This window comes from Vibrio sp. TRT 1302, from assembly GCF_050113875.1.
GTDB lineage: Bacteria > Pseudomonadota > Gammaproteobacteria > Enterobacterales > Vibrionaceae > Vibrio.
Window position 1 is genome coordinate 57,672 of the sequence record NZ_JBNJOF010000014.1, and the last position, 41,507, is coordinate 99,178.

Below are 41,507 nucleotides of genomic sequence, written 5' to 3' on the forward strand. Positions count from 1 at the left end.
GAAGGCCCCGAATAAATTTTGCTTCATATTACGAACTGTCGCTTTAGAGAGCTCAATCGCTCGAACAACAGACAGTGGTGACGAGTTAAGCAGTGTCATCTGTGCACTCTCGATGGCGACATCGCTGCCTCCCCCCATCGCGATGCCAATATCAGCAAGGGCTAGAGCTGGCGCATCGTTAACGCCATCGCCTATCATGGCAACGCAGTGGCCTTGACTTTGTAAATCAGCAATATGGCCTGCTTTCTCATCTGGCAATACTTGCGAGATTACTTGCTCAATTCCCAGCTCTTGTGCAATGGCATGTGCGACACTCGAATTATCACCAGTGAGCATGATTGGCGTGATATTGATGGCTTTTAGTGCTTCTACAGCTTGTTTCGCATCGGACTTTATCGGATCTGCGATGGCGATAACGCCAATCACAACTGAGTTCTCAGCGACGATGATCGGTGTCCAAGCGTTGTCTAGATATTGCTGTAGTTCTATATCAACCTCATCTAAACGCCATGCTTGCTCACGCGCATAAGCCAGTGAGGTTACGGCAATAGATTGTTGTTCTACTTTTGCAAACACTCCCTGACCGCGGCGGTTTTCAAATTCTGATACCTCGAACAGTGATAGAGACTGTTGATTCGCTTGTTGAACAATCGCTTTAGCAAGTGGATGTTCAGATTGTTGTTCTATAGAAGCGGTCAGCGTTAGCAGCTGGTCACTATTACCATTGACTGCGTAGATGCTTTGAACATTTGGCTTGCCTTGAGTCAAGGTACCTGTTTTGTCAAAGACCACCGTATCGATTTTGCCTGCTGACTGCAAAACGTCAGCATCTTTAATCAAGATGCCCAACTCGGCCGCTTTACCAATACCGACTGTTACAGAGAGCGGGGTCGCCAGCCCTAATGCGCATGGACATGCAATGATAAGAACAGTGGTAGTGACAATTAGCATGTAGCTGGCTTTAGGTTCTGGACCAACCATAAACCAGACCAATGCAGATAGGAGAGCGATTGCCACTACAACTGGAACGAAAATCGAAGAAATTTGGTCAGCGAGTTTAGCGATAGCTGGTTTGCTGCTTTGAGCTTCCCGTACCATAGTGATGATGCGTGACAACATAGTGTCGCTACCCACACTTGAAGCGCGAATGATTAAACTACCGTCCTGATTAATGGTTCCAGCGGATACAGAATCCCCAACTTGCTTATTCACTGGTATTGGCTCGCCGGTCAACATTGACTCGTCTAGATAAGATTCACCAGACTCAACGATGCCATCAACAGGTATTTTTTCACCGGGTTTGACTCGAAGCTTCATACCAAGAGATATCTGTTCAATGCTGATCTCTTTATCACCTTGCTCTGAGACGAGCGTGGCAATTTGAGGCTGAAGATTGATCAATGCTTGCAGAGAGCGTGTTGTATTAGCCTTTGCTTTGGCCTCGATATAATGACCCAGCGAGATTAAACCAATGATCATTGCGCTTGCTTCGAAGTAGACGTGTCGAGATGCGGCAGGAAACCAGTTAGGGAAAGTGACCACTAACATTGAGAATAACCAAGCGGCACCTGTCCCTAGCGCGACTAAGGTATCCATTGTTGCTCGTTTGTGAGTGAGCGCTTGCCATGCGTTAGTGAAAAATGTTCTTCCTGCTGTCGCAAGTAGCCATAAACAGATAACACCAATGATGCCCCAAGCGAATTGGTCTGCGCTATTGCGAATCATCATATTACCGCCTGCGATTCCCCACAGCATGAGTGGCGCACCGATCACCAAGCCTAACCAAGCACTTTTCTTATGGTGGGCCTGTATTGCTTGCTGCAACTCGAGTTGTTTTTTCTGCTGGTTTTGAGGATCGTCAATCAGTTGGGCTTGATAACCAGATTGAGAGACAGCGCGTAATAGCTGAGCCTCGATCTCCTCGATGGGCTGGTTGGAAAAAATAAGTGCGCTTTGTTCAGCAAGATTGACCTGAGCTTTTTCTACGCCTTTTACTGAGATTAAGGCTTTCTCGACTGAAGAGACGCAACTGGCGCAAGTCATACCCGATATTAGAAGGTGCGCCGAGTGTTTAATTGGCAATGGTTGCTCTTGCTCTATAGAGGCGGCAATTTCTTCGTCAGTGGGTAAAACTTCCACTTGCGGGGCGAATGGACTTGCTTGATACCCCAATGACTCAATCAATTGGATGACTTCTTGTTGTGAGTGAAGCGATACAAGCTCTAGCTCTGTTTTTGATACACGGAAGGAGCCATTGAGTGGAGACTGTTCAAGTGCTTGCTCCAATTTAGCAACACATTTACCGCAATTGAGCCCAGTTAAGAACAAATGATGTTTGTGCCCAGCCTGATAGCCTAGCTTCTCAATTGAATCTGCAAGTTCGGCAAAAGAACTGCCGGTCTCTAAAGAGATGTGAGTGGGAGACAATTGATCAATGCTGACTTGGTGTTCTGCCGTAATTGCTCGTTCCACTTTTCTTGCACAGCCCATACAGTTTAAGCCAGAGAGTGGGATATCAAACTTAGCCATAACATCACCTTAATTATTCAACTGTTGCTAAGCGTAAACCTTACCGCAAGGGTAAGGTCAAGTATTTAAATAAAACGTCAAAATCACCGATTGCAGTGAATTTGTGGGCAGGAAGCATGCGAGACAATTCAAACTTTTTATTTGGGAAATATAAAGTTCCGTAAATAGATAAAAAATCACAGTGATCTAGTCGACAGATTTGGCGAACACGCGGTCAATGTACCCAACGCATAAGCAGTATTGACGTTTATGTTTATTGAGGTTGTTTTTTAAGTTGTTGAATTTAAATGATTTGCATAATTTTATAATTTTCTGATTTGAAGCTGGTCAGATTATCTTTTCATTCTTTTTTCGTCGCAAAAAAAGTTTGCCACCATGACCCCGTCCATAAATAGTTCCCTTCAAAACAAGCAGTTAGTTTTGTGTGAAGGGAACAAGGAAAAATTCAAATAAATAGGGGTTAATCTTATGTCTCACTTTAAAAAGACTCTTCTTGGCGCAGCAATCGCCGCAACTACCATGGCCGCTGGTACTGCTAACGCGTATATGCTGGGCGATCCGAATGATGCAAACGTGGAAGTCTACGGCGTCGTCTCTATCTCTGCCGTCGACTACGGCGCATCGAAAGCGACAGGTCCAGATGATGGTTGGGCGCTTGAAAATGAAACTCGCATTGGTTTCCGCGCAGCTAAAGCAATGACAGATAACGTAACTGCGTTTGCTCAAGTTGAGTCAGGCTGGGTATTGGACTACGGTGCCGATTTAGGTAACCGCGATACTTTCGTCGGTCTGCGCGGCGATGATTGGGGTCAAGTTCGTTTTGGTCGTATGTTGACGCCGTTATATGAACTTGTTGACTGGCCATACTCAGCCTCTAACCTAGGTCGTACTTTTGACCGCGCATGGCGCAGTGGCGAACGTTACCACTTTGACCGTAAGAGCCAAATGGCACGCTACGATTCACCAATGTTTGGTGAGATGGTTAAGTTCAGTCTAGCGGGTGGTAATGGTAGTGAAAACCACGAAGATTCTAACTTCTTCGGTGGTTCTATCACAGTGGCGCCAGTTGATATGCTAACGTTACATGCAGCGTTTGAAACAGCTAAAGGTACTGTATTTGAAAGCGCTACCGAAAACGTGTTTGATACAAACAATGCAACACCAGGTAACCCTCTAGATATTAAAGAACTAGGGAAAGCGGCTTCTGTCGGTGATACGGATTCATACTTCGTAGGCTTCGAACTTCGCCCAATGGACAACTTTAATATCCTTGGTGCATACAAAACGGGTTCGTACGACTCAACTAACGGTGGCGGTGACTACGGTTACACCAAACGTGAAATTGACGCTTACTCGATTCAAGCGAACTACTTCTTTGGTAACGCAAACATTCGTGTTGGTTACGCAGACCAAAGTGGTAAGCAAGATGGCGTAGACAACAAAGATATGGATTCAACCTCTATCAGTGGTGAATTGGGTTACTCATTTAGTTCTGTATACACCTTTGTTCGTTTAACTCAACAAGATGACTCTTCGTTCGATGATGACCTAATGGTTCGTATCGGTACTGAGTGGACATTCTAATAAATACATTATGACCAGGCGGACAGTTTGTCCGCCTTTTTCCGTTTGTAACCGTGAGGAAGAGAGAATGAAAAAAATCATCGCTGCGGCCATTGTGCTTTTTATGAGTAGCTTGGCTTATGCTCAAGTGACGATTCACACCGATAGCCGAATAGAGATTCTAGCAGTAAATCAACAGCTCAATCAGATACCAAAAAAGGCTAAGGGGGATCTGAAAATTGCTAATGGCCATAATCAGATATTGCTACGAGTCACGGCAATGGTTGATGGCAATGGTGGCAAGAAGAAGTTCAACTCTCATCCAATGGTGGTCACATTTGACGCACAGAACGAAACTCTATTGTTTGAAACGCCTTTCGCGATCCGAGATCAGCGTGGGGTAAATAAGTTCGAAAAGAGCCCAACAGTTAAAGTGACGAGTAAGGGACAACCAGTGCAGATCGTGATGGATCAGATTGTGAACCAGTCTTTTGCGTTGATTCACGATTACGACGCAATGTTGAACGACTACAACTTGGCTGGTGGTATTGCGGCGATATCTGTTACACCTTCTGAGCCAAACATTAAGGCGAGTTCCGCGCCAGTGGCGTCTGCCAACGTGGATCAAAAAGTGCAATCGAAAGTGATCCAGCGTGATTTTCTCTCAATGACGCCATCAGAGCGCCAAGAGTTTATCTCTTGGGCGGTAAAACATATTAACGATTGATTGTAGATTTGCATATCGGTGCTAAAATAACGCGCAATTTTAGCACCATCGCACATATTGAAGGCGTGGTGCAGTCATTCAGACAATCAAGGTATTTTACATGACGGTTAAAACTCGTTTTGCTCCTAGCCCAACAGGCTACCTACACGTTGGTGGTGCGCGTACTGCACTTTACTCTTGGCTATACGCTAAAAACCAAGGTGGTGAATTCGTACTGCGTATTGAAGATACGGATCTTGAGCGTAACTCGCAAGAAGCAGTAGACGCGATTCTAGAAGGTATGAAATGGCTAGGTCTTGAGTGGAATGAAGGACCTTACTTCCAAACTCAGCGTTTTGATCGTTACAACGAGATGGTTGATAAACTGCTGGCTGAAGACAAAGCATACAAGTGTTACGCATCTAAAGAGCTGCTAGATGAAATTCGTGCAGAACAAGAAGCGAACAAAGAAATGCCTCGTTACGATGCTGAACACCCTAAGATTAAAGCGGCAAACGATGCGGCTAAAGATGGCGATCCATGCGTTATCCGTTTCCGTAATCCTAAGGAAGGCAGCGTGGTATTTGATGACCAAATTCGTGGTCGTATCGAAATTCGCAACAGCCAGATGGATGATCTAATTATCCGTCGTACTGACGGCTCACCAACATACAACTTCTGTGTTGTGGTTGATGACTGGGATATGGGTATTACTCATGTTGTTCGTGGTGAAGACCATATCAACAATACGCCTCGTCAAATCAATATCTATGAAGCATTAGGCGCACCAGTACCTACTTTTGCTCACTGTGCAATGATTCTTGGCGATGACGGTGCGAAACTGTCTAAGCGTCATGGCGCTGTTTCTGTAATGCAATACCGTGACATGGGTTACCTACCAGCAGCACTGAACAACTACCTCGTTCGCTTAGGCTGGTCTCACGGTGACCAAGAGATCTTCTCTGAAGAGGAAATGATTAACCTGTTCAGTCTAAATGCAGTATCTAAGTCTGCATCAGCGTTCAACACAGACAAACTACAATGGTTGAACAACCACTACATTAAGACTTCAGAACCTGAGTACGTTGCAGAGCACCTACAATGGCATCTTGATGAGCAGAAATTAGATGTGACTAATGGTCCTGCTATTACTGAAGTAATCAAGCTTGTTGGTGAACGTTGCAATACGCTTGTTGAGCTAGCAGAACAGATTCGCTACTTCTATGAAGACTTCTCTGAATTTGAAGCGGGTGCAGCGAAAAAGCATCTACGTGGTGTCGCGAAAGAGCCACTAGAGCTAGCATTAGCAAAAGCAGAAGCGCTAACAGAGTGGACGACGGAAAGCATTAAAGATGGTGTTATCGCCGCTGTTTGTGAAGAGCTTGAGATTGGTATGGGTAAAATTGGCATGCCACTGCGTGTAGCAGTGACGGGTGGCGGTCAATCTCCATCGGTAGATGAAGTTATGGCTCTGATCGGTAAAGAGCGTTGTGTTGCTCGTATCAAAATGGCATTGGCATACATCGCAGAGCGCGAAGCCAACGCATAATGGTTATTACCCGTTCGAAAACCGCAGCGCTACGCTGCGGTTTTTTTTTCTCTAATAAAGACCAGAGCGAGAGATGTGAGAGAGTGCTTACAATATATTTTCTCGTTATTGAGAATTTGTTTTTTGTTCCCTAGTTGACTGAATTTTATTGGAAAAATTCATACATACGCCAATCCCTTATCCTAACTAGCTTTACGTGAATTCGTGTTTTTTTTCTGATTTTTCCCTAACAGTTCGTTGACAAAATCCTACTTTGAATCTTGGGAAATGCGTATATAGTTCGCTGCGTTCGCTTACGGATTTAGATGTTTATGCCGTAGGTATTGATTTAGCCAAAATAAAATTATGAGTCGTGTTCTGTTTCCATTTGGGCTTTGCTAAGGGTAAATGGAAATGTGCACTAAGGCTAAACAACTTTCAGATTTGAGGAATCAAAAACCATGAAAAAATTAGCAGCGGTAATTTCAGCATCACTTCTTCTTGCATCAGCGCCTTCAATGGCAGAGCTTTATGTCGGTGGTAAAGTAGGTAAATCTTGGTTGGATGATGCATGCACAACAGCGACAGCAAACTGTGATGATGAAGCTTCAACAGCGGGTGCATTCATCGGTTACGAAATGTGGGACTTTCTATCAATCGAAGGTGGTTACGACTACCTAGGTAAGTTTACAACTGATGGTCTTAATGACGATAAAGTTGAAGCATTTACACTTGCTCCAAAGTTAAACCTACCGATTACTGACGATATCTCACTTTACGGTAAATTTGGTGGCGCATACGTCAAATATGGCAACAAAGAAGATGCTTCATACATGGGTGCAGCGGGTGTTGAATTTGACTCACATGAGAATGTGACTGTGCGAGTTGAATACCAAACCATTACTGATGCAAACAATGAGCAGGTTCGCGCAATGGGTAATAGTGCGACGCTAGGCGTAGTTTACAAGTTTGGTAGCAATGAAGAAGCTGCACCAGTTGTAGTAGTAGAAGAAGAGATGGTTGAAGAAGTCGTTGAAGAGACTCCAGCAGAGCCTGTTGTTGAGACTAAGACATTTGAGACACAGCTACTAGGCACTGGTAGTTTTGAACTAAATAGTACACAGCTAAACCAACAAAGCGCTTCTCAACTGGATGAGCTGGTAGAGTTCCTTAATACTTACCCACAAGCGAAAGTAGAAGTGATTGGTTACACTGATTCATCGGGTGCGGCTGAGTACAACCAAGTGGTATCAGAGAAGCGTGCAGAGTCTGTAGCGTCTACTCTTGAGCAAAAAGGTATTGATGCGTCTCGCATTACTGTTCGTGGTGAAGGTGAGAATAACCCAATTGCATCAAATGACACCCGTGAAGGTCGCCAGCAAAACCGCCGTGTTGAAGTGATCGTACCTAGCTTTGAGTACCAAGTTCAGCAGTAATAATTAAAATAACAACGTTAGTAATTAAGCCCCAACCCTATGGTTGGGGCTTTGTCTTATATATGAGAAAGAAAAAGCACCTATAATTCCGTCGTTATATTGTTTGCATATCGATTATTATTGGATGTGCGGTATTACTAGTGTGCTTATCAATAGGTTTCCGGTTTAGAGAAATAAGTAAGCATGTGATTGATGAGGGAGTTCTCATGAAAAAGTTTGCAGTGGTTATGTCGGGGGCATTGTTACTAGCGTCAGCAAGTGCAAATGCAGAGTTTTATCTAGGGGGTAAAGTTGGAAAGTCATGGCTGGATGATGCGTGTACTGCGCTAACAAGTGACTGTGATGACGATTCAATGACAGCCGGTGTAATAGCAGGTTATGAATTTTTCGACTTTCTATCACTAGAAGCAGGTTATGACTACCTTGGTGAGTTTACTGCCGATGGCTTAGCTGATGAAAAGGTTAAGGCTTTTACTTTTGCTCCAAAACTGAACTTACCACTGACTGAGGATGTGTCTCTGTATGGTAAATTTGGTGGTGCTCGCGTCGAGTACGGTAATAAAGATGATAATTCGTACCTAGGAGCCGTTGGTGTAGAAATTCAGTCAGATAATAATTTTGCAGTACGTATTGAGTACCAGCGTCTGACGGATGTGAACAATGATTTGGTTAAAGCCGCAGTGAACAGTGCGACACTTGGTCTTGTTTACAAGTTTGGTGCCAATGAGTCACAACCTGAAGAAGTGGTTGTTATCGAAGAGAAAGTCGTGGAAGAAACAGTGACGGAAGAGGTTGTTGCCACGCCAGTAGTTAAGACTTTCGAAACAAAACTGGTCGATTCAGGCAGTTTTGAGCTAAATAGCACCAAACTAAAACCAGAAAGCCAATCAACTCTTGATGAACTGGTGGCGTTTATGAACGAGTACCCGCAGTCAAATGTTGAGGTGACAGGCTACACCGATTCGACTGGCGCAGCTGCTTACAACCAAACTTTGTCTGAAAAACGAGCTCAATCTGTCGCGGATGTTTTGATCAATGAAGGGATTGAAAGTCGTCGTATCACAGTACGTGGGGAAGGGGAAAATAACCCAATCGCTTCGAACGAAACTCGCGAAGGTCGAGAACAAAATCGTCGCGTAGAGATCGTTGTACCGGCTTTTGAATACCAACAGTAATCAGTACCGAGTTATTAAGACTGTATAAGTCGTTTGATTAAAAGAGTGACTCAGTAAAAGAAAGGCCTTGTTGTATAACAAGGCCTTTTACTTTTTGAAAATTACTTAAGATCGATGCTATTCAATCGTCCCATAAACTCGAGAATTTCGAGGTTCTCTTTGTTTGCTTCTAACAGCGCTTTTTTCGTCTTAGTGTAGGCAGCTAAACGGCCATGTTTCTTTATTGAGCAAACGACACTTTTGTAAATTAGTTTGCCGTGCTCATCGTAGTTACGCCACGCCGCAATATAGCACTCATCTTTTGCCGCTGGATTTTCTTTTGTTGGCCGGGGTTTGAAAATTATCTTGGGTTCCAGAGAGTGAGGTAATCGCGTCATCAGGTAAGGATCTTTCAGTAACTTACGCCAAAACTTTCCCCACATTTCACTGCCCAGCTCATTGCGAAGCTTAATGGCCTTTTTCAGTCCTTTCTTTTCACCTATACGAATGTAGCCCACAGAGCGGTGAAGAACTTTGTCGTCCGGAGTGTGGATATGGATTTTATAGGCTGTTTTAGCTTTTGAGATGAAGCGGTGACCAGTGTTCGTCTCTAAGTTACTCTTTTTCATTCTTTCGCTATCGATAACTTTATTAATAACTATTTTAGATGATTGTATTCAAATGTTGAAGGTTTGTTTGTAAGGCTGTTCGGGTTTCTTATGCTGAAAACAAGGCTGAAATATGAGTGTAGTTTGAATCGTTTCAGCTTGAGTAAGGGAAGTGTGTGAAACTTGTCAATTGAATCGACATTGAGACAAGGGCAATCTGCACAACGGTGGAATGGAGTAAATGAGCTCCTAGAGATAAAGTGGTTTGAAAGTGCTAGACCTAACAAAGGTATAAGTAATCAATCGCTTGGCAAATAAACGCTGCCACCGGGTTCTACTCTCGTCACAAAATAACAATAGATATCACGTTATTGGCGATTCTATTGATCGTCGAACTAAGTTCCGTAGCCAAAAATGATAGATTAACCTCTCATACCCTGAGGAACTAAGCTCCGATATGACCAAAGATCTCAACCTGCTACGTCTACTGTTGGTACTTAGCGAAGAGCAGCAAACTATCACCGCAGCCAAACGCTTACACGTAAGTCAGCCTTCCATTAGTGTGATGCTCAAGAAATTGCGAGAACAGTTCAATGACCCGCTATTTATTCGCAATAAAAATAGGCTCGAACCTACGCCTAGATGTCTCGATATCTTAGGAGCGCTGCCGTCACTATTGGATCAGATGGATGCACTGTATGTTGATGGTAGTACGTGGGATATCAAGACATTGACTGGTGAGTACACCTTTATTTTTTCACCTCAACTGATGACGACTCTTGGCGTGCCAATCATTGAAAGACTGACCTCCTTGGCACCCAATGTAACAGTGGATTGTTACCCGTGGGGCTTTGACGCATTGCGAGATATTGAACTGAAAACCAACTGTTGGGGTTTCTCTTACTTGCCGATGGAAAGCAACAAAAACATCATGCAAAGAGATATTGGTGTCGATGAGTTTATGGTAATCGTGAGACCTGATCACCCTATACAAGGCGAGTCTTTAAATGATTTGCTGAGGTCCCCACTTTGTATCAACTTAATTCATGGTGAAACTGAGTCTTCTCGAAGTGAAAAAATGATCAAAAAGCTGGGGTTGATGAAACACATTAATGTGCGCACTAGCGATCTCAGCATGATGATGTCATTGGTCGAGACAACGGATTACGTCGGTATCGTTTCCAAATACAACATGGAAAGATTAAAAGGTCGATTCCGATTTATTTCATTACCGCCAGAGCTTACCGATGAAGCACGTTATCGTGAAGTGGCTCAGTTTACCCACCAAAGAAATCGCGCCAACCCATTAACCAAATGGCTTTTCGACCAGTGCAAAGACATTTTTGATGATTATTAAAATTTTTAATAATTGATATAAAAACGCTTCGATTCTTTGGCACGCCAAAGGGCTTTATCCTTGTCTGCATATCTTAACAATGTACGAAGGGTTAGCCATGAAAAAATCGTTACTCGCACTATCGTTATTATCTTCTATCTGTTTGCCTACGCAGGCAGAAACCCGCATCTCACCTGAAGAAGAACTCGCCTATAACTTAGGCCTGCAAGCCTTTATATATGGTGCAGGCCCGTTGACTGTGGCAGCAGTGAGAGAAACTTCGACCTCCGTTTCTGAGCCTATGGACAATGCAATGGCTCCACTCAATGAGATGGGTAAAACCCGCCAGTTGTCTGGTCCGCAAGATCGCATTGTCCCTACCGTCAACAACGACACTATGTACTCACAAGCTCATTATGACTTGGATGTAGCGGGTCCAATGGTGATTGAAATCCCACCTACAGGAAACCGCTACTACATTGTTCAACTGTTAGATGCATACTCAGACTCTATCACCGACCTTTATGAAGGCAATACTGGCAGTGAAGGCAGCAAAGTTCTATTGGTGAAGGCAGATTGGCAGGGTGAGATTCCACCAGAGATTGATCACGTTGTACGATCTCGAACGCCAATGGTCTGGTTGATTCATCGAACTGGCGTATTCGGTCCTACGGATCAAGAAGCTGCACTCGACGTTCACGACCGTTTCATCAGTTATCCAATCGACGAACTAGGAAAAGCTCATGGGCCGATGAAACTCACTAAGGCCAAAGGTCGAATTCCTCCCATGACCACACCTGAAGGCTTGGCTTGGTATGCAATGATTGACCGAGAGTTGCGTAAAAATCCATTGCCAGAAGCGCAATCCATGGTGGAGCAGTTTAAGTATATCGGTATCGGTGGTGAAGCCCCCTTTGATGCCGATGCTCTATCAGAAGACCAAAAACGCGGTTTGATTAGAGCTCTTGAGTCCGCTAAATCCATTATTCACTATGCAGGTCGCAGTGTTGGGACGACAAATAACGGCTGGTCAATGATGTTTGAGGGGGGACTTTACGGCAACGATTACCTCAGTCGTGCAAGCATTAACTTACGTGCCGCGGGTCTCAACGTTCCTGAGCGTGCTCTTTACCCGAATCGCTATACCGATAGCGACGGTGTGCAATTAAGTGGCGAGAACAAGTACAAGATGACGATGCCTGCCGATGCTCCAGCCAACGCTTTTTGGTCTCTAACCATGTATGACGCTGAAAACTTGTTTATGGTCGACAATGAGATTGATCGTTACTCGATCTCAACGAATCGTAAAGAAGAACTGAAGTATGCGGCAAATGGAACTTTGCCAATTTGCATCCAATTCGAGAAACCTTCAGACGACACGTGTAACTGGCTTCCTGCACCAAAAGATGACTTTTATTTACACATTCGTCTGTATGAACCAACGCAAGCGGTACTCGATAACGAATACGCCATGCCGCAAGTCTATAAATTGTAATCAGTCATTGCTAGCACGCGCCTCCTACTAAATGGAGGCGTTTTTCTTAGTTTCTATAATACCGGAGTGCAAATGTCACTTATCCAACCCAAATTGAGCGCTTTGACCTTAGCGATATTCAGTTGTCACAGCTATGCTGCTGCGACTTTAGTTTCAGAAATGAGTCAGTTGAATGTAGGCACCGCAGGCGCGGGTTCAGCTGTATTGGCGGAAGACGCGTCAGTGGCCTATTCAAACCCTGCTGCGATGGCGTATTTGGATCAAACGCATATTGCGGTCAATATGGCAACTATGGCGCTTAGTATTGAATATCAAGATGAGCGGGATTCTCGTCTGAGCAGTGCCAATGCCGGCGGGGTTCAGCCTTATGGTTCACTTTATGCTGTATCTCCAATTAATGACCATTACCATGTTGGAGTGTCGCTAGTTGCCACTGGCGGTAGTGGTTTGGACTACGGCACTGATTATGCGGGAAAGCTCGGATTGAATGACCTTCAACTTAGCGTTATGCAGTTTAACCCCTCCTTGAGCTATAAATTGAATGAGCGGTTAACCCTTGGAGCGGGTTTTCAAATTGATCGAGCAACATTTGAGCAGCGATTCCTCTCTGAACGAGCCACTTTAGAGTCAACATCTTACGCCTTCGGGTACAATTTCGGTGCGACTTATTTGCATTCAGAGCATCATAGATTTGGCGTAACTTACCGCTCAAAGATGGAACACGATCTAGAGGGGGAGCTTACCCTGTTTAACCAACAACTGGACACTCGCGTGGATTTGGTTAATGCGGCAAAGTTAGAAGTCTCAGGGTATCATCAACTTAACCGCCCCATAGCATTCGTTTGGAGTATTGGTAAAGAGTTTTGGAGTGCGAATGATGTGACGGCCATTTACGTCAAGGATATGGATGTCACTAAGAAACGAGGTTTTGACGACGTGTGGTTTGCCTCGATTGGAAGCAAAATAGCGGTCAATGATAAATTCACTATGGATGTGGGATTTGGGTATGTTGAGTCTCCGTTGGATCAAGCCTCTCTTCAATCACCAGATTTGCCGGTCGACAAGCAAATTAAATACAGCCTTGGCGGTCGCTATCAATGGAACAGGTCAACGAACTTGAGCCTCTACTATAGCTACGCAGATTATGGTTCCCCAGAGATTCAAAACGGGGCAATGCAAGGTCGTTACGATAACAGCAATCACTTTTTAGGCATCACCCTCGATTATAAATACTAAGTGCTTCTCTTCACTTTCTTAACGATGGCCACTGCATAATGCAGTGGCTTTTGAGTGAGCACAAAAAAAGGTCCATAGTGGACCTTTTCTTTAGGCAATAACGTTTAGAGCGCTGACAAAAATGACTTCGCAGACGTCAAACGTAATGTTGCCCCACCAATGATGTCGATGAAACCAAGCAAGGGATGTGGTTTTTTCGCACTGATCCAAGCGGAGCCCGTGGCACCAATCGGAACCATAGCCATGGTATCGGTATCCATTTCCAAGATAACGGTTCGTCCTACCGGAGCCGCCCCTCGCTGTATGTGGTTAGAGACGGCTTGCTCTCTTGGGAGAAGATTCCCTTGTGCTTCACCTGTTGCTTTGACCACGCTGTGTACGCGACTACGAAAGATCTGTCCTGGAAACGCGTCGACATAAAACTCACTAAATTGACCCGATTCGATATTGCCAAATGCTTGGTCAGGAATCCTCATCTCAACAAATTTTTTGTTGGTATCCCATAGATGTAAAGAGCCAACTCGAGTGCCGTTCGCGACATATATATGAGTCACCATACCATCAAAAGGAGCTTGTACCGTTAAACGGGAGAGGTCAAACTCAAGACTGCCGCGTTTCGCTACTAATCCATCGTACTTTGCTTGAAGTACTTTCATTTCCGCATTGAGGACCTCAACCATATCTTGTGCATTTTCTAAATCCTTAATGCTGACATGATTTCCCATAGACTGGTTTCTATTTAAATCCCGTTTGGCCTGTGACAGTTGGACCTGCTTTGCTTCAATGGTACGAGTGATTTCGTTGAGTCCCGATTCTACTTCGATAATAGCAGCAGATATTTTGTCGTCTTTGAGGCTATAAAGCACTTCCCCTTTTTTCACTTCTTGGTTGTGTTGGACATAAATTTTGTCCATATGCTGACCAAAAGCAGGAGATAAAACCGCATGAGGAGCCTTAACAGTGGTCGAGTTTGTTAAGTCTACGGGGGAGTAAAATCTATGGCCCAAAAATAGTGCTAACGCGAGCAATATGCCAATTGTAGTGGTGATAAAGTAGTTTCTAGGTGTTGGCTTCAACACTTTGAATTTGAACAGTAACCATACAACAAGAAGATAGGGCAACATTATTTCTTTCATCAGCGGGTACCTCTTATCCAGTTTTGAACCTTGTCCCAATCAGTCACGATGGCGATGACGGCAAGGATCCAGAGCGGTTTGTACACTAATCCGAGTAAACAGAGCCAAAAGACTAGCTTTGCTTGGGCTAAGCCGCGTTCTTTAGCTAAGTGCTTGGGAATAGAATGAACATGCCACAGTTTCGCTAGAACCCAGACGGCGATTCCAACGGTAACAATAATGACAAACCACATAAAAATGACGGACTCTAGGAGTGGGTAGACACTTGGATACGCCTGATACTCGAGGGCAGTTGGATGTATTTTCATGGTCAAGACCTCTAAATTGGTGCGTCCTTGCACGTATGCTTAGGTTGTGTCTGCTCAATGATTAGAGCTGATAGTTGAACTCAATACGGTGGTCACCATCTGAGAAACGGGTGTTTTCAGTCCAATTGGCAAAGTACCGCACGTTGAAACGAGGAATGATCTGGTAAGAAATCGCAAACTCATGAGTTAGGACACTATCGTTTGCTTCTAAACCGTAATGTTTATAAGTGTCGGAACCAGATAATGTCGCCATATACATTGGGTTATAGTTGAGCCAAACATGGTCGGTCAGCTCCAATTTGGTGTACGTTCCGACGAGAGCAAAGGTGCCCGGCACTGAATAGCCACTGACGGCATGACCGTCATCACCGATCACATTATTACCAAATGCAACCCCAGCCCCAGCGAGAGGAAATAACTGAAGCGGTCCTAATTTAGGTAACGCCTGAATGAAACTGTAAGAGGCGGAGCCAAACTCCTTATTGAGGTCGTAATTCAAGTCTATCTGAGCACCGCGACCATTTTTCAAGTTGGCATTAAAGTTTCGAATGCGAAATGAGTCGACACTATCATTTGTCAGTTGAGGGTCATCATGCCAACCTAAGGTATCACCGGCGATGCCTTTCACTTCCAAGACATTCATACCCGCCACATTCTCTTTCCCTGTGTCGTACGTTTTGCCTACCTTTAGGTTTAGACCTTTGTTGGTTACGCCCCCACCAACTTGTGTATAGATGGCCAATGGGTCAGACATGTCTTGTACTTCATCGTCTGTGGCGTGCACCGTACTTGCGCCGAATACACAGGCTGTACTGGCAATAAATAATAAACGTTTCTTCATGGAAAACCTTATAGAAAGAACCAGCACAGAGCCTGTGCTGGTATGCTAATGGAATGATTATTTCGCTTTTAGACCAGGAACGGTCCAATCCATGTTGAGGATCTCTTTACCTGGTATGTACAGGCGAGTTAGCACATAGAAGCGACCTTCGGGTGTTGGTAACCAGTTATTTATTTGGGTTTTGTTGTGCGGTTCTTTTGTCGATAAGTGCAATGAGAAAGACCCGTCGGCATTTTTGGTTAGGTCAGAAAGGTTGCTGATCGCGTATCGGTCAATAGGGTTATCGACTAGCATCTTGCTTTGCGCGTCATAGACAGTGACCGACCAGAAAGCTCCGACTGGAGGCTCTTGCTCAAAAGTCATCACGTAGTCATTCGCCCCAGTCAGCGGGTTGCCTTTGACGTCAATAGCAGCCATTGGATAAATTGCTTCCTTAGGACCTTGACCACCTAGATATGGATGTGCAATCAACGAACGCATTGCGTTGTCATCACCAAATGCATCTAACGCAAAGGTATAAACCCAACCATCTTTCATCTCTAAGTTGGCTGGATTCGCTTGTTGAGCCATGACAATCTTTTCACCTTCTGCAATCGCATCTATCAGTGCTTTTTTGGTTGAATCAGATAGCTTGCTGGCATCGAATCCATTTTCGGTTAGGCCGATTTTCGAGAACTGACCGAGCATCGCTTTTTGTCTTTCGTCGACAGGGTTATCTGCTAGGTAAGCACCTAACTCGACGTAAAAGCGTAATGGATCATTTTCTTGTCCTGGACGAGGTGATAATACAGCGGTCACTTTACTTGGCTGACCGCCCATATATTCACTTAGGGGGGTTATCTTATATTGGTCTTGCACGGCATGTGCATTGGCGTAGTCTTGTTCGTCCATGACCTGAGTACGTCCCCAAAGCCATACTTTTGAGGTTGGTGCTTCGATCACGTTGAGTTCACGTGGGATCTCCTGAGTTGCTTTCCAACCTGGAGGCACAATTAAGAATTGCTTGTCTAAACTCCCTGTCTCGCGTGTTCCTACGTACTGAAATAAGTTGTGCCACATATCGAACATATTAATGACGTAGTAGCGATCGGTAACTTCAGGCACTTCAAGAACAATAGGCTCTTGGCTAACATCAAGTATCGCACTTGAGTAGAGTGTATCGCGGCTAGCGGTGGGCATATCGGTATCCGCTGGGGTACTCAAACGTCGTGCATGACCAAACTCATTTAATGGACCGCGGTAACTCGTATCGGCCTGAGACTCAGACAAATCGGTATATTGGCGACTGATTTGCTCCATTCTTACTAGAGTTGAGCCCCAAAGATAGGCACTGAGACCTAAATTGTAAGCCTCATCATGGAGAGCTTGTTGTACAGGAGTGAGGGGAGTGGCTTGGCTATTGGCATAGGTAACTGGAGATGCCAAGGCACACGAAAGCGCAACGGCTAGGCTAAGGGCTTTAATAGGATGTTTTATCATAGTGACCTCCGAATGAATGAGGTCAATATACGCAATTAAGCGTTTAGGGTGTTTTATACCCTCTATTAAGAATTTTAATAGTTATTCAGGGGGAACTTCATGTGAAAAGGGAGAGGTCGTGATCCTTATGAGCTGTCTATTTAAATACATTCCGGGCCCATACGTGAGTTGGGCCCGAGGTTAACAACGATTAGAATTTGTAGTTCACACCAACAGACATCAGCAAGCTATCACTCTTGTAGAAGTTGATGTTTGAATCATTAATGCTAGTGCCGATAAATGAGATGATGCTCCAGTTGTCCCAACTCGGGATGTCATCGTACTCATAGCCTAAAAACAGGCGGTAAACATCATCACTTCGTGTTTGTGCGAAGATAGGGTTTTCCGCAGAGTACTCTTTAAGCTCGTAGCTTCCCGTCAATGACAATCGATAGTTATTGGCGATATAAAAGTAACTTAGCTCCGCTTTATAGGCATTATACGATGCTGCTTCACCCTGTGCGTCATGGTGAGTATAGCTAAAGGCTGTAATGTAACCTGCATTTCTATCAAGCATGGTGCGGTACTGACCTTTAACAAAATAGGTATCGCTATCTCGTTGTAATTCCGCATGTTCAATCGTGTCATTGTCGATCTCGGCAGTAGCATAAGCCAAATCAAATGACACGCCGCTATTCCATAGGTTAGAGAGTTTTAATCGATAAGCGTTACCTTGGCGATCGGTGGTTTCTCTTTTTTGTCCAGTTAGGTAAGGGTTAGCCCATACTTCGTCGGCTAGGACGGTTGGAAGATAGCCAATGTCGAGTCGAGTACCATTTTGATAGTCGTATTGATAGCCAAGTTCGAATGCAAGTGTTCCTACTGCCAAGTCATCACGGGAAGTACCCAAATATACCCTTTGATTATTCTGCTCGTTGAGCGAGTAGTAAAGGCTACCTAGAGGTGAGGCAAAAAAGTTGTCAGTATTCTCGCCTTTACCCAAATGGTTTATTTGCTCAGAACCATTAGTGTTTAGGTTTGAGTTAGTGCTACTAAAGCCTGAGTTCAAAGAGAACTCACCAGAGAAACGTGAAGTCTCAGTCGCATTGGCTGAAGCGATAGAAACTGGTAGTAGAGCGAATACAAAGAGTGCTGTTTTGTTCATTAATTGTTCTCATCAACATAAGTCAAGCCTTTCCGTTTGCGACAAATCCTTAAGTTGGTGAGAAGGTTACATGGAGTTATTTGCTCTATCTATGAATTAGAGAAATGCATTTTTGCTATATCTGATTCGTGAATGGGAATTCACCAGACGATCAAAGCCATTTGGAGTGATTAATTGGAAAGGTTGGTGAGAGCGTTGTGACTGACTTTCATTAGTGAGTTTACATTACATCGCTTTCTTATGTTAAGGCTTGCGCAAGCTTACTTCGTTGACAGAGTCTGATCAAAAAAGGTTTGAATTGTTTGATGTAGATACTGATTGAATGGACTTCCACGCCGAGTTTGCAGGTATGATCCCGCAATATTGAGCACATGGTGTTGTTTGATTGAGGGAGGCAGTGGATAGCATTCAAGCTCAGGGGCTATCTGTGAGACGAATTGGCTAGAGTAGAGTATAGCGTCGCTGTTTTTTATCAGTTCTACCGCCGTTCTGATGCTGTGCGTCGTTAATAAGAAGTTCGCCTGATAGCCTTGCTTTTCATACAACTGTTCGAGAATGCCTTTTCTTGGATTAATACCATCTAGATAGAGTCGCACTATTGGTAGAGAGTGAATCACTTCCCAATCACTGCTGTTGGATAGAGACGGATGGTTCTTTCTCGCCAGCAGGACATTTTCAATTTTGGCGAGATTGCGGCAGAACAAGTCTTGAGGCATTGTGTAAGACTCAAATTGGATGACGTAGTCAACGCCACCTTGCAATACCTCATAGAGGGAATCTTTTTGCCACTGAGAAATATGGAAGCTAGCCTTAGGCAGTGCGTTGCGCAGGCAGAGGATTAGATGAGGGCCAAAGAACTCGAGTAAAAAGGTATTGATCAATATATTGACCTTTCCTGAATACTTGGTTGGGTCAAAAGCAGAATAGTCCTCAATCACTTTCTCGACTGGATGTAGCATTTCTAATGAGGCGTCAGCCAGCATTATTGCTAACTCTGATGGTTCTATCCCGTGCGCTTTACGAACAAAAAGTTGTTCGCCGAAACTCCCTTTGAGCTTGGCGATTGCTCGACTAACACTTGTTTGTGAAATCCCGAGTTTTTCCGCTGCCGCATGCGAGTTTTTGGTTTCAACGATGGCACGCAAAATACGTAGTAAATTGAGATCTAATTCCCTGATGTCAATAACAAATTCTCCTCTTCTTATCAGGCTTAATCGTAGCAAATAATGGTTCAAAGTGGGGCGCGTGGCTTCACGTTACTTGTTGTATCATTTCAAAAATGAATTTCTCTAATTCATATATTTCATCAATTTGTTTGTTTATCTTACGTCCATCGCAGCAAGGAGTGCTTTTATATTAATGATTGAATAGGTGGCAAAATGAACTCACGTAATATCGTCCTTTCTTTTATCGCAGCAAGTTTTTTAAGCACTGGTGTTATGGCCAATACGGCAGCTAATAAAGATGCGCTATCGCTCTCTTCACAACCAGTACCTCTGACGACTGCGGTTAGCCCAGAGTTTTATGAATTTTCGAAGAGCTTTCCTGCCCCAAACGTAGAAGCACTGCAGCAAAATATTCCTGAAACGAAAGAAGATTGGCGTGCCTTCGTTGATGCTCGTGATAAGCCTGCGAATGAACGCGCTGCTTTGCTGGCTCAGAGCCTAGAGGTAACCATTGAAAAAGATTCAATTGCTGGTGTTCCTGTGTATTGGGTGACTCCCAAGACGATTGCCCCAGAGTTAAAAGATAAGCTTTACGTGGCGATTCAGGGCGGTGCTTACATGTTGAATGGTGGCGTAGCATCGACATCAGAAGCCTCAATCATTGCGACTAAGATGCAGATACCAGCGCTAGCGATCGACTACACCAAATCGATAGATGCCCCAGCACCTGCGAGCCGTAATGACATTATTAAAGTGTGGAATGCGCTTCTAAAAACACGCTCGGCAGATTCAATGGTTATGGGAGGGACTTCTGCTGGTGGGGCTCTGACACTAGCGACAATACAGGAACTCAATAACCAGAATACGCCAGTCCCAGCCGCTCTTTATGTAGGGACTCCAGGTGTAGATATGACAATGACCGGAGACAGTCGTTATATCAATGAAGGGTTAGACCATATCTTAGGTAGCTGGCGTGGTCTCTCTTCTGCCTTGGTCAATGTTTATGTGGGAGATCTTGACCTGAGCGATCCTATTGTATCGCCAATCAATGGCAGCTTTGAGAACTTTCCGCCAACTTACTTGATTACAGGAACGCGTGACTTATTGTTGAGCGACACTGTGCGAGTGCATCGTGAACTCAAGCGTGCAGGTGCGAAAGCAGAACTGAACGTCTACGAAGGTCAGTCTCACGCGGACTATGCCGCTGCCTTTGGTACTCCAGAGTCGAATGAACACTATCAGGCATTGAGTGAGTTCTTTTATGGCAATCTGGTGAACTAACTAGAGCTAAGGATACTCGCGTTCTGACTTGCCAAAGGGCTACTTATGTAGCCCTTTTTCGTGCTTAAACAGCAGATACAAAAAAGAGTTAGCAAATTTCTCTGCTAACTCTTTGCTCTTTGAAAAATCTGGCGCTCCCGACAGGATTCGAACCTGTGACCTATCCCTTAGGAGGGGATCGCGCTATCCAGCTGTGCCACGGGAGCATAACGCTATGATACTGATTTCAATCCAGAAGTTAAGCTCATTATGGTGGTTTTACAACAGCTTGTGCATTACATCGCCAATTTGGATGCTGCCAGCAAGTTCCGCTTGATCAATGGTGAGTTCTGCTTCGTTCTCATAAACACGTGAGACCGTTAAAGTGATGTCGGTTTCGGTGACTTTGTTACGTGGAAGTCCACGCTGATCGATAAACGAACCGGTATGCCACAACTGCAATTTATCACCAGGTTCCACACCATGAATTCTACCGAGATCCATGGTTATGGTATTTCCCCATTTGGCGACCACTTCTGGAAGCGTGATTTTACATGATACTTCTGATTCTAAGTCGAGCATGATATTTCGGCTTACGCGAAGCATCATATCTCCGTAAGTAGAAGCCCAAAAGCGAGCACTTTTGGTGTCAACTTGGCTGGTTTTAGCGAAAGGCCAGCGTGCGACTTCGCGATAGTTGCGGTTATAAACCTCATTACCTGTCTTACCATCGAATACTGTCATTTCCAGAGCAAACTGACGATTAATAATGTCGTCCTTAATCAGGTTTTGCTCTATGGTTGCGGTTAAATCCGTAATCACTCCGCCGATGATGTACTGTGCGCCAGTATCTTGGGCAATCATTTTCAGGCGTTCTGGGTACTTTTTACTGATCTCATAGTCAGTGGTGCCAACGGAGATAAAGTTGGCTGACTCCTGATCCAGTTGGCGGTTAATAACATTGGCAAAGTCATCACCCACATCATAAATTTGCCCCATGACCGCTTGGCTAGGAGAGGCAAGGGCAATGTTGCCGACCAAAAACGTCTTTTTGTACTGCTCAACGTGGCAACTGGTTGCCGATGGGTAAATGTCTACTCTTGCTCTGACAAACATCACTCCGCGACGTGTCTTTTGCTCTTCAACCAAGATGTAACGTACTTCACTATTAGTGAATTGGTACTCTTTGCGTTCACTTTCCAACAGAGGACGAAGGTTTGCAATGCTGCCTATATCCGCGCCAGAGAATCGGACGGCTTTGTAGAGCGCATCTTCCAACGCATGGATTCTAGCTACCTCTTCGGACGACACGACAGTGGCTGTGCCAGTCACTTCATACCAACCAGCCAACGCTGAATTAGCAATGAGGCTGATGAATACCGTTGAAAAGAGCTTCAGAAGCGATTTTTTCATGTTTGTTTACCAAGTTGGTTCATTTTTTGCTTGTTGAATCTTAGCTGATTTAGGCATTGCCTTTCTGAATAGTTGCATAGTTAGAAAAGCAAGGAATGTTCCACTTTTAGAAGAGAGCTAAAAGAAACGACATTTTAGGCCTTAATGTATCGGAGATTAGAGAATGAAAAAATGGCTAACGCTAGTACCAGTGGTGTTTTTGACCGCTTGTGCCTATGCCCCAATATACAATGGTAAAGAACCTTATGCGGGTTCTCAGTTTATGCTGATGGAGAGTCCGCGTCATACTCTTGACTTCTTTGTGGAGAGTATGACCGAAGACTTGATGGTTTCTAACACCAGTGTTTCTGCACGGACACCTATTGCCGTCACATCATTTGTAGATCTACAAAATATGGATGCGACAAACTGGCTAGGTAATTCGGTATCAGAAGGTTTTATTCACCAGTTCCAGCGTCGTGGCTTTAAAGTTGTAGACTTTAAAACCACAGGCTCTATTCAAGTGACTCATCAGGGTGACTTTGCATTTAGCCGAGATTGGAAAGATCTGGCTCAAGAGCAAGATATCCAATATGTGCTGACAGGGACAATGCTGCGCCAAGAGGGCGGTGTCATTGTGAACGCCCGCGTGGTAGGGATGCAATCTCGCGTTGTTGTCGCTACAGCTCAAGGCTTCTTACCTGCTGATCGAATTGGTCGAGACCTTGATACCCTTAATAGTATTCGTACTCAAGATGGTGTATTAATTCGTTCAGACCCAACGATTACCCAACCTTATACCGTGATTTTACGCCCGTAGGAGCCGAGATGAAAAAGCTATTACTCCTTGCAGTCGTTTTCGCAATGGTCGGTTGTCAGCCGTTAAGTAACATGCGTCCTGGTGACTGGTTAACGGCTGTTGGCTACGCCAGTATTAGTGAACAGAAAGGACGTAACGAGGAAGAAAAGCAAGTACGTGCGATGCGTGCTTCGAAGATCGATGCGTATCGTGAACTTGCTGAGCAGGTCTACGGCATGCGCGTGAGTGGTCGAGCTGATTTGCAAGACCAACGTCTAGGTACAGAGCTCACATCAGGTGCGGTAGATGGCGTTATCCGCGGCGCGGAAGTCGTCAGAAGTTACAAAGTCGGGGATAGTTATGTCACTGAACTGCGTCTTGATATCCAGAAAATGAACAAGCTGCGTGATTACGGCGAAGTTCAGCAAGTACCTGAAAAAAGACAGCAAACTCTTTTCTAACTTACCCATTCTCTCTGATACAAAAAAAGCGGCAATCATTGCCGCTTTTTTATTGAATGCTTTTAGGCTTTGATATTTGTGCCCAAAGTGGTGATATTTTTGGTTTGCCCTTCAGATGTATAAGTCATACCAAGTTTCCCTTGTGACTGCTTCATCAGATTGTTGAGTTTGTTAAAACTGAGTTGGGCACGCTGAAGAGCTTGACCATTAATATCGTTAGCTTGTTGGCATTGGGTAATAAGAGCTCTTATCTGTTCTACCAGAGGGCTCAACTCTGGGTTGGTGGTAAGAGTCTCTACTTCAGGATGGCGACGAATACGATCATCAGTCGTTTGAAGTTGCTCAATAAGCGTAATCTTTTGTTTGGCAATCTGTTCAATATCTTTGGATAGTCGATTGGCGATAGCGTGCTTTTCCAACACAAGGACTTCACTCAGTTCTTGTGCATTTTTCAATTGGAATTCAACTAGTCCTTGCAGTGCTGCCATTTACAGATATCTCTTGGTTTAGAATCCGCCCAATTCTTTTTCGAACTTCATCATGTTATCAGCAAGTTTTTCAGGATCGACAGAGTAGGAGCCATTCGCGATAGCTTCTTTAATTGCCGCAACCTTTGCTTTATCGAAACTAGGTTGGCTGACCATTTGATTGTGCATTTCTCCCACCGCTTTACCTTGTGAGCTAAGTGAAACTGCATCTTGCGCGACAGACGACTTCTTTGCGGATTCAGAACCGCTCGTTTGAGTGCTGTCGTTACGTACAGAGTGCCTCGTCGATGTAGAAAGAGGTTGCCCTGAACGAATATTATCAATACCTGCCATATGTTGAGCCTTTTACGAATTAGAACTTGTACTGTCAATATCGACTACTAGGGTAAGAACTTTAGCTTTTTTTCTAACCAGTTAAAAAATTACCGTCACTTCCGAAATTCCAGATACACGCCCTTCAATTATACGGTTGGATTTACTATTTTTCACTCTAATCTGTTCACCATGTGAGCCATCCGTTAGAGCGACGCCTTTTGTTGTGATTGTCATACCGGATTTCACCGCCTTTATTGTCACGGTTTCATTGCGGCAGACCACACAAATATCTTGTTCTTCAAGAATTTCTCCAGCACGGAGATTTTTTTTGGCTTTTGCGCCAATAACAGCATCAATTGAGGAAAAGCCTTGCCGCCTAAAGCGTTGCAAGTCTACCATATTAATAGCGACATCTTGCCCAGAGATCAGCTGCCCACGAGAAAGTGCAGTGGTCAGGACGACTTGTGGTCCAGTACGAACTAATCTTACAGGTACATAAACTCGCCAACTGTCATCAGGACATTCGACGAGCACAGTGATGTTACTTGCACTAGGATTGGTAGAGGAGGAGGAAGTCTCTAACGGGGCTGGGCAGTCAGTAGCGAATATTCGGCTATCAACGCTAGAAGCGGTCGCCTGTAAGGTACCACCAGTAGGCCACTCAATTGTGGACAAAATGTATTCTTCGGCTGCTTGCTGAATCTGCGCAATTTGGTTTTCTGTCGCGGATGTCGCTGAAAAACTAAAGAAAAAGAATAAAAAGCCGATAGACTTACAAAACTTTTTATAGAAAGCTCTACAATTAGTTATGGAAAATGAGCATAAGTGTGATTTAGGATATGTCATTCTGTTTCTCTGGTTTTTCATGGCCTACAGTAGACTACCACTTTTTTAGCATGAAAGTTTGAGATGGAGATGAGCTTATGACGGGTATTCTTGATTCTGTGAATCAGCGTACGCAACTCGTCGGTCAAAACCGATTAGAACTCCTAACCTTTCGCCTAATGGGGCGTCAGCGTTATGGAATCAACGTATTTAAAGTAAAAGAGGTTCTCCAGTGTCCTAAGCTTACTTCAATGCCAAACTTGCACCCTTTAGTTAAAGGGGTTGCCCATATTCGTGGCCATACAGTTTCAGTCATTGATTTAAGTTTAGCTATTGGTGGCCGTCCTACAATGGACGTTGAAAAAGCGTTTGTTGTAATTGCAGAGTTTAACCGAACAATTCAGGCTTTCTTAGTTACTTCAGTCGAGCGTATTATTAATATGCACTGGGAGGCGATTTTGCCGCCACCAGATGGAGCAGGCAAAGCGAACTACCTGACTGCTGTAACGAATATCGATAATGAGTTAGTAGAAATTCTCGATGTAGAAAAAATACTGGCAGAGATTGCGCCTGTTGATGAAACGATGGACGCATCGATTGGTGAAGAAATTGCGCAGGCGGAAACGGAAAAAGAAATTGTACGTCGTATACTTATTGCTGACGACTCTACCGTGGCGCGTAAGCAAGTTGAGCGTGCAATTACTTCCTTAGGTTTCGAAGTCGTTGCTGTGAAAGATGGCAAAGAGGCTTATGAAAAGCTTGTGGAAATGGCATCTGAAGGCAGTATTTATGATCAGATATCTCTGGTTATCTCTGATATCGAGATGCCAGAAATGGATGGTTATACATTGACTGCGGAAGTACGCCGTAATCCTGATCTGAAAGATCTTTATGTTATTCTTCACTCATCACTTAGTGGTGTATTTAACCAAGCAATGGTTGAACGAGTTGGGGCAAACGCTTTTATTGCCAAATTTAACCCCGATGAGCTTGGTAATGCGGTGAAAACTGCACTTACAAAATAAAAAGAGAAGTTAATGACAGCAATAACTATAAGCGATCAAGAATATCGTGATTTCAGCCGTTTCTTAGAGTCACAATGCGGTATTGTTCTTGGGGACAGTAAGCAGTATCTGGTAAGAAGCCGACTAAGCCCACTTGTCACCAAGTTCAAGCTGGCTTCGTTGTCTGATTTGCTGAGAGACGTAGTGACGGGACGCAATCGTGAATTGCGTGTTGCTGCTGTTGATGCGATGACGACAAATGAGACGCTTTGGTTTCGAGATACCTATCCGTTCGAAGTACTGGCGAACAAGTTGTTGCCAGAAGTCGCGGCAAATAAAAGACCCATTAAGATTTGGTCTGCCGCGAGTTCATCAGGTCAAGAGCCTTATTCAATGGCGATGACCATCATAGAGACCCAGCAACGCAAACCAGGCATGTTGCCTAGCGTTGCGATTACCGCAACGGATATCTCTGCAAGCATGCTTGATATGTGTCGAGCAGGCGTGTACGACAACCTAGCGTTGGGGAGAGGACTTTCACCAGAGCGCCGTCGCACTTTCTTTGAAGATGCGGGCGATGGTCGAATGAAGGTTAAAGATAACGTCAAGCGTCTAGTTAACTTTAGACCGCAAAACTTAATGGATAGCTACGCTTTGCTCGGCAAGTTTGACATTATTTTTTGCCGCAACGTATTGATTTACTTCTCACCTGAAATGAAGTCTCAAGTGCTGAATCAAATGGCCAACAGTTTAAATCCAGGTGGGTACCTGCTGCTCGGTGCATCAGAGTCCTTAACCGGATTAACGGATCGATTTGAGATGGTCAGATGTAATCCAGGAATCATCTACAAGCTTAAATAGTTAAGCGTTGTTTTACTAAGCCCAGCCATAGTGCTGGGCTTTTTTGTACGACGGCAAAAGTTGCTTGTATACTTTTGAATGAGTAATTCCAAAATCTCACCTAGCTACGAACAACATGTAAAGTTGGCGTGGTTATTGCTCAGTAAAAAATGAAGTAACAGTGGAACGATTTTAAAAGTTGGTACGCTAATTGCTTTATATTTAATAGTAACGGTCAGTTCTTTGAGTAGAGGTCAACATGGCTATTTCTTTTGACAACGCATTAGGTATCCACCAGCACACGGTGGGCGTACGTGAGCGCAATGCTGAGGTGATTTCCACCAACATTGCTCAATCGAACACACCTGGCTTTAAATCAAAAGGGATGGATTTCCAGAAGGCATTGCAGGCGGCAACCTCGGGGGCAAGCATTGGTCTTAGCCGTACCGATGGTCGGCACATACCTGCCTCTACCCAAGTGACAGGGGAAGTAATGTATCGTCTTCCAACACAACCTGACACCGGTGATGGCAACACGGTCGATGTGGATTTAGAGCGTAACTTGTTTATGCAAAACCAAATCAGACACCAAGCATCACTCGACTTCTTAGGAAGTAAATTCAAGAACTTAACGAAAGCAATTAAAGGGGAATAGATAGATGAGCTTATTTAACGTATTCAATGTAACTGGTTCTGCCATGAGCGCTGAATCCGTTCGTCTAAATACTACCTCTAGTAATTTGGCTAACGCGGACAGTATCTCTAGCTCTGCAAAAGATACTTATAAGGCGCGCCATGCTGTGTTTGGTGCTGAGTTAAGTAAGGCAAAGTATGGCCGCGACCATACCGTGCCAGTGAAAGTGATGGGTATTATAGAAAGCGATAAACCGCTTACCGCGGAGTACAACCCTGATCACCCACTCGCAAATGATGAGGGCTATATCTACAAGCCTAATGTCAATGTGATGGAAGAAATGGCAAACATGATTTCTGCTTCACGTTCTTACCAAACGAACGTTCAATTAGCAGATGCAAGCAAACAAATGCTGCTGCGTACGCTGCAGATGGGTCAATAGGGATAAGGAGGTAACGTATGGCCGGAGGCATTAATAATAATGTTGGTCAAAGCGGCTTGTCCTATATCGACCAGCTTAAACAGCTTCAGGACAAGAATAAGCCGAATGAGACAACAGGTAAGCAGGAACTTAAGCAAGAAGACTTCTTATCTTTGCTCACCAAGCAACTTGCCCAGCAAGACCCGTTTAAGCCGGTCAGTAATGACCAGATGATTGCACAAATGGCGTCATTCGCGACGGTAGATGGCATCGGGAAGATGAACAATCAGTTCGAAACACTGAACACTTCGATGACATCAAACCAAGCGCTACAGGCGTCCTCTTTAGTAGGGCGTGACGTCTTGGTCCCAGGTGCTGCTGGCGTGAAAAACGATAACGGCAGTATGGCTGCTATGATCAAACTTCCTCAAGCCGTCGATAACTTGATGGTGAGAATAGAAGATCAAATGGGGCAGCTTGTTCGTACCTTCGATGTCGGTTCAAAGCCTGGTGGCGATAACCGAGTTGTATGGGACGGCAAAGATCAAAACGGTAACCCGTTGCCGGCTGGCAAATACAATGTGAAAGCATCTGGTTTGCTAGATGGAGAAGCGAAAGAGTTTGAGGTTTCGACCTATGCAAACGTCAATAGTGTTCTCCTTGGTAAAGGCGATGGTAACGTACTACTCAATCTGGCTGGCTTTGAGTCGCCAGTTCGACTTGCTGAAGTACTAGAAGTTGGCAAAGCGTAACTTTAAGTAGATATGCTAGCTAGATAGGAGATTTTGGAATGTCATATGTTGCACTAAGCGGTTTATCCGCAGCTCAGTTAGATCTGAACACAACCAGTAACAATATTGCCAACGCGAACACATTTGGCTTTAAAGAGTCACGTGCAGAGTTTGGTGATGTTTACTCTAATTCACTGTTTACACACGCGAAAACGACACCTGGTCAAGGTGTACAAGCAGCTAAGGTCGCTCAGCAGTTCCACGAAGGTTCAAGTATTTATACTAACAACCCAATGGATCTACGTATCGGCGGTACAGGCTTCTTCGCGGTGGCGAAAGATCGTCTTTCTCCAACCACCAATGAGTTAACGCGTAACGGTGCATTTCACCTGAACAAAGATAACTACATGGTTACAGCGAACGATGAGTTCCTACTGGGTTATCAAGTCAACAAAGATACTGGCGATGTGCTTTCATACGAGCCATCACCGATCAACATTCCAAAAGAGTTCGGTAAACCTAAACAGACTTCTAACATCGAAGTAGGTGTTAACCTTCCAGCTAATGGTGAGTTAAGAGATCCGGCGTTGTTTGATTACACGGATCCTGAGACATATAACCGTTCAACTTCTTCGACCATTTATGACTCTATGGGTCAGTCGTACAAGTTAACGACCTATTACCTGAAAGATCAAACACAGCCTAATACGTGGCAAACTTACTACACTGTGACTGACAAAGCAGGTGAGAAGCCATTGAATATTTTAGGAGGTGATGCAACTGCACCGACGGGACACGTTGGTCACACAATGAAGTTTAACAACGATGGTACGCTTGCTAGCCTAAACAGCGGTCAGAACATTGTTTCTGAAGCCTTGGGTGCCGGAGCAAACCCAATTGAACTGAATGGTGCTGACGTTAACCAAACTTTATCTTTTGGCCTGCAAGATGCGACACAGTTCGCGGCACCATTTGAATTGACCAAATTCGATGAAGATGGCGCAACAACTGGCTTCTTGACCAAAGTAGATTTCGACGAGAACGGTAGCGTGCTTGGCACTTACTCAAACGGCGAAAATATCATCTTAGGTCGCGTGGCGCTGGTTCGTGTTGCTAACGAGCAAGGCTTAGATAAGAAGGGCGGTACGCAATGGGATGCGACTCAGTTCTCTGGCGATAAAATCTGGGGTGAATCGAATAAAGGCTCTTTTGGTACCATCAGTAGTGGTACGTTAGAACAGTCAAACATCGATATGACTCAAGAACTTGTCGACTTGATCTCTGCGCAGCGTAACTTCCAAGCGAACTCTCGTTCACTTGAAGTTCATAACCAAACGCAACAAAACATCCTACAGATTCGTTAATCTCTATTTAGCGATACTAGCAATCATCTGTTTAGCAAGCTGGTGGCAATCATCAGCTTGCTATTGTTGCCGCAACAGGCAATGCACTCCTCTTACTCCTTTCGATTTTTTGCCGCTTTTGGTTTAATTTCTTGATAATAAAGATAAATTAATATTGGCACATAAGTTGCTTTCATTGATCTGAATTGTGATTTTTGGAGCAAATTATGGATCGTGCACTGTTTCTAGCGATGAGCGGAGCCAAGCAGAATATGCAAGCGCTACAGCTTAGAGCAAACAACTTGGCGAACGTCAGTACCACGGGCTTCCGTGCTGATTTGGCGCAAGCTCGTTCAATGCAAGCATATGGCGATGGTTTACCAAGCCGCGTGTTTAGCATGACTGAACGTCCGGGACATAATTTTCAACAAGGTAGCGTGATCACGACAGGACGAGATCTCGACGTTACGATCCAAGGTCAAGGCTGGATGTCGGTTCTAGATAAAACTGGCAAAGAAGGTCTAACACGTGATGGCAACTTAAAAGTTGACGTTAACGGTATGTTGGTGAGTGGCAACGGCAATCTTGTTCTTGGTGAAGCAGGCGCGCCAATTACTCTGCCAATTCCAGTCAGCAAAATTGAAATCGGCAACGATGGCACCATCTCGGTTGTTCCTCAAGGAGCTCCAGCAGATGCAATAGAAATCGTTGATCGAATCAAGCTCACGAGCACCAATAATCAATCACTATTCAAAGATGTAAACGGCTTGTTCCGTGCAAAAGATCCTAATGCGGCATACGAAGCGGATGCCGGTGTAAAACTGCTCACAGGCGCAATTGAAGGCAGTAACGTCAATGCAATTGGCGAGATGACTAGCCTGATTGACTTGCAACGTCAGTTTGAAATGCAAGTGAAAATGATGAGCACCGCAGAAGATATGGACAAAGCGTCTGACTCTCTGCTTCGTATGAGCTAACAAATTTTAGGAGAAGGTTATGCATCCGGCACTATGGGTAAGTAAGACTGGCTTAGACGCTCAGCAAACCAATATTTCAACAATTTCAAACAACTTGGCTAACGCATCAACGGTAGGTTACAAAAAGAGCCGCGCCGTTTTTGAAGACTTGTTCTACCAGAACATCAATCAGCCAGGTGGTCAGTCATCGCAAAATACAGAACTGCCAAGCGGCCTGATGTTAGGCGCGGGTTCTAAAGTAGTGGCGACGCAAAAAGTTCACACTCAGGGTAACACTCAAACAACGAACAACAGTCTCGATATGATGATTGAGGGTGATGGTTTCTTCCAGATCCTGATGCCAGATGGCAACATCGGTTATACACGTAACGGTCAGTTCACCGTCAATGATGAAGGCGTTATTGTTACCTCTGGTGCGGGTTACGCCCTTGAGCCAGAAATTGCCATCCCAGAGGACGCGATTAGCGTCACGATCGGTACCGACGGTGAAGTGTCAGTTCGCGTGCGAGGCCAGCAAGATAACCAAGTGGTTGGTCAGATTGCGACGGTAGATTTCGTCAACCCAGGTGGTTTAGAGCCTATTGGTCAAAACTTATACCTACCGACAGGTGCGAGTGGTGATCCACAAGAAGGTGTTCCTGGTTTCGACGGTTTCGGTGAAGTAAGACAGTCAATGTTGGAAACATCAAACGTCAACGTGACGGAAGAGCTGGTCAATATGATCGAAGCTCAGCGTGTTTATGAAATGAACTCCAAAGTCATCTCTGCGGTAGACAAGATGATGAGCTTTGTTAACCAGCAGCTTTAATTTAGGGATAGGGCAATGAATCGATTACTCGCACTTTTCGCTCTTACAGTTGTTTCGGGCTGTACTATGCTTGAGCCACCGATTGAAACTCCTGATGTCGTTCAAGGAACCACAACCGTTGACGCGGTCGAAGGGGACAAATCGAATGACGAAAATGCAGGCGTTATCGATACATTGCGCGGTCGAGCTGATCCTGTTGCGGGGGACCCTGCATGGGCACCAATACATCCGACACATCGTCCTGAGCATTATGCGGCGGAAACGGGATCGCTGTTTAACATGGCTCAAACTACCAGCCTATATGACGATTCCAAACCACGCGGTATTGGCGATATCATCACGGTTACGTTAGATGAAAGCACTAAAGCGGCAAAAAGCTCTGACGCAGATCTATCTAAAAACAATGATGCGTCGATGGATCCACTAGAAGTGGGTGGTCAGCAACTTAACATTGGTGACTACAACTTTTCGTACAATTTAAGCAACGACAATAAATTCAGTGGCAGTGCCGCGGCAAATCAAAGTAACAGCATTTCTGGTTCAATTACAGTTGAAGTGATTGAAGTGCTGGCGAACGGCAACTTGGTCATACGTGGTGAGAAGTGGCTGACACTTAATACTGGCGATGAATATATCCGACTCAGCGGAACGATTCGCCCTGATGACATTGATTACGACAACACTATTGCGTCAAACCGCATATCAAACGCAAGAATTCAGTACTCGGGTACAGGAACGCAGCAAGATATGCAAGAGCCAGGTTTCTTGGCACGATTCTTTAATGTATCTCTCTAAATCCATCTGATGCCGCTTTTTTGGCACGATAGTAAAGATGGCATAGAGTTAGAGTAAAGGTATGGTCATGAAAAAGTTGTTTCTCCTATTTACAAGCTTGTTGGTCCTCGCGACTTCAGCGCAGGCAGCACGTATCAAAGACGTTGCTCAGGTCGCTGGTGTTCGTAGCAACCAACTGGTCGGTTACGGTCTGGTTACAGGTCTGCCAGGTACTGGAGAATCAACTCCCTTTACCGATCAGAGCTTTAACGCCATGTTGCAGAACTTTGGTATTCAGATGCCACCAGGTACGAAGCCGAAAAGTAAAAACGTGGCTGCCGTTATCGTTACCGCTGAACTGCCTGCATTTTCTAAGCAAGGACAAACCATCGACGTGACGGTCTCTTCAATTGGATCGGCAAAAAGCTTACGTGGCGGTACCTTAATGCAGACGATGCTAAAGGGTCTCGACGGGCAAATTTATGCCGTTGCCCAAGGCAATTTGGTCGTGAGCGGTTTTAGTGCCTCGGGTGCGGATGGTTCGAAAATTGTTGGGAATAATCCAGCAGCAGGTATGATTTCGAACGGCGCGATGGTCGAACGTGAAATACCAACCCCATTTAGCCGTGGCGACTACATTACCTTTAACTTGCTTGAATCAGATTTTACAACTGCACAGCGTATGGCTGATGCGGTAAATAACTTCCTTGGTCCTCAAACGGCATCGGCGGTCGATGCAACTTCCGTCAAAGTTCGTGCACCTCGTGATGTTACACAACGCGTTGCTTACCTATCTGCGATTGAGAACATTGAGTTTGACCCAGCAGACGGCTCCGCAAAAATCATTGTTAACTCGCGCACTGGCACTATCGTGGTTGGTAAGCATGTACGACTTAAACCAGCGGCAGTCACTCACGGCGGCATGACAGTGGCGATTAAAGAAAACCTGAATGTTAGCCAACCTAATGCTTTTGGTGGTGGTGAGACGGTTGTCGTACCGGATACTGACATTGAAGTCACCGAAGAGCAGGGCAAGATGTTTAAGTTTGAGCCAGGTCTGACGCTCGATGATCTCGTTCGCGCGGTGAACGAAGTTGGCGCTGCTCCTTCGGATTTAATGGCAATCCTTCAAGCACTCAAACAAGCGGGTGCAATCGAAGGCCAACTCATTGTTATCTAAGGAGTAGAACATGATTAACAACGGTAATGACATCGGTTTTATTCATGATATCGCTAACCTAGATAAACTGCGTAAGAAAGCGGTTGAAGGTGATGAGGGTAGTGAAAAAGAAGCGCTCGCCGCTGCCGCGAAACAGTTCGAAGCTATCTTTACTAACATGCTATTTAAGTCAATGCGTGACGCTAACTCCACATTTGAGTCTGGCTTGATGGATAGCCAAAACCAACAATTCTATCGTCAGATGATGGATGAGCAGATGGCGAGTGAATTGAGTGCATCAGGTTCTCTGGGCTTAGCCGATATGATTGTCGCTCAGTTGACTTCCGGTAAGGTTGAAAACCAGAACGCCAACGCACGCAACGCTGATTTTGAGACAATGATGGAAAGAGTCGATCGTATCCGTCAACAGCAAGCGAATACCGCTTCAGCGCCAACCGCAGTTTCTGCAACTAAAGAGCCTTCTCGATTTGACTCGCCTGAGTCGTTTGTCGCATCAATGAAACCTTATGCAGAGAAAGCCGCTCGTGCATTAGGCATTGATTCTTCATTGCTGCTTGCTCAAGCCGCACTTGAAACGGGCTGGGGTCAAAAGGTTGTGAACAACGCGGCCGGCAGCAGTAATAACCTGTTCAATATTAAAGCTGACCGTAGCTGGTCAGGTGACCGTGTTGCGACACAAACTCTTGAGTACCATCAAGGGGTGCCAGTCAAAGAACATGCAGCATTTCGCTCTTATCAAAGTTATGAAGAGAGCTTTAACGATTATGTTCGTTTTCTCAATCAAAACCCTCGTTACACCACGGCACTTCGCCATGGTGGAAACAATGAAGAGTTTATCCGTGGCATTCATCAAGCTGGCTATGCGACCGATCCTCGTTATGCCGATAAGGTGCTGAGCGTTAAGGCTCGTATCGATCAAATGTAACCCGCGCTTCATGAATCTAAAACTAGAGGCCATCAAGCATCTTTTAAGGTGCTAATCTGAACATAATAGGCTAGGGTTGACTGCATTCGTTAACCCCGCCAAGTTTCTCGCCACTCGCCACTCGCCACTCGCCACTCGCGCTTCACCTTTGGCACACATATTGCAAATCTTAATTCAGATATTCGGTTAACACTGATTTTTAAAGGTTTCTTGGGGGCAATATGGCGTCTGATCTTCTGAATCTTGGTTCGCAAAGCGTACTGACGGCTCAGAGACAACTCAACACCACTGGTCATAACATCTCTAATGTAAATACAGAGGGTTACAGCCGTCAGTCGGTGATACAAGGCACAAACATGCCACGCCAATACGGTGGGGAAACCTACGGTATGGGTGTCCATGTGGAAAAAGTTCGCCGCTCTTGGGATCAGTTTGCCGTCAATGAACTCAATGTCTCTACCACTAACTATGCGCATAAAGTCGATGACGAAGGCAATTTAGAGATGCTATCTAGCATGCTCTCTTCAGTGGCATCGAAAAAAATTCCTGAAAATCTTAATGAATGGTTCGATGGAGTGAAATCACTCGCAGACAGCCCGAATGATGTGGGTGCACGTAAGGTTGTGTTAGAGAAAGCGAATCTGATTACGCAAAACCTGAATGATTTTCATGAAACCATCCGTCGCCAATCCGATGTCACCAATAAAAAACTCGAGCTCGGCATAGAACGTGTCAATCAACTTGCTTTGGAAATTAGAGACTTACACCGATTAATGATGCGTACACCTGGGCCACACAATGACTTGATGGATACCCATGAAAAACTGGTCGCGGAACTGTCTGAGTACACCAAGGTAACGGTCACGCCACGTAAAAACGCTGAAGGTTTCAATATTCACATTGGTAATGGACACACCCTCGTTTCAGGAACTGAAGCGAGTGAACTCAAGATGATTGATGGTTATCCAGATGTTCATCAGCGTCGTCTTGCCATGATTGAAGGTAAAGGTATCAAGGCGATTACCACCAAGGATATTGATGGCAAAATCGGAGCTATGCTCTCGATGCGCGACGAGAAAATTCCTCAATTGATGGATGAGTTAGGACGATTAGCCACTTCATTCTCATACGAAGTCAACAAGCTCCAATCTCAAGGTCTTGATTTAAGAGGCAACATTGGTGGCCTAATGTTTACCGATGTGAACTCGGATGTGGTGGCAAAGTCTAGGGTCGTGACGTCATCGAATTCAAGTGCTGATGTTGCGGTGTTTATTGAAGATACCAGCAAGTTAGTTGGTGGTGAGTACTCTCTGCAATACACGGGTGGGGATTACTACATAACGCGTCCTTCTGGAGAGCAATTTATTGTTCCCGTTGTCGACAATGCCATCACACTTGACGGTATCCGTATCGATATTCGTAAGGATCTAGAGTCTGGAGAGCGCGTTCTGTTGAGACCAACTCGAAGTGGCGCGGCACAGATGAAGATGGCAACGAATGACCCAAGTGATATTGCCGCACAAAGTTATGAAGCATCCACAACCTTTGCTCAAGGCAAGGCGAAGTTCAGTATTGAACAAGCAGGTGCATTACGTGAGTTTGAAGTCATCATCTCACCGGACGGCAAACAGTTTGCCGTTACTGACACCAAAGGCAATGTACTGCTTGAGCCACGAGACTACCCACCATCGGGTGTCGTGACAGTTCAGGGCACCTCATTTGAGTTGACCGATGGTGCGTTGCCGAATGACAAGTTTACGGCAAACCTTGTCCCTTCAGAAGGTGACAACGGCAACTTGCTAAAAATGCAAAATATCCAGACGGATAAAAAGCTCAATGATGGCGAATCGACCATTCTGGATATTTATCACAACCTCAATACAAACGTTGGTTTGCAGATGTCGACCGCTTCAAGGCTGACAGATGTGTCGCGCTTGGAAAAAGAAGCTGCGCAGGAACGTGTAGCGTCGATTTCTGGCGTTAACCTCGATGAGGAAGCGGCCAACATGATGAAGTTCCAGCAAGCGTATATGGCTTCTTCACGCATCATGCAGGCGGCAAATGATACCTTTAACACCATTCTGGCGTTGAGATAAGGAGGCATAAATGATGAACCGTATTTCTAGCTTCCATAACTATCAATCAGTACAGAATGATTTGCGTCGTTCCGAAGCGAAAGTCCACCATAATCAGGCGCAGTTAGCGTCGGGTAAAAAGTTAATGAAAGCCAGTGATGATCCACTGGCAACGCATTACATCCAAAACATTGGTCAGCAAAAAGAGCAATTGCGTCAGTTTACTGATGCGATTGTGTTGACTCGCAATCGTCTAGAGCACCATGAGGTCATTATCTCCAATGCGGAACAGTTTGCTGATGAAGCGAAACGCACGGTGATGGAAATGATCAATGGTGCCTTGTCACCAGAAGACCGATTAGCGAAGCGTAGAGAGATCCAAGAGATTGCTAATAACTTCCTCAACTTGGTCAATGTTCAAGATGAGTCCGGCAACTATATCTTTGCCGGTACTAAACCTAAAAACCAACCATTCTTCCGTGATAAGGATGGAGAGGTGGTGTACGCAGGCGATGACTATCAACGCAAGATGAAGATCTCCAACAGCTTAGAAATGCCGATCAATGATCCAGGCAGCAAGCTATTTATGGAAATAGACAATCCATTTGGTGATTTTGAACCTAAGTACAACCTAAAAGACGCATCGGAACTGTTACTAGAGCGCGCGATCAACATTAATCCAGACGATCTGTCGACCTATAAAGTCACTTTTGTCGATATGCCCGACGGCAAATACGGATACCAGTTGGAACGTGATGGTTCAGTTGTTAAAGCGGACACCTTTGACCCTGCCAAAGGCATTCAATACGAAGGCGTGAAAATTCAGGTCAAAGGTCAGATTACGAAAGGTGATGAGATCACCTTAGAGCCGAGACGTACCTTCAGTGTATTTGAAACGTTTAAAGATGCGATGGAATATTCGCGAGGTTCGGTATCAGACGCATCCAACACAGCTCAGTTACATCAGATCACACAAGAGTTCCATGCCGCTTTCATTCATTTGAACAAGGCGCGCACGGACGTGGGTGCAAGGCTAAATACGCTTGATATCCAAGAAGAGCAGCATGATGACTTCAAAATGACCTTAGCTAAATCAAAAAGTAATTTTGAAGATCTGGATTATGCAGAAGCGATTATCGAATTCAACGAGAACTCGCGAGCACTACAAGCGTCACAACAAGCGTTTGGTAAAACCAAAGACTTAACACTATTTAACTACATCTAATCTCAATGCCTTATGCGCTATGCCATAAGTGCGAGATAGATGTAGTTTGCCAGCAAAACGAAACCACGATGAGTGGCAAGTCAGGTGGCAAAAGAGCGGCAACAGGGTTGCCGCAGGCGGTGAGTGTAATTTGTTCAATTAGGATGATTTGCAACCACCACATTCAAGTTGCTAATAAATAAGGATAAATAAATTTATTTTCCGGATTTTTAAAATTGGCACACAACTTGAATCAGTTAACTAAGAGTTAAACAAATAAGTTTTAAGCAGGTAATCGATCTGCTTAGCAAGGCATTTACGGTCAGTGCTTCCAAATGAGACAAAGCTGGCCGCTTCGCAAGCACTTGCGAACTCAATAGGAGAGCAAACTATGACCATTACAGTAAATACTAACGTTTCGGCGATGACAGCCCAGCGTTACCTAAACAAAGCAACGGGTGATCTGAATACCTCTATGGAGCGTTTGTCTTCTGGTCAACAGATCAACAGTGCAAAAGATGATGCGGCTGGCCTACAGATTTCGAACCGATTAACGGCTCAGTCTCGCGGTCTTGACGTAGCAATGCGTAATGCCAACGACGGTATTTCTATTGCACAGACAGCTGAAGGTGCAATGAATGAGTCAACATCGATTCTTCAACGTATCCGTGACTTGTCACTACAATCAGCAAACGGTACTAACTCTGCGTCAGAGCGCCAAGCTCTGCATGAAGAAGTAGCGGCACTGCAAGATGAATTAAACCGTATCGCGGAAACAACCTCATTTGGTGGTCGTAAATTGCTGAATGGTTCGTTTGGCGAAGCGTCATTCCAGATCGGTGCAAGTTCAGGTGAAGCGATCATCATGGGCCTAACCAGTGTACGTGCAGACGATTTCCGTATGGGCGGACAGACTTTTATCTCTGACGCTGAGAAAGCGAAAGACAAAGACTGGGGTGTACCAAGCGCAGCAAAAGATTTGAAGTTTGAGTTCACGACGAAAGATGGTGAAGCCGTGACACTCGATATTATCGCTAAAGAAGGCGACGACATTGAAGAGCTTGCTACTTATATCAACGGTCAAACAGACAAGTTTAAAGCGTCAGTAGACCAAGATGGAAGACTGCAGATCTTTGCCGCTGAGCCTAACTTAGAGGGTAACCTGAACATCTCAGGTGGTCTTGCGAGTGAACTTGGCCTAAACGGTGGTCCTGGTGTGCAAACAACAGTACAGAACATCGATGTTCGTTCGGTTGGTGGCGCTCAAAACGCGGTAGGTATTGTTGATGCGGCACTTAAGTACGTAGATTCACAACGTGCTGATTTAGGTGCGAAACAAAACCGTCTCAGCCACAGCATCAACAACTTGGCCAACATCCAAGAAAACGTAGAAGCATCGAACAGTCGAATCCGCGATACTGATTTCGCGAAAGAGACTACGGCGATGACAAAAGCACAAATTCTGCAACAAGCAGGTACTTCAATACTTGCTCAAGCAAAACAGTTGCCAAACTCTGCAATGTCACTATTGCAGTAGTGGTCAACCTCTTCACTAACGTAAACCTAGACGTAGGGTTAGTGGAAGTTTGACGGCAAACATAGGTGATTAGGTAATGGAGTTCTCTCTCTCACCTGCTCCATCACTGGAGTCACCTATGTAGCGCGGCAGCCAGGCTGTGATCATTTCTCTCGATCTCCATATTGGCATTGGCTACCAAATAGCCCCGGTTCTCTCAAAGGAAAAGGGGCTTTTCTTTTGCCTAAAGAAAACTATCTTCAAATTCCTTCCCTCGACAACGAAAACGCGCATTATCGGCTGAAGTGCCTATTTCTTTAGCAATTAAGTTCATATCTGCTAACCGCATCAATCTGCCACTGTTAACCCCATTTTTTTATAGAAATTGACCAAATAGCTCTAAAGTTAATCAGATTAACGTCGCTAATAAGGTTACTTTGAGAGAACTAATTGGTTTGCCGAGACGTCGGAAACCTTTACCTCCGGTCTACGGAAATCAATAGGAGAACCACTATGGCGGTTAATGTAAATACAAACGTCGCGGCAATGACAGCACAACGCTACTTAAATAGCGCTTCTAATGCTCAACAAGCGTCGATGGAAAGACTTTCATCCGGTTTTAAGATCAACAGCGCAAAAGATGACGCTGCGGGTCTACAAATTTCTAACCGTTTGAATGTACAAAGCCGAGGTTTAGACGTCGCAGTACGTAACGCAAACGATGGTATTTCGATGGCACAAACAGCAGAAGGTGCCATGAACGAAACAACCAACATCCTACAACGTATGCGTGATCTATCACTTCAATCAGCAAACGGCTCTAACTCTAAGTCTGAGCGTGTAGCGATTCAAGAAGAGATCACAGCACTGAATGACGAACTTAACCGTATCGCAGAAACAACCTCTTTTGGTGGTAACAAGCTACTGAATGGTACGTTCGCGACTAAGTCCTTCCAAATTGGTGCGGACAACGGTGAAGCCGTTATGCTTACCATGAACAATATGCGTAGCGATAACGCTATGATGGGTGGTAACAGTTACGTGGCAGCAAATGGTCAAGGTAAAGACTGGGCAGTGCAGAGTGGGGCAAATGACCTTACAATCACGCTAACTGACAAGTTTGGACAAGAGCAAAACGTCGCGATTAACGCAAAAGCTGGTGACGACATCGAAGAGCTAGCGACTTACATCAATGGTCAAACTGATCTTGTTAAAGCGTCAGTCGATCAAGATGGCAAGCTACAGCTATTTACGGATAATAACCGCGTTGAAGGCGTTGCAACCTTTGGTGGTAGCTTAGCGGGCGAACTAAGTATCGGTGAAGCTAAAGCGGTTACCGTTGACACGATCGATGTAACGTCGGTTGGTGGTGCACAAGAATCGGTAGCGATTGTCGATGCGGCTCTTAAATTTGTTGATAGCCACCGTGCAGAACTGGGTGCGTTCCAGAACCGTTTCAACCATGCAATCAATAACTTAGATAACATTAACGAAAATGTGAATGCGTCTAAGAGCCGAATTAAGGATACAGACTTCGCGAAAGAGACGACAGCTCTAACGAAATCTCAGATCCTTACTCAGGCTTCGAGCTCTGTTCTTGCTCAAGCAAAGCAAGCGCCCAACTCAGCGTTGGGGCTTTTAGGCTAAGAAAGTAATTTCTAAGCAAATTTAAAAGTCATGACTCTAAGCAAAAAATCCAGCCTCGGCTGGATTTTTTTATCTCTCGACATCATTCTTCGCCCCCATTTTCTATAGGGCAGATAAAACAAAACCCAGCTAAAAGCTGGGTTCTATAAAGAATGGTGCGGAAAGAGAGACTTGAACTCTCACACCTTGCGGCGCCAGAACCTAAATCTGGTGCGTCTACCAA

The 41,507-nt window shown here is 44.8% G+C and carries 38 protein-coding genes and 1 tRNA gene (1 of these 39 only partly in view); 26 read left to right on the forward strand and 13 right to left on the reverse strand.

Annotated elements, in window-relative coordinates; genetic code table 11:
• On the reverse strand, positions 1 to 2,529 hold the 5' portion of the coding sequence (locus ACQEXP_RS15345) for a copper-translocating P-type ATPase (protein ID WP_426970801.1). It extends 156 nt beyond the left edge of the window; the window shows 2,529 of its 2,685 coding nt (coding positions 1–2,529); its start codon is at positions 2,527 to 2,529; the stop codon falls past the left edge of the window.
• Positions 2,530 to 2,997: 468 nt separating this feature from the next.
• Between ACQEXP_RS15345 and ACQEXP_RS15350 the strand changes: the two genes are divergently transcribed.
• The 5 genes from ACQEXP_RS15350 (at position 2,998) to ACQEXP_RS15370 (ending at position 8,937) form a co-directional block, all read left to right on the forward strand.
• Complete coding sequence (locus tag ACQEXP_RS15350) at positions 2,998 to 4,113, forward strand: porin (RefSeq protein ID WP_426970803.1); 1,116 nt, start codon at positions 2,998 to 3,000, stop codon at positions 4,111 to 4,113.
• Positions 4,114 to 4,180: 67 nt separating this feature from the next.
• Positions 4,181 to 4,819, forward strand: coding sequence for a DUF2057 family protein (locus ACQEXP_RS15355; protein WP_426970805.1), 639 nt, complete (start codon positions 4,181 to 4,183; stop codon positions 4,817 to 4,819).
• A 100-nt stretch (positions 4,820 to 4,919) separates the two neighbouring features.
• Complete coding sequence (gltX, locus tag ACQEXP_RS15360; RefSeq protein ID WP_426970807.1) at positions 4,920 to 6,347, forward strand: glutamate--tRNA ligase; 1,428 nt, start codon at positions 4,920 to 4,922, stop codon at positions 6,345 to 6,347.
• 440 nt (positions 6,348 to 6,787) lie between these two features.
• Positions 6,788 to 7,762, forward strand: coding sequence for an OmpA family protein (locus tag ACQEXP_RS15365; protein ID WP_269378041.1), 975 nt, complete (start codon positions 6,788 to 6,790; stop codon positions 7,760 to 7,762).
• A 206-nt stretch (positions 7,763 to 7,968) separates the two neighbouring features.
• Entirely contained in the window at positions 7,969 to 8,937 is a 969-nt protein-coding gene (locus ACQEXP_RS15370; protein WP_426970809.1) for an OmpA family protein, read from the forward strand.
• 101 nt (positions 8,938 to 9,038) lie between these two features.
• On the opposite strand, the gene ACQEXP_RS15375 is transcribed toward ACQEXP_RS15370, so the two are convergent.
• On the reverse strand, positions 9,039 to 9,545 hold the full coding sequence (locus ACQEXP_RS15375; protein ID WP_269378036.1) for a Fe3+-citrate ABC transporter substrate-binding protein: 507 nt from the start codon (positions 9,543 to 9,545) through the stop codon (positions 9,039 to 9,041).
• A gap of 436 nt (positions 9,546 to 9,981) precedes the next feature.
• Between ACQEXP_RS15375 and ACQEXP_RS15380 the strand changes: the two genes are divergently transcribed.
• From ACQEXP_RS15380 to ACQEXP_RS15390, 3 genes are all read left to right on the forward strand, one after another.
• Complete coding sequence (locus ACQEXP_RS15380; protein ID WP_426970810.1) at positions 9,982 to 10,881, forward strand: LysR family transcriptional regulator; 900 nt, start codon at positions 9,982 to 9,984, stop codon at positions 10,879 to 10,881.
• Between the two features lie 97 nt (positions 10,882 to 10,978).
• Positions 10,979 to 12,355, forward strand: a complete 1,377-nt coding sequence (locus tag ACQEXP_RS15385) for a DUF1254 domain-containing protein (protein ID WP_426970812.1) — start codon at positions 10,979 to 10,981, stop codon at positions 12,353 to 12,355.
• Positions 12,356 to 12,427: 72 nt separating this feature from the next.
• A complete protein-coding gene (locus tag ACQEXP_RS15390) occupies positions 12,428 to 13,591 on the forward strand; it encodes an OmpP1/FadL family transporter (protein ID WP_426970814.1) in 1,164 nt (387 codons plus the stop codon).
• Between the two features lie 104 nt (positions 13,592 to 13,695).
• Here the strand turns inward: ACQEXP_RS15390 and ACQEXP_RS15395 are convergent, their stop codons facing one another.
• From ACQEXP_RS15395 to ACQEXP_RS15420, 6 genes are all read right to left on the reverse strand, one after another.
• Positions 13,696 to 14,727 carry an HlyD family secretion protein gene (locus ACQEXP_RS15395; protein WP_426970815.1) on the reverse strand — a complete coding sequence of 344 codons (1,032 nt, stop codon included), beginning with the start codon at positions 14,725 to 14,727 and terminating at the stop codon, positions 13,696 to 13,698.
• On the reverse strand, positions 14,727 to 15,035 hold the full coding sequence (locus ACQEXP_RS15400) for an Mg2+ and Co2+ transporter (RefSeq protein ID WP_248331840.1): 309 nt from the start codon (positions 15,033 to 15,035) through the stop codon (positions 14,727 to 14,729). The genes ACQEXP_RS15395 and ACQEXP_RS15400 overlap by 1 nt, the downstream gene beginning before the upstream one ends.
• A 61-nt stretch (positions 15,036 to 15,096) precedes the next feature.
• Complete coding sequence (locus tag ACQEXP_RS15405) at positions 15,097 to 15,876, reverse strand: hypothetical protein (protein ID WP_426970817.1); 780 nt, start codon at positions 15,874 to 15,876, stop codon at positions 15,097 to 15,099.
• A gap of 57 nt (positions 15,877 to 15,933) precedes the next feature.
• Entirely contained in the window at positions 15,934 to 17,355 is a 1,422-nt protein-coding gene (locus ACQEXP_RS15410; RefSeq protein WP_426970819.1) for a DUF1254 domain-containing protein, read from the reverse strand.
• Positions 17,356 to 17,545: 190 nt separating this feature from the next.
• The gene (locus tag ACQEXP_RS15415; RefSeq protein ID WP_426970821.1) at positions 17,546 to 18,499 is read right to left on the reverse strand and encodes a DUF2860 family protein; all 954 of its coding nucleotides are present in this window, start codon (positions 18,497 to 18,499) and stop codon (positions 17,546 to 17,548) included.
• Positions 18,500 to 18,759: 260 nt separating this feature from the next.
• Positions 18,760 to 19,722, reverse strand: a complete 963-nt coding sequence (locus ACQEXP_RS15420; RefSeq protein WP_426970823.1) for a LysR family transcriptional regulator — start codon at positions 19,720 to 19,722, stop codon at positions 18,760 to 18,762.
• 156 nt (positions 19,723 to 19,878) lie between these two features.
• On the opposite strand from ACQEXP_RS15420, the gene ACQEXP_RS15425 reads away from it, so the two are divergent.
• Entirely contained in the window at positions 19,879 to 20,946 is a 1,068-nt protein-coding gene (locus tag ACQEXP_RS15425; protein ID WP_426970824.1) for an alpha/beta hydrolase fold domain-containing protein, read from the forward strand.
• Between the two features lie 129 nt (positions 20,947 to 21,075).
• On the opposite strand, the gene ACQEXP_RS15430 is transcribed toward ACQEXP_RS15425, so the two are convergent.
• Positions 21,076 to 21,152 (reverse strand) — tRNA-Arg (locus ACQEXP_RS15430).
• Positions 21,153 to 21,204: 52 nt separating this feature from the next.
• Entirely contained in the window at positions 21,205 to 22,338 is a 1,134-nt protein-coding gene (locus ACQEXP_RS15435; RefSeq protein WP_138971537.1) for a flagellar assembly protein FlgT, read from the reverse strand.
• A gap of 163 nt (positions 22,339 to 22,501) precedes the next feature.
• Here ACQEXP_RS15435 and ACQEXP_RS15440 point away from each other — a divergent pair, with 163 nt between their 5' ends.
• The gene (locus tag ACQEXP_RS15440) at positions 22,502 to 23,137 is read left to right on the forward strand and encodes a FlgO family outer membrane protein (protein ID WP_138971536.1); all 636 of its coding nucleotides are present in this window, start codon (positions 22,502 to 22,504) and stop codon (positions 23,135 to 23,137) included.
• Positions 23,138 to 23,145: 8 nt separating this feature from the next.
• The gene (gene flgP, locus ACQEXP_RS15445) at positions 23,146 to 23,577 is read left to right on the forward strand and encodes a flagellar assembly lipoprotein FlgP (RefSeq protein ID WP_426970826.1); all 432 of its coding nucleotides are present in this window, start codon (positions 23,146 to 23,148) and stop codon (positions 23,575 to 23,577) included.
• 62 nt (positions 23,578 to 23,639) lie between these two features.
• Here the strand turns inward: flgP and ACQEXP_RS15450 are convergent, their stop codons facing one another.
• The 3 genes from ACQEXP_RS15450 to flgA all read right to left on the reverse strand — a co-directional run bounded on the left by ACQEXP_RS15450 (position 23,640) and on the right by flgA (position 25,226).
• Entirely contained in the window at positions 23,640 to 24,065 is a 426-nt protein-coding gene (locus tag ACQEXP_RS15450; RefSeq protein ID WP_426970828.1) for a flagella synthesis protein FlgN, read from the reverse strand.
• A gap of 18 nt (positions 24,066 to 24,083) precedes the next feature.
• The gene (gene flgM, locus ACQEXP_RS15455) at positions 24,084 to 24,398 is read right to left on the reverse strand and encodes a flagellar biosynthesis anti-sigma factor FlgM (RefSeq protein ID WP_138971533.1); all 315 of its coding nucleotides are present in this window, start codon (positions 24,396 to 24,398) and stop codon (positions 24,084 to 24,086) included.
• 81 nt (positions 24,399 to 24,479) lie between these two features.
• Positions 24,480 to 25,226, reverse strand: a complete 747-nt coding sequence (gene flgA, locus ACQEXP_RS15460) for a flagellar basal body P-ring formation chaperone FlgA (protein ID WP_426970830.1) — start codon at positions 25,224 to 25,226, stop codon at positions 24,480 to 24,482.
• Positions 25,227 to 25,303: 77 nt separating this feature from the next.
• On the opposite strand from flgA, the gene ACQEXP_RS15465 reads away from it, so the two are divergent.
• The 15 genes from ACQEXP_RS15465 (at position 25,304) to ACQEXP_RS15535 (ending at position 41,284) form a co-directional block, all read left to right on the forward strand.
• Positions 25,304 to 26,230 (forward strand): chemotaxis protein CheV, encoded by a 927-nt coding sequence (locus ACQEXP_RS15465; RefSeq protein WP_269378013.1) that lies wholly within the window; start codon positions 25,304 to 25,306, stop codon positions 26,228 to 26,230.
• Between the two features lie 12 nt (positions 26,231 to 26,242).
• On the forward strand, positions 26,243 to 27,070 hold the full coding sequence (locus ACQEXP_RS15470) for a protein-glutamate O-methyltransferase (RefSeq protein WP_269378012.1): 828 nt from the start codon (positions 26,243 to 26,245) through the stop codon (positions 27,068 to 27,070).
• Positions 27,071 to 27,308: 238 nt separating this feature from the next.
• Positions 27,309 to 27,704 carry a flagellar basal body rod protein FlgB gene (gene flgB, locus ACQEXP_RS15475; protein WP_138971529.1) on the forward strand — a complete coding sequence of 132 codons (396 nt, stop codon included), beginning with the start codon at positions 27,309 to 27,311 and terminating at the stop codon, positions 27,702 to 27,704.
• Between the two features lie 4 nt (positions 27,705 to 27,708).
• Positions 27,709 to 28,125: a flagellar basal body rod protein FlgC gene (gene flgC, locus ACQEXP_RS15480; RefSeq protein WP_138971528.1), complete on the forward strand. Its 417-nt coding sequence runs from the start codon at positions 27,709 to 27,711 to the stop codon at positions 28,123 to 28,125.
• A 17-nt stretch (positions 28,126 to 28,142) separates the two neighbouring features.
• On the forward strand, positions 28,143 to 28,856 hold the full coding sequence (flgD, locus tag ACQEXP_RS15485) for a flagellar hook assembly protein FlgD (RefSeq protein ID WP_269378011.1): 714 nt from the start codon (positions 28,143 to 28,145) through the stop codon (positions 28,854 to 28,856).
• 38 nt (positions 28,857 to 28,894) lie between these two features.
• On the forward strand, positions 28,895 to 30,199 hold the full coding sequence (flgE, locus tag ACQEXP_RS15490; protein ID WP_269378010.1) for a flagellar hook protein FlgE: 1,305 nt from the start codon (positions 28,895 to 28,897) through the stop codon (positions 30,197 to 30,199).
• 206 nt (positions 30,200 to 30,405) lie between these two features.
• Complete coding sequence (flgF, locus tag ACQEXP_RS15495; RefSeq protein WP_138971525.1) at positions 30,406 to 31,155, forward strand: flagellar basal-body rod protein FlgF; 750 nt, start codon at positions 30,406 to 30,408, stop codon at positions 31,153 to 31,155.
• A 19-nt stretch (positions 31,156 to 31,174) separates the two neighbouring features.
• Positions 31,175 to 31,963, forward strand: coding sequence for a flagellar basal-body rod protein FlgG (flgG, locus tag ACQEXP_RS15500; RefSeq protein WP_006881569.1), 789 nt, complete (start codon positions 31,175 to 31,177; stop codon positions 31,961 to 31,963).
• A gap of 15 nt (positions 31,964 to 31,978) precedes the next feature.
• Entirely contained in the window at positions 31,979 to 32,758 is a 780-nt protein-coding gene (gene flgH / locus ACQEXP_RS15505) for a flagellar basal body L-ring protein FlgH (RefSeq protein ID WP_269378009.1), read from the forward strand.
• Between the two features lie 67 nt (positions 32,759 to 32,825).
• Complete coding sequence (locus tag ACQEXP_RS15510; protein WP_269378008.1) at positions 32,826 to 33,917, forward strand: flagellar basal body P-ring protein FlgI; 1,092 nt, start codon at positions 32,826 to 32,828, stop codon at positions 33,915 to 33,917.
• Positions 33,918 to 33,927: 10 nt separating this feature from the next.
• A complete protein-coding gene (gene flgJ, locus ACQEXP_RS15515; RefSeq protein ID WP_269378007.1) occupies positions 33,928 to 34,842 on the forward strand; it encodes a flagellar assembly peptidoglycan hydrolase FlgJ in 915 nt (304 codons plus the stop codon).
• 221 nt (positions 34,843 to 35,063) lie between these two features.
• The gene (gene flgK, locus ACQEXP_RS15520) at positions 35,064 to 36,938 is read left to right on the forward strand and encodes a flagellar hook-associated protein FlgK (protein ID WP_269378006.1); all 1,875 of its coding nucleotides are present in this window, start codon (positions 35,064 to 35,066) and stop codon (positions 36,936 to 36,938) included.
• 10 nt (positions 36,939 to 36,948) lie between these two features.
• Positions 36,949 to 38,142 carry a flagellar hook-associated protein FlgL gene (flgL, locus tag ACQEXP_RS15525; RefSeq protein ID WP_426970832.1) on the forward strand — a complete coding sequence of 398 codons (1,194 nt, stop codon included), beginning with the start codon at positions 36,949 to 36,951 and terminating at the stop codon, positions 38,140 to 38,142.
• 370 nt (positions 38,143 to 38,512) lie between these two features.
• Entirely contained in the window at positions 38,513 to 39,658 is a 1,146-nt protein-coding gene (locus tag ACQEXP_RS15530) for a flagellin (protein ID WP_269378004.1), read from the forward strand.
• Between the two features lie 492 nt (positions 39,659 to 40,150).
• Complete coding sequence (locus ACQEXP_RS15535) at positions 40,151 to 41,284, forward strand: flagellin (RefSeq protein WP_426970834.1); 1,134 nt, start codon at positions 40,151 to 40,153, stop codon at positions 41,282 to 41,284.
• Positions 41,285 to 41,507 lie beyond the last annotated feature (223 nt).

Excerpts from the sequence above, each read along its gene's own strand:
- ACQEXP_RS15350 (WP_426970803.1), top strand. The coding sequence starts at position 2,998 with ATGTCTCACTTTAAAAAGACTCTTCTTGGCGCAGCAATCGCCGCAACT.
- ACQEXP_RS15355 (WP_426970805.1), top strand. The coding sequence starts at position 4,181 with ATGAAAAAAATCATCGCTGCGGCCATTGTGCTTTTTATGAGTAGCTTG.
- gltX (WP_426970807.1), top strand. The coding sequence starts at position 4,920 with ATGACGGTTAAAACTCGTTTTGCTCCTAGCCCAACAGGCTACCTACAC.
- ACQEXP_RS15365 (WP_269378041.1), top strand. The coding sequence starts at position 6,788 with ATGAAAAAATTAGCAGCGGTAATTTCAGCATCACTTCTTCTTGCATCA.
- ACQEXP_RS15370 (WP_426970809.1), top strand. The coding sequence starts at position 7,969 with ATGAAAAAGTTTGCAGTGGTTATGTCGGGGGCATTGTTACTAGCGTCA.
- ACQEXP_RS15375 (WP_269378036.1), bottom strand. The coding sequence starts at position 9,545 with ATGAAAAAGAGTAACTTAGAGACGAACACTGGTCACCGCTTCATCTCA.
- ACQEXP_RS15380 (WP_426970810.1), top strand. The coding sequence starts at position 9,982 with ATGACCAAAGATCTCAACCTGCTACGTCTACTGTTGGTACTTAGCGAA.
- ACQEXP_RS15385 (WP_426970812.1), top strand. The coding sequence starts at position 10,979 with ATGAAAAAATCGTTACTCGCACTATCGTTATTATCTTCTATCTGTTTG.
- ACQEXP_RS15390 (WP_426970814.1), top strand. The coding sequence starts at position 12,428 with ATGTCACTTATCCAACCCAAATTGAGCGCTTTGACCTTAGCGATATTC.
- ACQEXP_RS15395 (WP_426970815.1), bottom strand. The coding sequence starts at position 14,727 with ATGAAAGAAATAATGTTGCCCTATCTTCTTGTTGTATGGTTACTGTTC.
- ACQEXP_RS15400 (WP_248331840.1), bottom strand. The coding sequence starts at position 15,035 with ATGAAAATACATCCAACTGCCCTCGAGTATCAGGCGTATCCAAGTGTC.
- ACQEXP_RS15405 (WP_426970817.1), bottom strand. The coding sequence starts at position 15,876 with ATGAAGAAACGTTTATTATTTATTGCCAGTACAGCCTGTGTATTCGGC.
- ACQEXP_RS15410 (WP_426970819.1), bottom strand. The coding sequence starts at position 17,355 with ATGATAAAACATCCTATTAAAGCCCTTAGCCTAGCCGTTGCGCTTTCG.
- ACQEXP_RS15415 (WP_426970821.1), bottom strand. The coding sequence starts at position 18,499 with ATGAACAAAACAGCACTCTTTGTATTCGCTCTACTACCAGTTTCTATC.
- ACQEXP_RS15425 (WP_426970824.1), top strand. The coding sequence starts at position 19,879 with ATGAACTCACGTAATATCGTCCTTTCTTTTATCGCAGCAAGTTTTTTA.
- ACQEXP_RS15435 (WP_138971537.1), bottom strand. The coding sequence starts at position 22,338 with ATGAAAAAATCGCTTCTGAAGCTCTTTTCAACGGTATTCATCAGCCTC.
- ACQEXP_RS15440 (WP_138971536.1), top strand. The coding sequence starts at position 22,502 with ATGAAAAAATGGCTAACGCTAGTACCAGTGGTGTTTTTGACCGCTTGT.
- flgP (WP_426970826.1), top strand. The coding sequence starts at position 23,146 with ATGAAAAAGCTATTACTCCTTGCAGTCGTTTTCGCAATGGTCGGTTGT.
- ACQEXP_RS15450 (WP_426970828.1), bottom strand. The coding sequence starts at position 24,065 with ATGGCAGCACTGCAAGGACTAGTTGAATTCCAATTGAAAAATGCACAA.
- flgM (WP_138971533.1), bottom strand. The coding sequence starts at position 24,398 with ATGGCAGGTATTGATAATATTCGTTCAGGGCAACCTCTTTCTACATCG.
- flgA (WP_426970830.1), bottom strand. The coding sequence starts at position 25,226 with ATGACATATCCTAAATCACACTTATGCTCATTTTCCATAACTAATTGT.
- ACQEXP_RS15465 (WP_269378013.1), top strand. The coding sequence starts at position 25,304 with ATGACGGGTATTCTTGATTCTGTGAATCAGCGTACGCAACTCGTCGGT.
- ACQEXP_RS15470 (WP_269378012.1), top strand. The coding sequence starts at position 26,243 with ATGACAGCAATAACTATAAGCGATCAAGAATATCGTGATTTCAGCCGT.
- flgB (WP_138971529.1), top strand. The coding sequence starts at position 27,309 with ATGGCTATTTCTTTTGACAACGCATTAGGTATCCACCAGCACACGGTG.
- flgC (WP_138971528.1), top strand. The coding sequence starts at position 27,709 with ATGAGCTTATTTAACGTATTCAATGTAACTGGTTCTGCCATGAGCGCT.
- flgD (WP_269378011.1), top strand. The coding sequence starts at position 28,143 with ATGGCCGGAGGCATTAATAATAATGTTGGTCAAAGCGGCTTGTCCTAT.
- flgE (WP_269378010.1), top strand. The coding sequence starts at position 28,895 with ATGTCATATGTTGCACTAAGCGGTTTATCCGCAGCTCAGTTAGATCTG.
- flgF (WP_138971525.1), top strand. The coding sequence starts at position 30,406 with ATGGATCGTGCACTGTTTCTAGCGATGAGCGGAGCCAAGCAGAATATG.
- flgG (WP_006881569.1), top strand. The coding sequence starts at position 31,175 with ATGCATCCGGCACTATGGGTAAGTAAGACTGGCTTAGACGCTCAGCAA.
- flgH (WP_269378009.1), top strand. The coding sequence starts at position 31,979 with ATGAATCGATTACTCGCACTTTTCGCTCTTACAGTTGTTTCGGGCTGT.
- ACQEXP_RS15510 (WP_269378008.1), top strand. The coding sequence starts at position 32,826 with ATGAAAAAGTTGTTTCTCCTATTTACAAGCTTGTTGGTCCTCGCGACT.
- flgJ (WP_269378007.1), top strand. The coding sequence starts at position 33,928 with ATGATTAACAACGGTAATGACATCGGTTTTATTCATGATATCGCTAAC.
- flgK (WP_269378006.1), top strand. The coding sequence starts at position 35,064 with ATGGCGTCTGATCTTCTGAATCTTGGTTCGCAAAGCGTACTGACGGCT.
- flgL (WP_426970832.1), top strand. The coding sequence starts at position 36,949 with ATGATGAACCGTATTTCTAGCTTCCATAACTATCAATCAGTACAGAAT.
- ACQEXP_RS15530 (WP_269378004.1), top strand. The coding sequence starts at position 38,513 with ATGACCATTACAGTAAATACTAACGTTTCGGCGATGACAGCCCAGCGT.
- ACQEXP_RS15535 (WP_426970834.1), top strand. The coding sequence starts at position 40,151 with ATGGCGGTTAATGTAAATACAAACGTCGCGGCAATGACAGCACAACGC.